This is a genomic window from Rhodoferax sp. OV413 (genome assembly GCF_900104385.1).
In the GTDB taxonomy this organism is placed as follows: domain Bacteria; phylum Pseudomonadota; class Gammaproteobacteria; order Burkholderiales; family Burkholderiaceae_C; genus Rhodoferax_B.
The window spans coordinates 228,651-284,445 of record NZ_FNJA01000008.1; the positions used below are offsets into that span (position 1 = coordinate 228,651).

General features: G+C 64.8%; 52 protein-coding genes and 1 tRNA gene (2 of these 53 only partly in view). 18 read left to right on the forward strand and 35 right to left on the reverse strand.

The genetic code is table 11. The features are described from left to right. The 4 genes from mmsA to BLT66_RS23340 all read right to left on the reverse strand — a co-directional run. Positions 1-1,083, reverse strand: partial view of a multiple monosaccharide ABC transporter ATP-binding protein gene (gene mmsA, locus BLT66_RS23325; protein WP_092761734.1) — the 5' portion only. Its footprint begins 423 nt before the window's first position; only the first 1,083 of its 1,506 coding nucleotides appear in the window; it begins with the start codon at positions 1,081-1,083; the stop codon falls past the left edge of the window. 108 nt (positions 1,084-1,191) lie between these two features. After that, entirely contained in the window at positions 1,192-2,262 is a 1,071-nt protein-coding gene (gene chvE, locus BLT66_RS23330; RefSeq protein ID WP_092761736.1) for a multiple monosaccharide ABC transporter substrate-binding protein, read from the reverse strand. Between the two features lie 63 nt (positions 2,263-2,325). Next, complete coding sequence (locus BLT66_RS23335) at positions 2,326-3,291, reverse strand: ABC transporter substrate-binding protein (RefSeq protein WP_092761738.1); 966 nt, start codon at positions 3,289-3,291, stop codon at positions 2,326-2,328. A 41-nt stretch (positions 3,292-3,332) separates the two neighbouring features. Next, positions 3,333-4,784, reverse strand: coding sequence for an aldehyde dehydrogenase family protein (locus BLT66_RS23340; RefSeq protein WP_092761740.1), 1,452 nt, complete (start codon positions 4,782-4,784; stop codon positions 3,333-3,335). 106 nt (positions 4,785-4,890) lie between these two features. Here BLT66_RS23340 and BLT66_RS23345 point away from each other — a divergent pair, with 106 nt between their 5' ends. Beyond that, entirely contained in the window at positions 4,891-5,850 is a 960-nt protein-coding gene (locus tag BLT66_RS23345; RefSeq protein WP_092761743.1) for a LysR family transcriptional regulator, read from the forward strand. A gap of 20 nt (positions 5,851-5,870) precedes the next feature. Here BLT66_RS23345 and BLT66_RS23350 read toward each other — a convergent pair whose 3' ends face one another. Next, entirely contained in the window at positions 5,871-6,653 is a 783-nt protein-coding gene (locus BLT66_RS23350) for an SDR family NAD(P)-dependent oxidoreductase (RefSeq protein WP_092761745.1), read from the reverse strand. A gap of 222 nt (positions 6,654-6,875) precedes the next feature. Beyond that, on the reverse strand, positions 6,876-7,655 hold the full coding sequence (locus BLT66_RS23355) for a ParA family protein (RefSeq protein ID WP_092761748.1): 780 nt from the start codon (positions 7,653-7,655) through the stop codon (positions 6,876-6,878). A gap of 144 nt (positions 7,656-7,799) precedes the next feature. On the opposite strand from BLT66_RS23355, the gene BLT66_RS23360 reads away from it, so the two are divergent. Next, on the forward strand, positions 7,800-8,333 hold the full coding sequence (locus tag BLT66_RS23360; RefSeq protein WP_092761750.1) for an OB-fold protein: 534 nt from the start codon (positions 7,800-7,802) through the stop codon (positions 8,331-8,333). 78 nt (positions 8,334-8,411) lie between these two features. Here BLT66_RS23360 and BLT66_RS23365 read toward each other — a convergent pair. The 9 genes from BLT66_RS23365 to BLT66_RS23405 all read right to left on the reverse strand — a co-directional run bounded on the left by BLT66_RS23365 (position 8,412) and on the right by BLT66_RS23405 (position 16,247). Further along, positions 8,412-8,499, reverse strand: a tRNA-Ser gene (locus tag BLT66_RS23365). 86 nt (positions 8,500-8,585) lie between these two features. Further along, on the reverse strand, positions 8,586-9,905 hold the full coding sequence (serS, locus tag BLT66_RS23370) for a serine--tRNA ligase (RefSeq protein ID WP_092761753.1): 1,320 nt from the start codon (positions 9,903-9,905) through the stop codon (positions 8,586-8,588). 15 nt (positions 9,906-9,920) lie between these two features. Next, complete coding sequence (locus BLT66_RS23375; RefSeq protein WP_092761755.1) at positions 9,921-10,859, reverse strand: threonine/serine dehydratase; 939 nt, start codon at positions 10,857-10,859, stop codon at positions 9,921-9,923. Positions 10,860-10,884: 25 nt separating this feature from the next. Next, positions 10,885-12,294, reverse strand: a complete 1,410-nt coding sequence (gene dnaB / locus BLT66_RS23380) for a replicative DNA helicase (RefSeq protein WP_092761757.1) — start codon at positions 12,292-12,294, stop codon at positions 10,885-10,887. A 178-nt stretch (positions 12,295-12,472) separates the two neighbouring features. Beyond that, on the reverse strand, positions 12,473-12,925 hold the full coding sequence (rplI, locus tag BLT66_RS23385) for a 50S ribosomal protein L9 (RefSeq protein ID WP_092761759.1): 453 nt from the start codon (positions 12,923-12,925) through the stop codon (positions 12,473-12,475). Positions 12,926-12,937: 12 nt separating this feature from the next. Next, positions 12,938-13,222, reverse strand: a complete 285-nt coding sequence (gene rpsR / locus BLT66_RS23390; protein ID WP_092761761.1) for a 30S ribosomal protein S18 — start codon at positions 13,220-13,222, stop codon at positions 12,938-12,940. A 14-nt stretch (positions 13,223-13,236) separates the two neighbouring features. Further along, positions 13,237-13,524, reverse strand: a complete 288-nt coding sequence (priB, locus tag BLT66_RS23395) for a primosomal replication protein N (protein WP_092761763.1) — start codon at positions 13,522-13,524, stop codon at positions 13,237-13,239. 31 nt (positions 13,525-13,555) lie between these two features. After that, a complete protein-coding gene (gene rpsF / locus BLT66_RS23400; protein ID WP_092761765.1) occupies positions 13,556-13,924 on the reverse strand; it encodes a 30S ribosomal protein S6 in 369 nt (122 codons plus the stop codon). 67 nt (positions 13,925-13,991) lie between these two features. Next, the gene (locus BLT66_RS23405) at positions 13,992-16,247 is read right to left on the reverse strand and encodes a VC_2705 family sodium/solute symporter (protein ID WP_255407054.1); all 2,256 of its coding nucleotides are present in this window, start codon (positions 16,245-16,247) and stop codon (positions 13,992-13,994) included. A 214-nt stretch (positions 16,248-16,461) separates the two neighbouring features. Here BLT66_RS23405 and BLT66_RS23410 point away from each other — a divergent pair, with 214 nt between their 5' ends. Then, entirely contained in the window at positions 16,462-16,917 is a 456-nt protein-coding gene (locus BLT66_RS23410; RefSeq protein WP_092761769.1) for a hypothetical protein, read from the forward strand. 13 nt (positions 16,918-16,930) lie between these two features. Here the strand turns inward: BLT66_RS23410 and ppsA are convergent, their stop codons facing one another. Continuing rightward, a complete protein-coding gene (gene ppsA, locus BLT66_RS23415; RefSeq protein ID WP_092761771.1) occupies positions 16,931-19,324 on the reverse strand; it encodes a phosphoenolpyruvate synthase in 2,394 nt (797 codons plus the stop codon). Between the two features lie 262 nt (positions 19,325-19,586). On the opposite strand from ppsA, the gene chrA reads away from it, so the two are divergent. Both chrA and BLT66_RS23425 read left to right on the forward strand, forming a co-directional pair. Beyond that, a complete protein-coding gene (chrA, locus tag BLT66_RS23420) occupies positions 19,587-20,942 on the forward strand; it encodes a chromate efflux transporter (protein ID WP_092761773.1) in 1,356 nt (451 codons plus the stop codon). Positions 20,943-20,971: 29 nt separating this feature from the next. After that, positions 20,972-21,439, forward strand: coding sequence for a GAF domain-containing protein (locus BLT66_RS23425; RefSeq protein ID WP_092761775.1), 468 nt, complete (start codon positions 20,972-20,974; stop codon positions 21,437-21,439). 62 nt (positions 21,440-21,501) lie between these two features. Here the strand turns inward: BLT66_RS23425 and BLT66_RS23430 are convergent, their stop codons facing one another. Further along, positions 21,502-22,323 (reverse strand): HDOD domain-containing protein, encoded by an 822-nt coding sequence (locus BLT66_RS23430; RefSeq protein ID WP_092761777.1) that lies wholly within the window; start codon positions 22,321-22,323, stop codon positions 21,502-21,504. Positions 22,324-22,446: 123 nt separating this feature from the next. On the opposite strand from BLT66_RS23430, the gene BLT66_RS23435 reads away from it, so the two are divergent. The 3 genes from BLT66_RS23435 (at position 22,447) to BLT66_RS23445 (ending at position 26,625) form a co-directional block, all read left to right on the forward strand. Further along, a complete protein-coding gene (locus BLT66_RS23435; protein WP_092761779.1) occupies positions 22,447-23,871 on the forward strand; it encodes a 3'-5' exonuclease family protein in 1,425 nt (474 codons plus the stop codon). Positions 23,872-23,950: 79 nt separating this feature from the next. Next, positions 23,951-24,853 (forward strand): HDOD domain-containing protein, encoded by a 903-nt coding sequence (locus BLT66_RS23440; RefSeq protein WP_092761781.1) that lies wholly within the window; start codon positions 23,951-23,953, stop codon positions 24,851-24,853. A gap of 122 nt (positions 24,854-24,975) precedes the next feature. Then, entirely contained in the window at positions 24,976-26,625 is a 1,650-nt protein-coding gene (locus BLT66_RS23445) for a sensor domain-containing protein (protein ID WP_143029277.1), read from the forward strand. On the opposite strand, the gene BLT66_RS23450 is transcribed toward BLT66_RS23445, so the two are convergent. After that, positions 26,622-28,826 carry a 3-hydroxybutyrate oligomer hydrolase family protein gene (locus BLT66_RS23450; RefSeq protein WP_092761783.1) on the reverse strand — a complete coding sequence of 735 codons (2,205 nt, stop codon included), beginning with the start codon at positions 28,824-28,826 and terminating at the stop codon, positions 26,622-26,624. The genes BLT66_RS23445 and BLT66_RS23450 overlap by 4 nt on opposite strands. Positions 28,827-29,080: 254 nt before the next feature. On the opposite strand from BLT66_RS23450, the gene BLT66_RS23455 reads away from it, so the two are divergent. Together BLT66_RS23455 and BLT66_RS23460 are read left to right on the forward strand one after the other, a co-directional pair. Continuing rightward, positions 29,081-29,707 (forward strand): DUF4142 domain-containing protein, encoded by a 627-nt coding sequence (locus BLT66_RS23455; protein WP_255407055.1) that lies wholly within the window; start codon positions 29,081-29,083, stop codon positions 29,705-29,707. Positions 29,708-30,116: 409 nt separating this feature from the next. Then, positions 30,117-30,518, forward strand: coding sequence for a GreA/GreB family elongation factor (locus BLT66_RS23460; protein ID WP_092761785.1), 402 nt, complete (start codon positions 30,117-30,119; stop codon positions 30,516-30,518). A gap of 41 nt (positions 30,519-30,559) precedes the next feature. Here the strand turns inward: BLT66_RS23460 and BLT66_RS23465 are convergent, their stop codons facing one another. Then, positions 30,560-31,456, reverse strand: coding sequence for a LysR family transcriptional regulator (locus BLT66_RS23465; RefSeq protein WP_092761787.1), 897 nt, complete (start codon positions 31,454-31,456; stop codon positions 30,560-30,562). 96 nt (positions 31,457-31,552) lie between these two features. Between BLT66_RS23465 and BLT66_RS23470 the strand changes: the two genes are divergently transcribed. Next, the gene (locus BLT66_RS23470; RefSeq protein ID WP_092761956.1) at positions 31,553-32,359 is read left to right on the forward strand and encodes a DODA-type extradiol aromatic ring-opening family dioxygenase; all 807 of its coding nucleotides are present in this window, start codon (positions 31,553-31,555) and stop codon (positions 32,357-32,359) included. An 18-nt stretch (positions 32,360-32,377) separates the two neighbouring features. Continuing rightward, entirely contained in the window at positions 32,378-33,067 is a 690-nt protein-coding gene (locus BLT66_RS23475) for an alpha/beta hydrolase (RefSeq protein ID WP_092761789.1), read from the forward strand. Between the two features lie 30 nt (positions 33,068-33,097). Here BLT66_RS23475 and BLT66_RS23480 read toward each other — a convergent pair whose 3' ends face one another. Both BLT66_RS23480 and BLT66_RS23485 read right to left on the reverse strand, forming a co-directional pair. Further along, the gene (locus tag BLT66_RS23480; protein WP_092761791.1) at positions 33,098-34,891 is read right to left on the reverse strand and encodes a putative bifunctional diguanylate cyclase/phosphodiesterase; all 1,794 of its coding nucleotides are present in this window, start codon (positions 34,889-34,891) and stop codon (positions 33,098-33,100) included. Continuing rightward, complete coding sequence (locus tag BLT66_RS23485) at positions 34,892-35,284, reverse strand: PAS domain-containing protein (RefSeq protein WP_255407056.1); 393 nt, start codon at positions 35,282-35,284, stop codon at positions 34,892-34,894. It abuts the gene before it with no gap. 116 nt (positions 35,285-35,400) lie between these two features. Here BLT66_RS23485 and BLT66_RS23490 point away from each other — a divergent pair, with 116 nt between their 5' ends. Beyond that, positions 35,401-35,913: an acetate and sugar kinases/Hsc70/actin family protein gene (locus tag BLT66_RS23490; protein WP_092761793.1), complete on the forward strand. Its 513-nt coding sequence runs from the start codon at positions 35,401-35,403 to the stop codon at positions 35,911-35,913. Here the strand turns inward: BLT66_RS23490 and BLT66_RS23495 are convergent. The 6 genes from BLT66_RS23495 to BLT66_RS23520 all read right to left on the reverse strand — a co-directional run bounded on the left by BLT66_RS23495 (position 35,910) and on the right by BLT66_RS23520 (position 43,085). Then, positions 35,910-36,407 (reverse strand): hypothetical protein, encoded by a 498-nt coding sequence (locus BLT66_RS23495; protein WP_092761795.1) that lies wholly within the window; start codon positions 36,405-36,407, stop codon positions 35,910-35,912. The two genes, BLT66_RS23490 and BLT66_RS23495, sit on opposite strands and share 4 nt — an antisense overlap. Before the next feature lie 42 nt (positions 36,408-36,449). Next, positions 36,450-38,045 carry a putative bifunctional diguanylate cyclase/phosphodiesterase gene (locus BLT66_RS23500; RefSeq protein ID WP_218922652.1) on the reverse strand — a complete coding sequence of 532 codons (1,596 nt, stop codon included), beginning with the start codon at positions 38,043-38,045 and terminating at the stop codon, positions 36,450-36,452. 113 nt (positions 38,046-38,158) lie between these two features. After that, positions 38,159-38,596 carry a hypothetical protein gene (locus BLT66_RS23505; protein WP_092761799.1) on the reverse strand — a complete coding sequence of 146 codons (438 nt, stop codon included), beginning with the start codon at positions 38,594-38,596 and terminating at the stop codon, positions 38,159-38,161. A gap of 307 nt (positions 38,597-38,903) precedes the next feature. After that, positions 38,904-41,213: a putative bifunctional diguanylate cyclase/phosphodiesterase gene (locus BLT66_RS23510; RefSeq protein ID WP_092761801.1), complete on the reverse strand. Its 2,310-nt coding sequence runs from the start codon at positions 41,211-41,213 to the stop codon at positions 38,904-38,906. A gap of 42 nt (positions 41,214-41,255) precedes the next feature. Next, positions 41,256-42,212 (reverse strand): ABC transporter substrate-binding protein, encoded by a 957-nt coding sequence (locus BLT66_RS23515; RefSeq protein ID WP_092761803.1) that lies wholly within the window; start codon positions 42,210-42,212, stop codon positions 41,256-41,258. A gap of 228 nt (positions 42,213-42,440) precedes the next feature. Then, positions 42,441-43,085, reverse strand: a complete 645-nt coding sequence (locus tag BLT66_RS23520; RefSeq protein ID WP_092761805.1) for an NAD(P)-dependent oxidoreductase — start codon at positions 43,083-43,085, stop codon at positions 42,441-42,443. 112 nt (positions 43,086-43,197) lie between these two features. Here BLT66_RS23520 and BLT66_RS23525 point away from each other — a divergent pair, with 112 nt between their 5' ends. Then, positions 43,198-44,094, forward strand: coding sequence for a LysR family transcriptional regulator (locus tag BLT66_RS23525; protein WP_092761807.1), 897 nt, complete (start codon positions 43,198-43,200; stop codon positions 44,092-44,094). A 63-nt stretch (positions 44,095-44,157) separates the two neighbouring features. On the opposite strand, the gene BLT66_RS23530 is transcribed toward BLT66_RS23525, so the two are convergent. Further along, positions 44,158-45,456, reverse strand: coding sequence for an MFS family transporter (locus tag BLT66_RS23530; protein ID WP_092761810.1), 1,299 nt, complete (start codon positions 45,454-45,456; stop codon positions 44,158-44,160). Between the two features lie 112 nt (positions 45,457-45,568). After that, a complete protein-coding gene (locus BLT66_RS23535; protein WP_092761812.1) occupies positions 45,569-46,189 on the reverse strand; it encodes a response regulator transcription factor in 621 nt (206 codons plus the stop codon). Positions 46,190-46,404: 215 nt separating this feature from the next. On the opposite strand from BLT66_RS23535, the gene BLT66_RS23540 reads away from it, so the two are divergent. After that, entirely contained in the window at positions 46,405-47,196 is a 792-nt protein-coding gene (locus BLT66_RS23540; protein ID WP_092761814.1) for an SDR family NAD(P)-dependent oxidoreductase, read from the forward strand. A 71-nt stretch (positions 47,197-47,267) separates the two neighbouring features. On the opposite strand, the gene BLT66_RS23545 is transcribed toward BLT66_RS23540, so the two are convergent. The 5 genes from BLT66_RS23545 to BLT66_RS23565 all read right to left on the reverse strand — a co-directional run bounded on the left by BLT66_RS23545 (position 47,268) and on the right by BLT66_RS23565 (position 51,910). Then, positions 47,268-47,486, reverse strand: a complete 219-nt coding sequence (locus BLT66_RS23545) for a hypothetical protein (protein WP_092761816.1) — start codon at positions 47,484-47,486, stop codon at positions 47,268-47,270. Positions 47,487-47,625: 139 nt separating this feature from the next. After that, entirely contained in the window at positions 47,626-47,994 is a 369-nt protein-coding gene (locus BLT66_RS23550; protein ID WP_092761818.1) for a DUF1428 domain-containing protein, read from the reverse strand. Between the two features lie 263 nt (positions 47,995-48,257). Further along, positions 48,258-50,393: an ATP-binding protein gene (locus BLT66_RS23555; protein ID WP_255407057.1), complete on the reverse strand. Its 2,136-nt coding sequence runs from the start codon at positions 50,391-50,393 to the stop codon at positions 48,258-48,260. 134 nt (positions 50,394-50,527) lie between these two features. Beyond that, a complete protein-coding gene (locus BLT66_RS23560; protein WP_092761820.1) occupies positions 50,528-51,625 on the reverse strand; it encodes a WD40/YVTN/BNR-like repeat-containing protein in 1,098 nt (365 codons plus the stop codon). Between the two features lie 15 nt (positions 51,626-51,640). Next, positions 51,641-51,910 carry a MoaD/ThiS family protein gene (locus BLT66_RS23565; RefSeq protein ID WP_092761823.1) on the reverse strand — a complete coding sequence of 90 codons (270 nt, stop codon included), beginning with the start codon at positions 51,908-51,910 and terminating at the stop codon, positions 51,641-51,643. A 294-nt stretch (positions 51,911-52,204) separates the two neighbouring features. Here BLT66_RS23565 and BLT66_RS23570 point away from each other — a divergent pair, with 294 nt between their 5' ends. The 3 genes from BLT66_RS23570 (at position 52,205) to BLT66_RS23580 (ending at position 55,441) form a co-directional block, all read left to right on the forward strand. After that, on the forward strand, positions 52,205-53,152 hold the full coding sequence (locus BLT66_RS23570; RefSeq protein ID WP_092761962.1) for a carbohydrate kinase family protein: 948 nt from the start codon (positions 52,205-52,207) through the stop codon (positions 53,150-53,152). Positions 53,153-53,155: 3 nt separating this feature from the next. Continuing rightward, complete coding sequence (locus BLT66_RS23575; RefSeq protein ID WP_092761825.1) at positions 53,156-53,821, forward strand: transaldolase family protein; 666 nt, start codon at positions 53,156-53,158, stop codon at positions 53,819-53,821. Positions 53,822-53,890: 69 nt separating this feature from the next. Next, entirely contained in the window at positions 53,891-55,441 is a 1,551-nt protein-coding gene (locus BLT66_RS23580; protein WP_092761827.1) for a hypothetical protein, read from the forward strand. Here the strand turns inward: BLT66_RS23580 and BLT66_RS23585 are convergent. After that, positions 55,438-55,795: the final stretch of an AraC family transcriptional regulator gene (locus tag BLT66_RS23585; RefSeq protein WP_092761829.1), read on the reverse strand. It continues 470 nt past the right edge of the window; the window shows 358 of its 828 coding nt (coding positions 471-828); the start codon falls outside the window, past its right edge; it ends in the stop codon at positions 55,438-55,440. The genes BLT66_RS23580 and BLT66_RS23585 overlap by 4 nt on opposite strands.

The window sequence follows — 55,795 nt, forward strand, 5'->3', positions numbered from 1 at the left end:
GGCCAGCGAAGTATTCCACTGGATGTCTTCGCTCAGTACCAGCCCATTGCCCTTGCGGTCTTCGGTGACGTAAGCCAGTCCATGGCTGATGGCTTTTTGCACCGTGGACACATCGATCTCTTTGCCGTGCAGCAGCGCTTTGCCGCTGATGCGTTGGCCCCAGGAGCGGCCAAACACGCTCATGGCCAGCTCGGTCCGGCCGGCACCCATCAGGCCGGCGATGCCGACGATCTCTCCGCGCTTGACGGTCAGGCTGATGTTCTTGACGACTTCGCGGTCCGCATGCTGGGGGTGGTAGGCACGCCAGTCGCGCAACTCGAAAACGGTTTCGCCTATCTGCGGCGTGCGCTTGGGGTAGCGGTCGGCCATTTCGCGGCCTACCATGCCGCGGATCACGCGGTCTTCGCTGATGGATTCGGCCCGGCAGTCCAAGGTCTCTACCGTGGTGCCGTCCCGCAGGATGGTGATGGAGTCGGCCACCTTGGCAATCTCGTTGAGCTTGTGCGAGATCAGAATGCAGGCAATGCCATGGGCCTTGAGCTCCAGCAGCAGGGCCAGCAAGGCGTCGCTATCGGTTTCGTTCAAGCTGGCGGTGGGCTCGTCCAGGATCAGCAGCTTGACCTCTTTGGACAGCGCCTTGGCGATTTCCACCAGCTGCTGTTTGCCCACGCCGATATTTGTGATCAAGGTGGTGGGTGATTCTTTCAGTCCGACCTTCTTCAACAGCGCCTGGGTCTGGCTGTGCGCAGCCATCCAGTCGATCACGCCATTGTGGGCGGTCTCGTTGCCCAAAAAGATGTTCTCGGCAATCGACAGCAGCGGCACCAGTGCCAGCTCCTGGTGGATGATGATGATGCCCTGCTGCTCGCTGTCGTGTATGCCCTTGAAACGACGCTCTTCACCCTGGTAGTGGATTTCACCGGTGTAGGAACCATGCGGGTACACACCCGACAAGACCTTCATCAGGGTCGATTTGCCCGCGCCGTTCTCGCCGACGAGAGCATGTATTTCACCCGCGCGCACGCGCAGGTTCACCTTGTTCAGCGCAACCACTCCGGGGAATGTTTTGCGGATGTCGTGCATCTCTAGGATCGTTTTCAACGCCTATTCCTTCTGCTGAAAGCAGCTTCAAACCTCAACCGAAAAATGGTCCTGCGCCTTGCGACGCAGGACCATGGCTACCGCACAGGTTTACTTGACCTGCGATTCCTTGTAGTAACCGCTGCCGATCAGGATCGGGTTCCAGTTGGATGCGTCCACTGCCACGGGCTTGAGCAGGTAGGCGGGCACGACCTTGACACCGTTGTTGTAGGTCTTGGTGTCGTTGATTTCAGGCTGCTTGCCGGACAAGGTGGCGTCCACCATGTTGGCGGTGACCTTGGCCAGTTCACGCGTGTCCTTGAAGATCGTGGAGTACTGTTCGCCGCGCAAGATGGACTTGACGGATGGAACTTCTGCATCCTGGCCGCTCACCACAGGGCAAGGCTGGGTCTTGGTGCAATAGCCCACGCCTTTGAGCGACGAGAGAATACCGATGGAGATACCGTCGTAAGGCGACAGCACGGCATCCACCTTGTCTTTGGTGTAGAAGGCCGACAGCAGATTGTCCATGCGGGCCTGGGCTACAGCACCGTCCCAACGCAGGGTACCGACCTTGTCCATGCCCACTTGCTTGCTGCGCACCACCAGCTTGCCGCTGTCGATGTAAGGCTTGAACACGCTCATGGCGCCGTCATAGAAGAAGAAGGCGTTGTTGTCGTCTGGCGAACCACCGAACAGTTCGATGTTGAACGGGCCCTTGCCCTGCTTCAAGCCAAGCTTGTCGACGATGGTGCCGGCTTGCAATACGCCAACTTGGAAGTTGTCGAAGGTGGCGTAGTAATCCACGTTCTTCGAGCCCTTGATCAGGCGGTCATAGGCGATGACCTTGACGCCCTTGTCGGCAGCGTTTTGCAATACCTTGGACAGCGTGGTGCCGTCGATGGAAGCAATCACCAAGACCTTGACGCCCTTGGTCACCATATTTTCGATCTGGGCCAGTTGGTTAGGGATATCGTCGTCAGCGTACTGCAGATCGGTTTTGTAGCCGCGGTCTTTCAGCACCTTGACCATGTTGTCGCCGTCAGCGATCCAGCGGGCAGACGACTTGGTGGGCATGGAAATGCCGATGGAGCCCTTGTCCTGCGCAAAGGCCTGGGGGGCGACGCCAAGTGCCGCCAGGGCCAGGCTGGCCAACATGGTTTTGATAAAGGTACGTTTCATAGGATTGTCTCCGTAGGGTTTAAAAAGGCGTGCCCAGTGTCAGGCACGCCGTGGGGGTCAGGATCAGTACTTACGCGAAGGAAACTCTTTGGCGGCAACTTCCATCGGGAAAATGCCTTCTTCGGTGACGATGCGTTTTTGCAAGGTCTTGCCAGCTTTCAGGTCTTTGACGGCGGACATGAGTTGTGGGCCCAGCAGCGGGCTGCATTCCACCGACACATTCAGCTTGCCGGCAATCATGGCCTCGAACGCGCCCTTTACCGCGTCGATGGAGATGATGGTGATGTCCTTGGCGGGCTTGATGCCGGCTTCCTCGATGGCCTGGATCGCGCCAATCGCCATGTCGTCGTTGTGCGCATACAGCACATTGATCTTCTTGCCCTCGGCCTTGAGGAAGGCTTCCATGACTTCCTTACCCTTGGCGCGGGTGAAGTCGCCGGTTTGCGAGCGGATGATCTTGAACTTGGGATCAGCCTTGATGATTTCTTCAAAGCCCTTCTTGCGGTCGATCGCCGGTGCCGAACCCACGGTGCCTTGCAGTTCGACGATGTTGACATCGCCCTTTTGGTCCTTCATTTTTTCGACCAACCAGCGGCCCGCCTTGCGGCCTTCTTCGGTGAAGTCCGAACCCATGAAGGTCACATACAAAGAGTCATCCTTGACGTTCACCGAGCGGTCGGTCAGCACCACAGGAATCTTGGCAGCCTTGGCTTCGCGCAGCACGGTTTCCCAGCCGGATTCGACCACGGGCGAGAACGCAATCACGTCCACTTTCTGGGCGATAAAAGAGCGGATCGCCTTGATCTGGTTTTCCTGCTTTTGCTGTGCGTCGGAGAACTTCAGCTCGATACCGGCTTCTTTGGCCGAAGCCTTGATCGAATCGGTATTGGCGGTACGCCATTCACTCTCGGCGCCCACTTGGCTGAAACCCAGCACAATTTTCTTCTGGGCAAATACGGTGCCTGGCAGCATGCCAGCCAGTGGAGCGGCGGCCAGTGCGATGGCCAGGTTACGACGGTTGATTTGCATGATGTCTCCTAGTTGGTTTAGTTGTTGCCCTGCCCATCCAATCAGGCCAGCATGTAGCCGGTTTTGACGGTGGTGTAGAACTCTGCGGCGTAACGCCCTTGTTCGCGTGGACCGTAACTCGATCCTTTGCGTCCCCCGAACGGTACGTGGTAATCAACGCCTGCCGTGGGCAGGTTGACCATGGTCATCCCTACCTCGGCGTGGCGTTTGAAATGCATGGCATGTTTGAGCGAAGTGGTACAAATGCCGGCACACAGCCCGAACGGCGTGTCGTTCGCCAAGGCCAGCGCGTGCTCGTAATTGTCGGCGCGCAGCACACAGGCGATGGGGCCGAACACCTCTTCGCGGGCCACCCGGTGCTCGGGCTTGGCTAAGAACAGCGCAGGGCTCATGTAGTGCCCTGGGGTGGGCCGCTTCAGCAGCTCACCGCCGACTACATGCTCGGCGCCTTCGGCCTTCGCAGTAGCGATCCAGGCCAGGTTTTCGTCCAGCTGGCTCTGGTCTACCACCGGACCGATCTGGGTATCGCGGTCGACAGCATGGCCGACCTTCAGGCTGGCCATGCGCTGGCGCAGACGCGCCACAAAGGCATCGTGCACACCGGCTTCGATGATCAGACGGCTGGATGCCGTGCAACGCTGGCCGGTAGAAAAGTACGCACCTTGCAGCGCGCAGTCCACCGCCTGCTCCAGATCGGCATCGGCCAACACCACCAGCGGATTCTTGCCGCCCATTTCCAGCTGCACCTTGGCGCGGCGCGCGGCAGCGGTCTGCAAAATCCGTTCGCCGGTGGCGACGGAGCCGGTAAAACTGATAGCCTGCACGCGTGGACTGTCCACCAGGGTCTGACCGACCTCGCGGCCGCTGCCCATCACCAGATTGAAGACTCCTGCAGGCAGCGCCGCGCGGCTGATGATCTCGGCCAGCGCCCAACCACAGGCGGGCACCAGCTCAGCCGGCTTGAAGATCACGCTGTTGCCATAGGCCAGCGCCGGCGCGATCTTCCAGGCTGGGATCGCCATCGGAAAATTCCATGGCGCGATGATGCCCACCACGCCCACCGGTTCACGCGACACGTCGACATGCACGCCGGGCCTTATCGAGGCCAGGGATTCACCCGGGGTGCGCAGCGCCTCACCGGCAAAAAACTTGAATATCTGGCCGGCGCGGGCTACTTCGGCCACCGCTTCGGGCAGGGTCTTGCCCTCTTCACGGGCCAGCAGCAAGCCCAGCTCGGCCTTGCGGGCCAGGATTTCGCTGCCGATCTGGTCCAGCACGTCGGCCCGGCGTTGTGGTGTGCTGTAGCCCCATTGGGGTTGGGCTTCGGCGGCGGCGCGGATCGCCAATTCGGTCTGGCTGCGGTCGGCGCGGGCGTACTCGGCCACCACCTCACGGGTGTCAGACGGGTTGTGGCTGATCCCCGTGGTGACACCGGTGTCCCAGCGGCCGTTGATGTACTGCCGGGCGTTCTGCGGTAACTCGCCGAATTTCATGAATGCTTTATTACGAAAGTTGGCGAGAGTCTATGAACAAAACTGGTATCAATCCAATTGATTTTTGGACAAAATACATATCAATGTTCACATTCTGGAAAACCCCATGACCAACTACACCCACTGGTTCATCCGCGCGCGCCTTAAAACCAGGCAGCTGCTCTTGCTGGTGGCCTTGGCCGAGGAAGGCAATATCCACCGCGCAGCGCAGGTGCTGAACATGACCCAACCCGCGGCGTCCAAGCTGCTGAAAGACCTGGAAGACGTGCTGGAAGTGCCGCTGTTTGACCGCCTGCCGCGTGGCATGCGCCCTACCTGGTATGGCGAAACCATGATCCGCCATGCCCGCGTGGCCCTGGCCAGCCTGAACCAGGCGCACGAGGAGCTGACCGCGCTCAAGGCCGGGCGCTTCGGCCAGGTGAGCGTGGGTGCCATCACCTCCCCCGGGCTCACCCTGCTGCCCACCGCGGTCGGCATGGTCAAACAGGAGCAACCCACGCTGCGCATCGCTCTGGAGATCGAAACCAGCCCGGTGCTGATCGAACGGCTGCAGCAGGGCAAGCTCGACATCCTGGTGGCCCGGCTATTTGCCGAGCACGACAAGACCAATCTGCGCTACGAGCCGCTGATCGAAGAACCGGTCTGCGCTATCGCCCGTACCGGCCACCCCATGCTGGGCATTACCGGCCTGACGCTGCGCGACGTGGTGGCCACGGGCTGGATCGTGCCGCCGGCCGGCAGCGTGCTGCGCCACCGGTTCGAGCTGATGTTCCAGGAAGAAGGGCTGGCGCCGCCGATCAACGTCATCGAGTCGGCCGCGCTGCTGTTCATCACCCGCATGTTGCAGCAAAGCGACATGCTGGCGGTGATCGCCGCCGACGTGGCCCGCTACTACGCGGCCCACGGCATCATTTCCATCGTGCCACTGGAGATCCCCTGCCACATGGACGCCTTCGGCCTCATCACCCGCACGGACCGCCTGCCCTCGCCAGCAGCCAAAGTCATGTTGAAGGCCCTGAAGACCGCCAGCCTATCGCTGTACGGCTGCAAGCTGGATATCGAGTAAACGAAAAATCAGAAAGCCGATCAAGACCAGCCGGCGTCGACCTTGAACTCTTGGGCGGTACACATCGCGCCGTCGTCCGAGGCCAGGAACAGCACCATCCGAGCAATGTCGTCGGGCCGCAGCTTGTCGGGCAGGCACTGGTTGCGCTTGATTTCTTCTTCGCCCGCAGCATCCAGCCAAAGCTTGATTTGCCGCTCGGTCATCACCCAGCCGGGCGACACGGTGTTGATGCGGATACGGTCCTGGCCCAGGGTTTTGGCCAACCCGCGGGTCAAGCCGTTCACCGACGACTTGGCAATCGCGTAGCAGGGGTAGCCTGCGCCCTTGCCCTGCCAGCCGGTAGAGCCCAGGTTGATCACCGAACCCGCACCCAGCCGGCGCATGCCTGGCACCACCGCCTGGATGGCAAAAAATGCCGGCCGCTCGTTGATCGCCATGCGCTGGTCGTAGTAATCGGGGGTAACCGACTCCAAAGTATGCCGGTCGTCGCTGGCCACGTTGTTCACCAGCACCGAAAAGTCGCCCAGCGTGCTGGCCGCATCGGCCACCGCCGACTGCAGCGCCGCCACGTCGGTGACATCGCATTTGCGCCACCAGGGTGCTGCATGGCCGGCATCTGCCAGTTGTTGGGCCAGCGCCTGGCTGGCGGATTCGGCCACGTCGACAAAGGCCACGCGGGCGCCCTGCTCTACAAATGCCGCCACCATGGCGGCGCCGATGCCGCTGCCGCCGCCAGTCACGAATACAGACTTGCCGCGCAGGCTGGGGTACACGGAAGGCGCTGGGGGTTGGTTTTCTATCATTGCAATATATATATCAGTTAATACAAAATCTAAATAATTTTGTTATTACTATGCCTTGCAACACCCGCCCGCGTCAAGCAAAAAGTGGCAGGCAGAGCGGCACGCGGCCGCGACCATGCCGCCCGCACCTAGGTCTGCCAGGCTTCAAGAATTTATAGAAAAATGGGCTCTAGCGCTTATTCCACCAGCGTCAAAAGCTATTAAATCAATAGCAATCGAATGCTAGGCGGGGCGCAGGCCTTGCAACACACCATGCAAGGCAACCAGCGCCTGGGTCAGCTTGTGCTGCGGGTCCAGATAGACCATGGGCAGGGACTGCTCGTGCGACTCGCGGATCTTCACCGACGAGGGCAGATACGGCTGCAGCACCGGCAGGCCTTCGCTCACCAGCTCGTTCACCATGCGCTGCGGCAGGTTGGCGCGTGGCTGGAACTGGTTGACCACGATACCGTCCACCACCAGGCCGGGGTTGTGGTCGGCGCGGATTTCCGCCACGTTGTCCAGCAAGGTGTACAGCGCCTTGCGGGCGAACTCGTCGCAGTCGAACGGAATCAGACAGGCGCGGGCGCCCATCAAGGCCGAGCGGGTGTAGAAGTTCAGCGCCGGCGGGGTGTCGATATAGATACGGTCGTAGCCGGCCGCCAGCTGCTGCAAGGCCTCGCGCAGCTTGTACAGTTTGTGGCGCGACTCCAGCTTGCTCTCCAGCTCGCCCAGCATCGGGCTGGACGGCATCACATGCAGGTTCTCGTGCGGCGTGGCGACGACGAAGTCGGTTGGCAATACCGTGCGCAGGCTGTAGCTCAGGCAGTGTTCAAAAAACCCGGCCACCGTCGGCTGGTCGTCGCGCGCCTGGGCACCCAGCAGGTAGCTGGTGGAATTTCCCTGTGAGTCCAGGTCGATTACCAGGGTACGCAGACCCTGGCTGGCACTGATGGCGGCCAGGTTGCAGGTAATGGTGGACTTGCCCACCCCACCCTTTTGGTTAAACACAACAAGTGGCATGGCACGGTTCCTTGTACAAAGAGACAGGGGCTGAAATTCGGGCCTATTGTCCACGCCCGCTACAGGCCAACAGCAAATCACGTGCCCGCCGTCGCAGAAATAGTCTGCGGTAACGGCTCTGCAGTGATTTGGTAGCATGAAGCCATGTCCACACGCGCCAGCATCCGGCCACGGCGCATCGCCGCCAGTCTCGCCCTCAGCTTTCTTGCATGCAACGCCGCCTTTGCCGGCAATGCCCGCACCTACGAAACCCCGGAAGCCGAAAAATTCGTGCGCAACATGGTGGCCGATGCCGATGCCGGCAAAACCATCCGCCTGAATGGCCAAACCCTGATGCAGGCCTATAAATCCAGCGAAACCGCTGCCGACAAAAAGTACAAAGGCAAAACGCTGCTGGTGGAAACCGCGGTGGACCTGGTGTCGCGCGATATGTTCGGCGCACTGGTGGTCTACCTTAAATCAGGCTCTTTCATGCCCATCGCCGCCCGGTTCGACAAAAAGGTGACCCTGGTTGAAGGCATGGAAAACGATACCGGCAGCATCAAGATCCGGCAACTGCCCGCCGAAGAGGCCGCCGCTTTGCTCAAACGGGGCCAAACCATCCACCTGGTCTGCAAAGGCGATGGCTACAACCTGGGCTCGCCCGGGCTGGAGCTATGCAATGTGGTCAGTTTGTGAGAGCTGGGTTCTGAAGCCTCGCGGCATGCAACAGGCATAAAAAAACGCGCTACCCGTAATGGATAGCGCGTTTGTTCTTGGCGGAAAGGGTGGGATTCGAACCCACGGTACCTTGCGGTACGCCTGATTTCGAGTCAGGTACATTCGGCCACTCTGCCACCTTTCCTGATTCTGTACTTGCCAAAAACTGCAGCTGCAATATTTGGCAAGCCTGCAATTCTAGCAGGCCTTGCGGCGACTCTGCGCGCCGGCTCAGCCCAATTGCGCCAAACCGCCTAAATAAGGCCGCAGCACCTCGGGCACCGTGACCGAGCCGTCGGCGTTCTGGTAGTTCTCCAGCACCGCCACCAGCGTGCGGCCCACCGCCAGGCCAGAGCCGTTCAAGGTGTGCAGCCACTCGTTCTTGCCCTGGGCATTCTTGAAGCGGGCCTGCAGGCGCCGGGCCTGGAAGGCTTCGCAATTGGAGACCGAGCTGATTTCGCGGTAGGTGTTCTGTGCAGGCAGCCAGACTTCCAGGTCATAGGTCTTGGCTGCGCCGAAGCCCATGTCGCCGGTGCACAGCGCCATCACGCGGTATGGCAAACCCAGCTTTTGCAGAATGGCTTCGGCGTGGCCGGTCATCTGCTCCAGGGCTTCGTAGCTGGTGTCGGGATGGACGACTTGCACCATCTCCACCTTGTCGAACTGGTGCTGGCGGATCAGGCCACGGGTATCGCGGCCCGCGCTGCCGGCTTCCGAGCGGAAGCAAGGGGTGTGGGCGGTCAGCTTGATCGGTAGATCGGACTCGGCGGCGATGGTGTCGCGCACAAAGTTGGTCAGCGGCACTTCGCTAGTGGGAATCAGGTACAGCGCGCTGTTGTCCGGCACAGCTTCGCCATCTTGGCCGCCTTTTTTGGCAGCGAACAGGTCGCCTTCAAACTTGGGCAACTGGCCGGTGCCACGCATCGAGTCGGCGTTGACGATGTAGGGCACATAGCACTCGGTATAGCCATGCTCGGTGGTCTGTACATCCAGCATGAACTGCGCGAGCGCGCGGTGCAATCTGGCGATGGGGCCCTGCATCACGGTAAAGCGCGAGCCGGTGAGCTTGACGCCCATCTCAAAGTCCAGGCCCAGGGGTTCACCCAGGTCCACATGGTCTTTAGCTGCGAAATCCATAGCACCAGGCGCACGCTCGGTGGGGCTCCAGGTGCGCACCACCACATTGCCGCTCTCGTCCGCGCCGACCGGCACGCTGGCGTGCGGCAGATTCGGCACGGCCAGCAACAGGCTTTGCAGCTCGGTTTGCAGGTGGTCAAGGCGCACCGCCGAGCTTTCCAGCTCGTCCTTGATGCCCGCGACTGCCGCCATCACATCGTCCACGCTCTCGCCCTTGGCCTTGCGCTGGCCGATCTGCTTGCTCAGGCTGTTGCGCTGGGCCTGCAGCTCCTCGGTGCGGGTCTGGATGGTTTTGCGCTCGGATTCCAACGCGCTGAAGGCTTCCACGTTCAGAAATGCCTGGGGGTTCTTGCGCGTCTGCAGGCGGGCGACGACGGCGTCGAGGTCTTTTCGGAGATAGGTGATGTCTAGCATGCAAGTATTCTAATTTCAGCCCAAACCAGCCGGATCGACGTTGCCGCCGCACAGGATCAACGCCACTGTCTCGTCGGCGCGCGGCTGGTAGACGCCGGTTTGCAGGGCCGCCAGCCCCAGGGCCGCGCCCGGCTCCACGGCCAGCCGCAGCTCTTTCCACAGCCAGCGCTGGGCCGCAACAATCGCCTCGTCGGACAGCAGCAGGCTGTCGCGCACCTGACGCTGGGTGACTTCCCAGCCCAGTTGGCCTATGCGCTTGGCACCCAGCGAGTCGGCGGCAATGCCACCGACGGCCACATCCACCGGCTCGCCGGCCTGGCGGGCGCTGTGCAGGGTGGGCGCACGCTCGGGCTCCAGGGCTACGACGCGGCTGCGTTGTTCGAACCAGCCGGCGATACCACCAATCAGGCCGCCGCCGCCGACGCTGACCAGCACGCTGTCCGGCAATCCGCCTTGGGCCTCGATTTCTGCGGCCAGCGTTCCAGCACCGGCCAGCACTTCGACCTGGTCGTACGCATGGGTCAGCAAGGCGCCGGTGGCTTTCTGGCGTGCCATGCAGGCCTCAAAAGCCTCGGCATAGACCGCACCGGTGACCACCACCTCGGCACCCAGATCGCGCAAGCGGGCCCGCTTGGCTTCGGGCGAAACCGTGGGCACGAATACTTCGCAGCGCACGCCCAGCGCTTGCGCCGCAGCGGCAGTGGCGATGCCCGCGTTGCCGCCGGAAGCAATCACCACGCCCGCAGTGGGTATCGGGTTGGCCAGCAAGCGGTTCAGCATGCCGCGGGCCTTGAAGCTGCCGCCGACCTGCAGATGCTCCAGCTTGAGCCAGACTTCGGCGCACGCCAGGCCCAGCGAGGCACCCGACAGCTTCCATAGCGGCGTTGTACGTAAAAATGGGCCCTGGTGCTTATCTAATCTGCGCAAGGCGCTATCAATTTCAGAGCGATTCATAGGTGTTTTTTTGTGACCGCAGGGCTTAGTAGTCCCCACCGCCGCTGGCCAGACTTTCAAACTTGGTGATGTTGCGCAGGAAGGCCAGCTTGACCGTGCCGGTCGGGCCGTTCCGCTGCTTGGCGATGATAATCTCGGCGACGCCAGGCTCCTTGCAGGCGTCCTTGGTGTAGTACTCGTCGCGGTAAATGAACATGATGATGTCGGCATCCTGCTCGATAGCGCCGGACTCGCGCAAATCGCTCATCATCGGCCGCTTGTCGGGCCGCTGCTCCACGCTGCGGTTCAGCTGCGACAGCGCGATCACCGGGCATTGCAGCTCACGCGCCAGCATCTTCAAACCGCGGGAAATCTCACCCAGCTCGGTAGCGCGGTTGTCGCCGCCCCCGCTGCTGCTGGAGCCGCTCATCAGCTGCAGGTAATCGACCACGATCAGGCCCAGCTTGCCGCACTGGCGCGCCAGCCGACGGGCATTGGCGCGCAGCTCGCTCGGGCTCAGGCCCGGGCTTTCGTCGATGTGCAGCGATACGGTACGCAGCTTTTCCACTGCCTCGGCCAGGCGCGGCCATTCGTCGTCGGTGAGGTTGCCGGTGCGCAAATGGCCCTGGTCGATCCGGCCGATCGAACCGACGATACGGATCGCCAACTGGGAGGCACCCATTTCCATGGAGAACACGGCCACCGGCAGGCCTTCCTTCAGCGCCACGTGCTCGGCGATATTGATGGCGAAGGCGGTCTTGCCCATCGACGGACGGGCAGCCAGCACGATCATGTCGCCGGCCTGCAGGCCCGAGGTCATGCGGTCCAGGTCGTAGAAGCCGGTGGGCACGCCGGTCACGTCGTTCTGGTTGTCGGCCATCTCCTGGACCCGGTCCAGCAGGTCAACCACCAGGGTTTCCATCGCCTGGAAGCCCTGCTTGTTGCGCGCACCCTCCTCGCCGATGTTGAAGATCTTCTGCTCGGCTTCGTCAAGGATCTTGTCGACCGGACGGCCCTGGGTGTTGAAGGCGTTGGTGGCGATTTCGTCGCTGGCCGTCACCAGTTTGCGCAGGATACCGCGCTCGCGCACGATCTCGGCATAGCGGCGGATGTTGCTGGCGCTAGGCACGTACTGGGCCAGCGAGTTGAGGTAGGCCAGGCCGCCCACCTCCTCCGACTTGCCTATGCTCTGCAGCCGCTCGAACACGGTGATCACGTCGGCCGGCTTGCTGGCGTTGATCAGCTCGCGCACCGCGGCAAAGATCAGCCGGTGCTCGTAACGGTAGAAATCGTCGTCCTTGAGCAGGTCGCCCACACGGTCCCAGGCATTGTTGTCGAGCAACAGGCCACCCAAGACGCTGGATTCGGCCTCTATGGAATGGGGAGGAATGCGCAGCTGCGCAATTTGACGGTCCTGGCCATAGGATTCGTCCAGAGCGGGGAAAACAGCAGACATGGGGAGTGGGATTCCTGGGGTGAGGCTGGATGCTACGCGGCGAACCTGGCTACGTCGAGGCACAAGTCTGGGGGCAAACCGTGGATAAGCCTGGGGACAACCCCGGCATAACCCTGCCACCCAAAGGAAAAGGCCGCCAGGATTTGCACCCTGGCGGCCTCTTACAGAGAAACGCTAATTAAGCGGTTTCGCCGTAGACGGAAACGGTGATTTCCACAACCACGTCGGTGTGCAAAGCCACGTTCACGGTGTTGTCGCCGGTGGTCTTGATCATGCCGTTAGGCAGGCGGACTTGGGCTTTGGCCACTTTGTAGCCTTGCTTGGTCAGCTCTTCGGCGATGTCGGCGTTGGTCACGGAACCAAACAGACGGCCATCCACACCGGCTTTTTGCGTCAGCTTGATGGTCGTTCCGCCGAGCTTTGCGCCCAGGGCTTGCGACTCAGCCAGCTTGGCTGCAGCGGCTTTTTCGAGTTCGGCGCGCTTGGCTTCGAACTCTTGCTTGGCCTTTTCCGTGGCGCGACGGGCGCGGCCAGAAGGGATCAGGAAGTTACGGGCGTAGCCGTCTTTGACCTTAACGATTTCGCCGAGGTTGCCAAGGTTCAGAACCTTGTCGAGCAGAATGATTTGCATGTTCGTACTTCCTTAGATGCGGTGCTGGTCGCTGTACGGCAGCATGGCGAGGAAACGCGCACGCTTGATAGCGGTGTTGAGCTGGCGCTGGAAAATCGCGCGGGTGCCGGTCAGGCGTGCGGGGATGATCTTGCCGTTTTCAGCAATGAAATCACGCAGCGTGTCGATGTCTTTGTAGTCGATCTGTTCCACACCGGTCACGGTGAAGCGGCAAAAGCGCTTGCGCTTGAACAGCAGGGACTGGGTATTGCGCTTGGGGCGCTTGTCTTTGTTATTGAAACGTTTTGGTCCGGCCATGATGGACTCCTGATTTAATCTGGTTGAAACTCTTGGATATGAAGTACGGGGTTCTTGCCCAAGCGGGGAGAGGCCAAAAATCCGGTGAATTGCCAGTTGCTGCCCAAGGGCTGCTGCTGGATTCGCTCGGCGATGGCGCCAAAGGCGATTGCCCTGACCACCAGTTTGATTTGCCGTGTTTGGCCTGCTTGCTCCAGACTGGACTCGTGTTCGAGCACCATATCCAGGGCGGGCAGTCCGGCGGGCGTGTAGCGCAGGTTTTTAACTTCTGCAAGACAGGCCGTCAAAACTACGTGGTTCACTCCGTGTGGGAACTCCGCTTAGCAAGCCACCTTAGTGGGCTGCGTACTCCGCCTGTTGCGTCTTGCGGGCTTCTTCGCGCTCGACGGTCTTCATCATCGAAGATGGGCCGGTTTCGGCCTTCTTCATCACCACGGTCAGGTGGCGCAGCACGGCGTCGTTGAACTTGAACGCGTGTTCCAGTTCAGCCATGATGGCTTGGTCGGCTTCGATGTTGACGCACAGGTAGTGGGCCTTGGCCAGCTTGTTGATCAGGTACACCAGTTGACGGCGGCCCCAGTCTTCCACGCGGTGGATCTTGCCGCCGCCGGCAGTGATCATGCCCTTGTAGCGCTCCAGCATGGCTGGAACCTGTTCGCTTTGATCCGGGTGGATCATCAAAATGATTTCGTAATGACGCATATTTCTCCTTAAGGATGTAAAGCCACCCACTGCGTCTGTAGTGGTGTAGCAAGGGCAAAGCCAGCGATTATAGCCCGCTATTCTGATTTTTGGACGGATGGGGTCCAAATTGACTCAGCAACCAGATCACCAGCGCTCCTGCCGGCAGACCAAACACCCCTGCGGAGATGGGCTGGATACCCCACCACAACCCGCTTCCGCCCAGGCCCAGCGCCGCACGCACCATGGGCGCATTCACCAGCATGTACCAGAGTGTCACCCCCAAACCCACCAGCATACCGGCCACCGCCGCCCGGCGCGTTGTGCGCTGCCAGAACAACCCCGCCACCATCGCCGGAAAAAATGCCGCCGCAGCCAGCGAGAACGAGGCGGACACCAGCGCCAGAATGTCCGCCGGCTTCTGCGCCGCCACATAAGCGGCAGCCAGCGCCAGCAGCAGCAAGGCGAATTTGGACAGCAGCACCCGCACCATCGGGTCGGACTCGCGCCGGGCGCCGCGGAAATACAAGTCGTGGGCCAGCGCATTCCCCATGGTCAGCAGCAGGCCGTCGGCCGTGGACAAGGCCGCCGCCAGGCCACCCGCCGCCACCAGGCCCGACACCACATAGGGCAAGCCACCGAGCTCGGGTGTGGCCAGCATCACCAGGTCGGCCCCAAGCCGCAGCTCGGCGAACTGCAGAATGTGGTCGCCATTTACATCGGCTACCTGCAGCAGCGCCGGGTCGACCTGGGTCCATTGCGCCATCCAGGTCGGCAAATTGTCAAAGCTCTGGCCCACCACATGGCTCATGACCTCGAACTTCACCAGCACCGCCAACGCCGGCGCGGCCAGGTACAGCAATGCAATAAACAGCAGCGACCAGGCGACCGAGCTGCGCGCCTCGGCCACGGTGGGCGTTGTGTAAAAGCGCGTCAGCAAATGCGGCAGGGCCGCCGTGCCAGTCATCAAACAGAACATCAGGGCCAGGAAGTTCAGCCGCGCGGCGTTGAAGCTATCGCGCTCCTCCGGCGACCCCTCCGGGTCGCCCGCAAACACCAGGGTGTGCGGCGACATGCCCGCCAACGGCCGGGCCCGCTCCAGATTATCTTGCCGGGCCCGCGTCCATTGCTCACGCGCCGCGGCTTCGTCCTGGGGCAAAGCCGCCAGTTCGCGCGCTGCCTTGCGCACCGCCGAGGCGTCGGCGCGGTCTATCTTCAGCTGGCGCAAGCGGGCCTGGGCGGCCGCCCGCTCGCGCGCCAGGGTGGCCGGCACGTCCTGCAGCATCGCGCCATAGGTGGCGGCGCGCTGGCTGTATTCGGCCAGCACCGAGATCTCGGCAGGCGACTCGGTCAATTGCTTTTCCAAGGCCGCAATCTTGGGCAGCTGCTGGCCATAGACCAACGGCGCCAGGGGGTTACCCAACTGTTTGTAAGCCAACCACGACACCGGTATCAGGAAGGCCAGGATCAGGATCACATACTGCGCCACCTGGGTCCAGGTCACCGCCCGCATGCCGCCCAGAAACGAGCACACCAGCACGCCCCCCAGCCCCAGCAGAATGCCGATCTCGAACTGCACGCCGGTCAGGCGCGAGGTGATCAGGCCTACTGCGTAGATCTGCGCCACCACATAGGTAAACGAGCACAACACCGCTGCCCCGGCCGCAATCCAGCGCGGCCAGCGCCCGCCAAAGCGCGCGCCAAAGAAGTCGGGAACGGTATACAGCTGCATGCGGCGCAGGCGCGGGGCGATCAGCAAGGCAACCAGGCAAAAGCCGCCGGTCCAACCCATGATGTAGGCCAGCCCGCCCGGCTGCCCGTTCGAACCCGAAAACCCATGCAGATACAAGCCCCCGGCCAGGCTGATGAAGGACGCCGCGCTCATCCAGTCGGCGGCAGTGGCCATGCCGTTGTAGATCGGCGGAATGCGGCGCCCCGCCACGTAGTATTCGGCCGGGTCCGAGGTGCGGCAATAGATGCCGATGCTGGCATACAGGGCAAAGGTGGCGAACAGAAAAATCCCGCCAATCCAATACCGCGACAGGCCGCGCTGCTCGGCCCCGGCCATCAGCCCCAGAAACACCAGCATGCACAGCACATACAGGCCAAAGTTGCGGTGCAGCCGGCGCCGGTACGGGCCTTGCGGCGCTTGGGCCGCATCGGTTTCCGTGCCCGAACGGCGGCAGCGCCAGGCATACACCGCCACGATCAGCAAGAAACACAGCACCGCGCCCTGGGCGCAAAACCAGTAGTTCAATGGCCAGCCGGCCACCACCCAGGTCATATCGCGCGCAAAAAACACTCCGCCAAAAGACAGTACAGCCCAGACCACAAGCAAGGTCACACGCAGGGCGGATCGGGGAAGCACGAGAGTTACAGGCAAGGCGGGCATGTAGCACGAAGAATAGGAGCCGTGGAAACTGCGGGAGCAAGTTGCAGCGTCGGCATCCTAGCCCAGCCCGCGCAGAACGCGATCCCGTGTTTACCCATTGCCCAGACCTGGGCAACAGCGCAACATGCGCAGACGGCGTAGTAGCATGCGCCCGGGAGACACCAGGATGACATACATCAAAACCGAATTGGGCCAGCAGGCATTCAAGGACCGCGCACCAGCGCTGATCAAACTGCGTGCGGCCTTCATCCTCATCGATGGCAAGCGGACGATGCAGGATGTACTGCGCGCAACCGCCGGCATGGGCATAGTTGAAACCGATATTGCACAGCTGCTGGCGCTGGGATACATCGCCGAAGACGCTGCATCCGAGTCCGCCCCCAGCTCGGCGGCAACCACACCACAGCCCCCTGCCTCAGAAACCAATCCGAACGAACTCTACTTGCGCGGCTACGCGATTGCCACCCAGCTCACAGCCGGGCTGGGCCTGCGCGGCTTTCGTCTGAACCTCGCAGTGGAATCGGCCTCGGGCTACCAGCAGCTGGTGGAGCTGGTGCCCAAGATCCGCGAAGTGGTAGGTGCCGACAAATGCCGGCCGCTGGAAGAGGCGCTAGGCCTCTAAACCAGCGCCGCTGTCAGCTACCCGCCAACTGCTTCCAGGTGGCGACCACGCTGTCAGGATTCAGCGAGATCGACTCGATGCCCTGGTCGGCCAGCCACTGGGCAAAGTCCGGGTGGTCGCTGGGGCCCTGGCCGCAGATGCCCACGTACTTGCCCTGCGCCTTGCAAGCCGTGATGGCGCGGCTCAGCATGGCCTTGACAGCCGGGTCGCGTTCGTCGAAGTCGGCGGCCAGCAGCTCCAGGCCGGAGTCGCGGTCCAGGCCCAGGGTCAGCTGGGTCAGGTCGTTCGAGCCGATCGAAAACCCGTCGAAGAACTGCAGGAACTCGTCGGCCAGGATCGCATTGCTCGGCACTTCGCACATCATGATGACCTTCAGGCCGTCTTGACCGCGCTGCAGGCCGTGCTGGGCCAGCAACTTGGTGACCTTCTCGGCCTGGCCCAGGGTGCGCACGAAGGGCACCATGACCTGCACATTGGTCAGGCCCATCTCCAGGCGCACGCGCTTCAGTGCCGCGCATTCCATGGCGAAGGCTTCGCCGAAGTCGGCGCTGATGTAACGCGCTGCGCCGCGGAAGCCCAACATGGGGTTCTCTTCTTCCGGCTCATAGCGGCTTCCGCCGATCAGCTTGCGGTACTCGTTGGACTTGAAGTCCGACAGGCGCACGATCACCGGCTTGGGCCAGAAGGCCGCCGCAATCGTTGCCACGCCTTCAGCCACTTTGTCGACGTAGAAGGCGCGCGGCGAGGCGTGGCCGCGGGCTACCGACTCGACTGCCTTTTTCAGGTCGTTGTCGATGTTCGGGTAGTCGAGGATGGCCTTGGGGTGAACGCCGATGTTGTTGTTGATGATGAACTCCAAGCGCGCCAGGCCCACGCCCTGGTTCGGCAGTTGGCAGAAGTCGAACGCCAGCTGCGGGTTGCCCACGTTCATCATGATCTTGGTCTTGATCTCGGGCATGGTGCCGCGCTCGACCTCGGTGACCTCGGTTTCCAGCAAGCCGTCGTAGATGAAGCCGGTGTCGCCTTCCGAGCAGCTGACCGTCACCAGGGTGCCGGTCTTCAGCTTTTCGGTCGCGTCGCCGCAGCCGACCACGGCCGGGATGCCCAGCTCACGCGCAATGATGGCCGCGTGGCAGGTACGACCGCCCCGGTTGGTCACGATGGCGCTGGCGCGTTTCATCACCGGCTCCCAGTTCGGGTCGGTCATGTCGGTCACCAGCACATCGCCGGGCTGCACTTCGTCCATCTGGCTGATGTTGTGCACCAGGCGCACCGGGCCGGTACCGATCTTCTGGCCAATCGCGCGGCCTTCGGCCAGCACATTGCTCTTGCCCTTGAGCTTGTAGCGCAGCTCGGCCTTGCCCAGCTGCTGGCTCTTCACGGTTTCCGGCCGGGCCTGCAATATGTACAGCAGGCCGTCGGTGCCATCCTTGCCCCATTCGATGTCCATCGGGCGGCCGTAATGCTCTTCGATCACCAGCGCGTAATGCGCCAGTTGCTCAACATCGGCGTCGGTCAGCGAATAGCGGTTGCGCTGCTCGGTGGGCACGTCGGTGGTCTTGACCAGTTGGCCGGTGGCAGCTTTCTCGGCCGCAGTGGTGAACTCCATCTGCACCATCTTCGATCCGAGGTTGCGGCGGATGACCGCGCGCTTGCCGGCTTTCAGCATCGGCTTGTGCACATAGAACTCGTCAGGATTCACCGCGCCCTGCACCACCGTCTCGCCAAGGCCGTAGCTGCTGGTGATGAACACCACCTGGTCAAAGCCAGACTCGGTGTCGATGGTGAACATCACACCGGCCGCACCCAAATCGGAACGCACCATGCGCTGTACGCCGGCGCTTAGCGCCACGATGTCGTGGGCAAAACCCTTGTGCACACGGTAGCTGATGGCGCGATCGTTGTACAGGCTGGCGAACACCTCTTTCATCTTGTGCAGCACGGCCTCGATGCCGACCACGTTCAAGAAGGTTTCTTGCTGGCCGGCAAAGGATGCATCGGGCAAATCTTCGGCGGTGGCCGAGGAACGCACGGCGAACGAGGCCTCGGGGTTGCCCGCGCTCAGCGTGGCAAAGGCGTCGGCAATCGCGGCTTGCAGGTCGGCGGGGAAAGGCTGGGCCTCGACCATGCCGCGGATCTCGGCGCCGGCAACCGCCAGCGCGCGTACGTCTTCGGTATCCAGCCGTGCCAGGCGGGCGCTGATCTTGTCGGCCAGGCCGTCGTGGGCCAGAAACTGGCGGAACGCATGGGCCGTGGTGGCAAAGCCGGTGGGCACGCGTACGCCCGAAGGCAGCTGTGAAATCATCTCGCCGAGGCTGGCATTTTTGCCACCCACCGACTCGACGTCGTCCATTCTCAGTTGTTCAAAGGGTACGACCAGGGCGGTCGGGCTGAATAGTGCAGACATGGGAAGGCTCCGAAGGTTAAAACCAGGTCTGCGCGCCGGGGGACTGGCCCCAGGGCGACGCTAAGCATGCCAGCCGTGCGACGGTGTTGTTGTTGTTCGGTGAAGCAACGGGGCATGGTAGGGATACGGTTGGGGTCGAATCGGGTTCGAATGGCGCGATTGTAGAGAACTTGGCAGCGCCCGGGTGCGAGTTACCAGCAAGTTACAGCCGCCCGACGCGCGACCGCGACACAATCCACATCCTGCCTGGATATATCTGCCCATGACCGTACCCGCCATCTCCTTCGCCGAAGCCCTGAAGTTCTGGTTCAAGCTGGGCTGCATCAGCTTTGGCGGGCCGGCCGGGCAGATTGCCATCATGCACCGCGAGCTGGTCGAGCAAAAACGCTGGATCAGCGAAAAGCGCTTTCTGCATGCGCTCAACTACTGCATGCTGCTGCCCGGCCCCGAGGCCCAGCAGCTGGCCACCTACATCGGCTGGCTGCTGCACCGCACGCGCGGCGGCGTGGCGGCGGGCGCGCTGTTTGTGTTGCCCTCGCTGCTGATTTTGATAGCCCTGAGCTGGGTGTATGTGGCCTTTGGCAACGTGCCATGGGTCGCCGGTCTGCTCTACGGCATCAAACCCGCGGTCGCCGCGCTGGTGGTGCAGGCGGTGCACCGCATCGGCAGTAAAACACTCAAGAAACCGGCCACAGCGCCCGTACTGTGGGCGATAGCAGCTAGTAGTTTCATAGCAATCTACGCTTTTGGCGTGCCCTTTCCGGCCATCGTGCTGGCCGCGGGCCTGATCGGCTGGCTGGGCGCACGCTGGGCGCCGGGGCAGTTCACCGGCGGCGGTGGCCATGGCGCGGCCAAAGCCAGCTACGGCCCGGCGCTGATCGACGACGACACCCCCACCCCGCCGCATGCGCGCTTCAGCAAGCTGCGGCTGATGCAGGTGCTGGCCGCGGGCGCGGTGCTGTGGCTGCTGCCGATGGCCGCACTGGTGGCGACCAGCGGCTGGCACGGCACGCTGGCTGCGATGGGCTGGTTCTTCAGCAAGGCGGCGCTGCTGACCTTTGGCGGCGCCTACGCGGTGCTGCCCTATGTATACCAGGGCGCGGTGGCGCAGTTCGGCTGGCTCAGCGGCACGCAGATGATCGACGGCCTGGCCCTGGGCGAAACCACGCCCGGCCCGTTGATCATGGTGGTGGCGTTTGTCGGCTTTGTCGGCGGCTGGGGCAAGGCGGTGCTGGGGCCGGATGCGCTGTTCCTGGGCGCGGCGCTGGCGGCCACGGTGGTCACCTGGTTCACCTTTCTGCCATCTTTCATCTTCATTCTGGCCGGTGGGCCGCTGGTGGAAAGCACCCACGGCAAGCTGCAGTTCACCGCCCCGCTGACCGCCATCACCGCCGCCGTGGTCGGGGTGATCGCCAGCCTCGCTCTGTTTTTCATAGCGCACATCGCAATCAAGACCGGCGCTAGCGGTACATTTCCTGCGAACATCGACTGGGCAGCGCTGCTGCTGGCGCTGGCGGCGGGCGTGGCCTTGATACGCTACAAAGCCGGTGTGATCCCGGTGATCGTGCTGTGCGCGCTGGCCGGCTGGGCGCTGCGGGTGCTGGGCTGGGGCGGCTAGCCGGGCAGCAGGCAACCTATACTGCCGCGATGCCAATCCCCCGCAGCCTAGAAGGCCTGACTGCCACCGTGCAAACCGACGGTGCGGCCGCCGCCATCCGGTATCTGAACGACGGTGTTGCGCACCGCTTTACCGGCCTGTACCTGCTGGAGAACGGTGTGATGCGCAATCTGCTGCTGTACGACAAGGCCGGCGAGATCCGCCCGACCTATCTGGCCGAAGTGCCCCTGGAAACCAGCTTTTGCCAGTTTGTGCTGCGCGACGGGGTTTTCACCACCAGCGATTCGGCGCTCGACAGCCGGCTGGACGGCCACCCCTACCAGGGCGTAATGGTGTCCTACCACGGCGTTCCCTGGCAAACCAGCAACGGCGAAATCGGCGGCACCCTCTGCCATTTTGATCTGCTGCCGCTGGACATCAGCGACACCGAATTCGCCTTGTTGCAGATGGCGGCCCAGCTTTTGCCCGCGCATCTGCCCGCCTACCCGGCAGCCTGAACCGCTATTGTTTCAATAGCTGGTTGCGCAGGCTAAATCTGCGCCAGAGCCGTTTTTTATACTCAAGCGAAGTCGCCTGCCTCGTCCGGGCGGGTCCATTCGATCGGGTTCTCGGAGCGCAGGCGCTCGCCGTCGGTAAAGCCGATGGCATCGGCCACACGCTGCGGGTACTGCGCAAACAGCGCAGGCCCATCCAGGTCCAGCTCGTGGGCGTGGCCGCCCCAGGAGGCGAGGTACAGCACGCCGGCCAAGGTATCGGCCTCGACATCTTCCTGCGGATCGGGATGGTTCTGGATCGCGTCCACCAAGGCCTGCGGAAAGCGCCATTTGCTGGCGAAGGCCGCGCCTACGTCGGCATAGGAATAGCCCAGCTCGGCGGTTTGCTTGGCGTGCCGGTCGCTGTCGGTGGCAAAGCTGGCCTGCAGACAGGGCTGGTTGGGCATGGCCTTCTTCATGATCAGGTCGCCCACGCCGTGCAGCAGGCCAGCGGTGAAGGCCAGGCCCTTGTCCTGCCCCAGCGAGCCGGCCAGCGACTGGGCGATCTTGGCCACGTCCAGGCTGTGCCGCCAGAACTCGGTCATGTCCACCCCGGGCACCAGCTTGAAGGCGCCACCCACGGCCGCGGCGCTGACCAGTTGCTTGGTCGCCCGCAGGCCCAGCAGCGGGATCGCCGCCTCGACCGTGCCGATCTGGCCGCCGCTGCCGTAGCGGGCCGAATTCAGCAGGCGCAGCACCCGCACCGTCAGCCCCACCTCGCTGGACAGCAGCGCGGTGATCTGGCGCATGTTCGGCTCGGGCTGCTGGAACTCGCTGAAGATCTGCGCCACCGTCGTGGGCAAAGACGGGATCAGGATGTCCGATGCAATGATTTGTTCGAATTTCATGGAGCGCCTTTAGGGAAGTAACCGCGGCCAAAGGGTTCCCAATATAGTGGCTTTCCCAGGCTGGCGGCCGGCTATTCGAGATTGTTACGCGCTGGCTCACCTTGCAAATGCTAGGCTGCGCCCATGAGTACCGCGTTTCCGCCCCTGGCTTTTGTCGATATTGAAACCACCGGCGGCAGCGCCGGGCGCGACCGCATCACCGAAGTCGGCATCGTCGAGGTGGACGGCCCGCACGTGCGCCGCTGGAGCCAGTTGATACAGCCGGGCACGCGCATCCCGGCCTTCATCCAGCGGCTCACCGGCATCAACGACGCCATGCTGGCCGACCAGCCGCGGTTCGAAGCGGTGGCCGCCGAGATCCTGGACCGGCTGCGCGGCAAGCTGTTTGTGGCGCACAACGCGCGCTTCGACTACGGCTTTCTACGCGCCGAGTTCAAGGCCTGCGGCATCGCCTGGCAGGCCCCGGTGCTGTGCACCGTGCAGCTCTCGCGCCGACTCTTCCCCCAGCAGGCCCGGCACAACCTGGATACGCTGATTGCGCTGCACGGCCTGCAGATGCCAGACCGCCACCGCGCGCTGGCCGATGCCGACGCGCTGGCGCAGTTCTGGCAGATGCTGCAAAGCCGCTTCGACCCGACCACCCTGCTGGACGCGGTGACCAGCCTGTCGGCCCGGCCGGCCGTGCCACCGCAGCTGGACGCCGAGCACATCGACCGGCTGCCCGAAACGCCGGGCGTCTACCTGTTCTTCGACGCCCAGCGCCGCCCGCTGTACATCGGCAAAAGCAAGAACCTGCGCAGCCGCGTGCTGGCCCACTTCAGCGCCGCGCTGTCCAAGCCCAAGGAGATGCGGCTGAGCCAGCAGGTGGCCGACATCGACTGGATAGAAACCGCCGGCGAAGTCGGCGCCCTGCTGCTCGAAGCCCGCCTGGTCAAGCACCACCAGCCCAGCCAAAACGTGCAGCTGCGCCGCCAGCGCGACCTGCATGCCTGGCAGCTGGACGACGCGCATGCGCTGCACACGCCGCTGACGCCGCGCCTGGTCAACGGCCCCGACATCGCGCTGGGTGTGCAGGACAACCTGTTCGGCCCATTTAGCTCCAAGCGCACCGCGCTGCAGCTGCTGGAGACCCTGGCCACCGAGCAGCGCCTGTGCCGCGGCCTGCTGGGCCTGGAAAAGATCGCCCCCGGCAAACCCTGCTTTGCCTACCAGGTGCGCCAGTGCGCGGGCGCCTGCGTCGGCACGCAAAGCATGGCCCAGCACAACCTGGCCCTGCTCACCGCGCTGACCCGCCACAAGGTGCAGCGCTGGCCCTACCCCGGCCCCATCGGCCTGCGCGAGGGCGAGGCACTGCATGTGCTGCACGAATGGCGCTACCTGGGCACGGCCGAACGCGAGGACGAAGTGGCCGAGCTACTGGAATCCAGCCCGCCGGCATTCGACTTCGATACCTACAAAATCCTGCACAAGGCCGTGGCCCAGGCCCGCGCGGGGCAGATTGTGCGCTTGCAGCAAAGTGTGAAAAATTCCTATTTTGATAGCGCCTAGCGCAGGTACTACCTGCGCCACAGGCCGATTTGGCTTGAAATTTCTGCAAACTCGGCGCAGCTGCAGTACATTCGCCGCTATGGTTGAAACCTCCCCCAGCGCCGCCCCCGTGGTCGCCCCAGTGGTCGCCGCCCCCTACCGCACCGAGCCCCTGCCCGATCTGGCCGCCTGGACGCGCTATTTCGTCGACGCCGAAATCCCCGTGCTGGCCGCCACCGCCCAGGCGCTGGAAGAGCTGCGCGCCATCGAAGACGACGTGGACGCCGCCATGCTGGCCAAGGCCATCCAGACCGACCCGCTGATGTCCATCAAGCTGCTGGCCTTTGTGGCCGGCAAGCGCAAACCCAGCATCCTCAACGACGAAGGTGCCGACGCCAAGACCGACACCGTCACCAGCGCCCTGGTGATGCTGGGCATCGCCCCGTTCTTCCGCCAGTTCGGCCCGCAGCCCACGCTGGAAGACCGGCTGCGCGACCAGCCCCAGGCGCTGGAAGCCATGCGCGAGCTGCTGCGCCGGGCCGAACGCGCGCGCATGTTCGCCCTGGGCTTCGCGGTGCACCGCGCCGACCTGGACGTGGACGTGATCCTGCAGGCCGCGTTCCTGCACGACTTCGCCGAAATGCTGCTCTGGTGCCACGCGCCTACCCTGGCGCTGGCCATCCACGATGCGCAAAGCGCCGACGCCACCCTGCGCAGCGCCACCATCCAGCGCAGCCTGCTGAACATCGAACTCGACGACCTGGCCCAGGCCCTGATGCAGCGCTGGCGCCTGTCCACGCTGCTGGTCCGTCTCAGCGACACCCGCCACGCCGAGCAGGCCGCCGTGCGCAACGTGGTGTTGGCCGTGCGCGTCGCCCGCCACACCATGCAGGGCTGGGACAACGCCGCCCTGCCCGACGACGTAGACGCCATCGCCGAACTGCTGAACGCCCCGCCGCGCATCGCGCTAGCCTATCTGCACAAGATCGACCGCGGCGGCTGATGGCGCGCGGCAAGGCCGCCAAAAATAAATAGCAGCGCCGCGTTAACCAGGGCCGGTTTCAGCGTACAAACCAGTGGTAGGTGGCCTACCGCGCCACCGCCCCTCTGAAGCTCCGCCGCGCCATGGAAACACTGAACCACCTGCCCTGCCCCGTTCTGGTGACCGACCACCTGGGCTATATCCAGTCCGCCAACAGCGCGCTCTGCACGCTGCTCAACCGCAGCGAAGCGCAGCTACTGCTCGGCCCCATGGACGCCCTGTTTCCGCTGGCCAGCCGCATCCTGCTGCAAACCCAGGTCTGGCCGCTGCTGCGCAGCCAGGGCAGCGTGGCCGAGGTGCAGCTGAACCTGCTCGATGCCGGCACGGCCGAGCTGCCAGTGGTGGTCAACGGCCAGCGCGGCAACTTGGGCGATGCGGCCTGCTATTACTGGGTGTTCTTGGTGGCGCGCGAGCGCAGCACATTCGAGTCCGAGCTGCGCGGCGCCCGCCAGCATGCGGAAGAGGTGGCGCGCGAGCTGGTGGACAGTGCACGCTTCATCCAGACCATCACCGACGCCCTGCCCAGCCTGGTGGCCTACTGGGACAAAGACGAGCGCTGCCACTTCGCCAACAAGCCCTACCTGGAATGGTTTGGCATCCACCCCGAAGACGTGATCGGCAGCACCCTGATGGACCTGCTGGGCGAACGCCTGTACGCGCTGAACGCACCCTATGTGCGCGCGGTGCTGGCCGGCGAGCCGCAGCGGTTCGAGCGCAGCCTGCGCAAGGCCGACGGCAGCACCGGCTACACCATGGCCCACTACATGCCCGACCGGAACGCGGCCGGGGCGGTGATCGGCTTCTTCGTGCTGATCAACGACATCAGCTCCAGCAAGGCCGCGGAAAACGAACTCAAGCTGGCGGCCAGCGTGTTCCGCAACACCGTGGACGGCATCATGGTGACCGATGCCGACGGCGTCATCCTGTCGGTGAACCCGGCCTTCAGCAGCATCACCGGCTACAGCGCCGAAGAGATGCTGGGACATACCGCCGAGCGGCTGCAGTCGCAGCACCACGACGCAGCCTTTTACGCCGCCAAAGCCCAAGCCCTGGCCCGCGACGGCCACTGGGCCGGCGAGCTGTGGAGCCGGCGCAAGAACGGCGAGGCGTTTCTGGAATGGCAGACCATCACCTCCATCCCCGGCTCGGCCGAAACCCCGACCCGCTTTGTCACCGTGTTCAACGACATCACCGAGCGCTGGCACAAGGACGAGCGCATCCGCCACCTGGCCCTGCACGACCCGCTGACCGACCTGCCCAACCGCCAGCTGCTGATGGAACGACTCAGCCAGTCCATCGCCAAGACCGAGCGCGAGCCACGCCAGCTGGCGCTGATGTTCCTGGACCTGGACCGGTTCAAGCAGGTCAACGACACCCTGGGCCACGACCGGGGCGACGAGCTGCTGGTGTGCGTGGCGCAGAAGCTGCTATCGCAGGTGCGCCAGAACGACACCGTAGCCCGGCTGGGCGGCGATGAATTCGTCATCCTGCTGGACAACCCGCTGAGCCAGGACTACGTGGCCCATATCGCCGCCCGCATCGTCGCCGCACTGCATGCGCCGCTGACGCTGGGCGACCAGCAGGTGCAGCTGGGTGCATCCATCGGCATTGCCATGCACCCCAGCGCCGGCGCCACCCCGGCCGACCTGCTGAAGAACGCCGACGCCGCCATGTACGCAGCCAAGCGGGCGGGCAAGAACACCCACCGCTTCTTCAGCGTCGAACCCGGTTAGTTCGGCACCTGGATAGCGCCGCCGGAGAAGACGATCTGGTCGGCCACCACCGGGGCCGCGCTGATCGCCGGCACTTGGGCTGCGGTGATGGTGGGCGCCGCACCGGGCACCCCGCCGCGTGGCGTGGTGCGCACCACCTGGCTGGCCGGTAAGGCCGTGCCGGACTTCAGACGCGCATACATGGCATTCATCGCCTGGTTGAAGTAGGCATGCAAGGGCACGTAGCGGGTGTCGAAGCCGGAGAAGCCCAGAAAGCCATCGAAATGCTGGGCGTTCGTCACCTCCACATAGCGCAGCTGGCTGGCACTGGCCTCGACCGCGCGGTTGTAGGCGGTGTAGGCGCGGGCCGAGTGGTTCACCGGGATCAACGCGTCGCTGCGGCCGGCCACCACCAGCGTGGGTTTGCCGCGCAGATTCGCGCTCAGCAGGGTCTCAGCCATGCCGGCGCGCACCGCGTCGCTCTGGGCCTTGGTGGGCGTGCTGCTGATCGTCAGGACGGCACCGCTGGCGGTGTCCACACCCGTCACCAAGGCGCGTTGGCACAGGGCGGCGTCCAGCGCAAAGTCGGCCAGGCCGCTGCCCGGCGACACCGCGGTTTGCCAGGAATGCGCGCCGCCCACCGCATCGTTGTACACCGGCGTGGCCGGTGTGCCGTTGGCCGTGCCGTTGCCGGTGGCATAGCTGGCGGCTTTGGCGTTGACGCCGATGGCCACCGGCGCACCGCCGGCATCCACCGCGGCCAGGCTCATGCCGCACAGGTTGTCGGCCACCGAGAAACGGCCGTAGGCGCTGGGGTACATGGTGGCCAGGATCGGCTGGTTGCCCAGGCCGTAATGGGCGTTGTGCATGCTGTCGTTGTCGCTGGTCCAGCCGTAGGCGCGCAGCCGGGCCAGGGCGTCGGCCGACTGGTCGGCCAGCGTGGCGCCGCTCAGCAGGCCCAGGGCCGCCAGCGCGGTGCAGCGGTTGGTTGCCCGCGCGGTCATAGCCGCAAACGGGATGTAGTTGAAGAGCGAGGTCTCGGCCATGGTCGCGCTGCTGGCCAGGGCGGCGCAGGGCTGGTACAGGTTGGCGTAGGTTACGTAATCGGCCAGGGGCTTGCCGTAGGCTGCCACCGCGGCGCCGCCAAACCGCACGCCGTAGCCGCTGGTGCTGGCCGGCTGGGCGTTCGGCTCAAAGGCCACCACGCCGTCGATCAGGCCGCTGCTGTCTTGCTCGGCAGCGCGCAGCACCGCCGAGCCGCCATTCGACACCGAGGCGGCGATCACCAGGGTATTGGCGGGCGTGAACCGCACTGCCTTGCCGCCGGACACCGTGTCGGCGTATTCCTGGTTCAAGGCGTACAGCGCATAGCGGGCGGCGGCCAGCGTGTCGTTGCCCCAGTCCTTTTCGGGGTTCTGCTGCGAATGGGCTTGCTTGAGCGCCAGCCGGTTCGGGAACGCGGTGTTGAAGGCCGTGCGGGCGCTGTCGCTCAGCGCGGCCGCGAAATGCGCGAGGCTGCCGGCCGCCGCGCGGGTGGCGCGGGTGCCGTCGATGCGGTGCACCGTGTCGTCCGTCAGGTCGTACAGGCCCATGCCCTTGCCGGCGTCGGTCAACGCCACCGCGCAGCCGCGCTTCAAGCCCCATTCCGCGCCGGTGCCGATGGCGCCGTACACGCCGCGCGAACCCGAGGACGGCGCCAGCACCACGCAAGGCGCGTTCACGTCAAAGCTGTCGGGTATCTGCACCGCCAGGGTGACGCGCTTGGTGCCGGCAGCGTTGTCCAGCACGCCCAGGTATTCGAGGCCGGGCACCAGGCCTTCGCTCGCTGTGGCATTGCCGGCCAGGTCGACGTTCGGGCCGAACAGGCTGCCAAAGCCGCCCTTGGCCGTCACGTCCACCAGGCCGCGGTAATTGGACAGCACGGCGTTGCGCCGCAGCTCGTCGGCCGTGGGCTGGGTGGGGTCGGCATAGGCGGGTGCGGCCGAGGTGCTGAGCAGGCCGGTTTTACCCAGGCCGGCCGTCAGCAAATCTTGCGTGGCTGCCGTGCTGCCGCTGCCCACGCTGGTAGCGCGGTAGGCCGTGCGGCTGAGCTGCGACACGCCCGTGGGCAGCGTGTTGGTGGGGTCGCTCGAGCCCCCGCAGCCGCCCAGCAAGGCAGCCCCCAGTCCCAAGCATGCCGTGCGCTGCACGGTTGCGAAAAAACCATTGCGTGTCTGGTGCATATGTGTGACTCCGGGTGTGTGCGGCGTGGGCCGATCCGCAGGCGACAAGGAAACCCTTGCCGGGGCGACGATACGGCACCAGCCTCGCCCCGTCTGCAGGGCATTTCCTACACAGCCGGGAGGCCCTTTCCTGCGGACACCGGCCCGCCTGTGTCAGAAACTGGGTTCATCGCCGTTGGAGTGTGTAGCGTCCTAAGCGATCTGCAAGGGTGCTACCACGCCGACATCCATCCACGGACTGAAGGAGTTAGCCCATGTTCCATACCTCTACCCCCCTGCCTACGCGGATTGCCGCGCACAGCCACATCAAACAGGCCCTAGTGGCCGGCGGCATCTGCGCGCTGGCGCTGGCCACGGCCGCCGCCTGGGCGCAAACCACCCCAGCACCCGCCATGGGCACAGCCTCGGCCAGCGCCCCTGCCGATGCCAGCAAGCTGGCCAGCTCAGACAGCCGCATGCTAGGCAATCTGGCCCAGGCCAACCGCGCCGAAGTCGAGGCCGGCAAGTTGGCGCTGGAGAAATCGCAGAACCCTGAGATCAAGAAGTTCGCCCAGACCATGGTCGATGAGCACGGCAAGGCGCTGAGCGAAGTCGAACAGCTGGGCGCGGCCAAAAACGTCAAGCTGCCCGATGGCGTGGGCGTGATGCACAAGGCCAAGGAAACCGCTTTGAAGGCGCTGTCCGGCAAGACCTTTGACAACCAGTATGTGAAGCGCGCCGGCGTGGGCGACCACGAGAGCACGGTCAAGCTGCTGCAGGACATCCAGAAGAACGCCAAGGACGCCGATCTGAAGGCCCTGGCCGACAAGATGCTGCCAGCCGTGCAGCACCACCTGGAGACGGCTAACCAGATGGCGACACAAATCGCCGCAGCCAAGTAAGAGAAGGGCTTAGTGCAAGCGCAATGCTGCTATTTTTATAGCGGCTTGCGCTTTTACTACCTGCGCCAGAGGCTGTTTTGGCTTGAGAACTTACGGTATGGTGAGAAGTGAACATCCGTTCCACTGCATGCCCTCATGGGCACGCCCGCAATGTCGTTGACTTACACTCTTGCCATGCCCCGCCACGACTCCTCCGTTGCTCTCAACACACTGTGCTACCACGCTGGCTGCACCGTCGTGGGCAAACGGTTTGGCCAGGATGTGGTGATGCGAAATCTCGCCGCACTTCCCTAAGCCCGGCGCGCCACCTCCCCCTATCCTCTTCGCTCACCCACGGTCGCCGGGCACCCCCAGAGCAGACCTTCGCCTTGGCTAGATTGATCCGGGCGATGCACCGTTGGAGTGTTAGATGGAAAACTCATTTTTTGAACGTACGCTGACCGAGTTGGACCACGCCCGGCTCCAGGGGATGGTTTCCCGCAGCCACCAGGCGTCCGCGCTGGCAGAGCTGCTCGACGCCGCAGAAATCGTGGCGTCGGCAGATGTTCCCGCTACGGTGGCAACCATGCGGTCGCAGGTATTGCTCACGGATACAAGCTCGGGGCAAGACTTCGAAGTCGCGCTCAGCTATCCCGACGAAGCGGATACCCGCGAGGGTCGCATATCGGTGCTCTCACCCATAGGACTCGCCTTGCTGGGGCGCAAGGTCGGAGACCATCCCGTTTGGCTCGGCGCAGACGGCACCGCAACCCATGCGCAATTCAAGGCTCTGCTGTTTCAACCCGAAGCGGCCGGAGAGCTGCTGCGCTGAATGCGCCCGGTGCGGTTGGCAAGGGCATGCTGTAGCCGCCCTCACCACGCCCGCGGACGCGCAAACTCCCCCGCCAAAAAATCCACCAACGCCCGCACCTTGGGCGCTACGTGCTTGCGCGTGGGATAAACCGCGTAGATGCCCATCTCCATGGCCTGGTAGCCGGGCAGCAGCTGCACTAGGCTGCCGGCGGCCAGGTCGGCGCCGACCAGGAAGGTGGGTTGCAGGATCACGCCCTGGTGCGCCAGCGCGGCGGCGCGGCAGGTGTCGCCGCTGTTGGTGTGCATGCAGGCCTGGGTACGCACGCTTACCGGGCCGGTGGGTCCGTCGAAATGCCAGTCGTCTTTGCTGGCCCAGTAGCTGTAGGCGATGACTGCGTGGCCGGCCAGGTCGGCGGGGACTTGCGGCGTGCCGTGTTCGGCCAGGTACTGCGGCGACGCGCAGACCACCATGCGGGTGCTGGCCAGGCGCTTGCTGACCAGGGTCGAGCTGGGCAGGGTGGCGATGCGGATCGCCATGTCATAGCCCTCTTCCACCAGGTCAACCTGCCGGTCCGCCAAGGTGATGTCCAGCGACACCTTCGGGTGCTGGCGGCGGAACACGCCCCACAACGGCGCCAGGTGCAGGATGCCGAAGGTGACGGGGGCGTTGATGCGCAGCAGGCCGCTGGCGGCGGCGCTGCGCGAGCTGACCTCAGCCTCAGCCTCATCCACCCCGGCCAGCAGCTCCTTGCTGCGCGCGTGAAACACCTGGCCCTCTTCGGTCAGCGACAGGCGCCGGGTGGTGCGATGCAGCAGGCGCACGCCCAGCCGTGCCTCCAGCTCGCCCACGTAGCGCGATACCGCGGCCTTGGACAGGCCCAGCACCTCGGCGGCCTTGACGAAGCTGCCCGCATCGACCACGGCGCTGAATGTTTGCATTTCAAGGAAGCGGTCCATTGTACTACTCAGTGAAACAATGAATCTTATTTTAGGCCGTTTATCTCTGCATCAGCAGCTTATACAGTGGAGCCCAACCTCTCTTTGGACACCACCATGGCTACCGATACCCGCCTCGCCCCCGTACTCTTCATCTCCCACGGCGCACCCACGTTTGCGCTGGAGCCTGGCCTGCTCGGCCCGCAGCTGACCGCGCTGGGCACCCAGCTGGCCGACATCCGCGCGGTGCTGGTCGTGTCGCCGCACTGGCAGACCCGCGGCGTGAAGGTGATGGCCACCGCCCAACCCGAGACGGTGCACGACTTCGGCGGCTTTGCCTCGGCACTGTACGACCTGCACTATCCCGCAGCCGGCCACCCTGCCCTGGCCGCCGAAGTCGCCGATCTGCTGGCCGAGGCCGGCTGGCCCGTGGCGCTGGATGGCCAGCGCGGCCTGGACCACGGCGCCTGGGTGCCGCTGCGCCATCTGCTGCCGGATGCCCAACTGCCAGTGTTCCAGGTATCGCTGCCGCACGACCTGGACACTGCCGGCGCGCTGCGCCTGGGCCAGGCGCTGGCACCGCTGCGCGCGCGCGGCGTGCTGGTGGTCGGCTCGGGCAGCATGACGCACAACCTGTACGAGTTTCGCCAGGGGCAGGCAGCTGCGGCCGGCTACGCGGTGGAGTTCACCCACTGGATCCGCCAGGCTGTCAACGGCAATGCGGTCGACAAGCTGGTCGACTACCGCACGCTGGCCCCGCACGCCCAGCGCGCGCACCCCACCGAAGAACACTACCTGCCGCTGCTGGTCGCCATGGGCGCGCGCAGTGGCGACGAGCCGGCACATGTGATCGACGGCGGCATCACGAACGGCGTACTGTCGATGGAGTCGTACGCCTGGGGCCTGCCCGCCACCAGCCACTGAATTAGGAATCTAGACACCATGAACACCCTGCACACCAGCCCCGACTTCGCCCTTTCCTTCCGCGTATTCCAGCCCGAACCCGCCCAGCCCACCGCCCTGGTGGTCTTGCTGCACGGCGTGGGCGGCTCGGAAACCAATCTGGCCGACATGGCCGCCGCCATCAGCGCGCAGGCACCGGGCACGCTGGTGGTGCTGCCGCGCGGCCCGCTGGCCCTGGGGCCGGGGCAGTTTGCCTGGTTCCGCGTGGCCTTCACACCCCAGGGGCCGCGCATCGAAGCGGCCGAGGCCGACAACAGCCGGCTGGCGCTGACGCGCTTTGTCGAGCAGCTGCAGCTGGCCCACGGCATCGCACCGCAGCGCACCGTGGTGGCCGGCTTCAGCCAGGGCGGCATCATGAGTGCCAGCCTGGGGCTGACGGCGCCCGAGCGGCTGGCTGGCTTTGGCATCTTGTCGGGCCGCATCCTGCCCGAGCTGGAGCCGCAGCTGGCCGAACCCGCGCAACTCGCCGCAGTGCAAGCCTTCGTCGGCCACGGCGAGCTGGACAGCAAGCTGCCCGTGGTCTGGGCCGAACGCTCGGACAAATGGCTGACCGCGCTGGGCGTGCGCCACCAGACCCGGCTCTACCCCATAGACCACGGCATCAGCGCGGCGATGCAGGCCGACTTCCTGGCCTGGTTGAACTCCTGTATTGATAGCAGCTTGCGCTGATAGAACCTGCGCCAAGTGCCGATTTGGCTCTTAATCGTCCACCGGGGTGCGCAGCCACTGCACCAGGCCATCGGCGGTGCGCGGCCGGCTGAAGATATAGCCCTGGCCCTTGTCGCACTGCAGCTCCCGCACCACGGCGGCCTGGGCCGGGGTTTCTATGCCTTCGGCCACCGTGGCCATGCCCAGGCTATGGGCTACTCGCACCGTGGCCTCGATCAGCACGCGGTGGTGCTGGCTGGTGTCGGCCTGGCAGACGAAGGAGCGGTCGATCTTCACGGTATCCACCGGCAGCAGGTGCAGGCTGGCCAGCGAGGAATAGCCGGTGCCGAAGTCGTCCAGCGCCAGGGTCAGGCCCAGGGCCTTGAGCTCATGCAGCCGGGCCTGCACGCTCTCGTCCTGCGCGGCCAGGCTTTCGGTCACTTCCAGCTGCAGCTGGGCCGCGTCCATGCCGATGCTGCGCAGCAGCGCATCCACGTAGGCCACCCAGCCCGGCTGGTGCAACTGGGCCCGCGACACATTCACTGCCAGCAGCCGCGGCGCCTGCGGCCCGAGCGCGGCCCGCCACTGCACGAACTGGCGGCAGGCCGAGGCGAGCACGAAGTCGCCGAGCGCGCCGATCAGGCCGCACTCTTCGGCCACGGTGATGAATTCATACGGCAGCACCACGCCGCGCGCCGGGTGGTCCCAGCGCACCAGGGCTTCGACGCCGCTGGTCCGGTCCACTGCGCCATCCGCCGGTGCGGCAGGCACCAAGCCGACCACCGGCTGGTAGACCACGAACAGCTGCTCCTGGGCCAGCGCCCGCCGCAGCTCGGCTTCGATATCGGCGCGGTGGGCTGCGCGCACCTGCATGGCCGGTTCGAACACCACGTAGCGGGCGCCGCCCGCGCGCTTGGCCTCGACCATGGCGATGCTGGCGCTTTGCAACACCGCGTCGGCATCGCCGCGGGCCTGCGCGCGCAGCACGATGCCCATGCTGACACTGCAGTGCAGCTGGTGCGGACCAATGCCATAGGGCTTGGCCAGCACATCCAGCAGGCGCTGCGCCACGGCGTGTACATGGTCGGCCCGCGCCAGGTCGTCGACCAGCACCACGAACTCGTCGCCACCGATGCGCGCCGCCACCAGCTCGCTGCCGTTGTGCCGCTCGAAGCGGCTGCGCGAGCGCAGGGTGGCCCTCAGCCGGTCGGCCAGCAGCCCCAGCACGCCATCACCGGCCGCATGGCCTGCGGTGTCGTTGATCTGCTTCAGGCGGTCGCAGTTCATGAACAGCACCGCGAACTCAGGGCCCGCATCGCCTGTTGCGCCAACATTGCGCGCCAAGATCCGCTGCAGATGCTCCAGCGCCACGCTGCGGTTCGGCATACGGGTCAGGTTGTCCACCCGGGCCGCGGCATTCAGCCGGCGCGCCAGGCCCTGCTGCTCGCGCTGCACGTCAAAGGTAGCGTCGTTCAGCACCGCCATCAGCCGGGTCGGGTCGAGCTTGAACAGGCTGAACGACAGCACCTGGGGCTGCGCCGCGCCCAGTGCCGGCTGGCCCGGGTGAGGCTGCAGCGGAATCCGCAGCGACTCACACACCACGCCATAGGGCTGGGTAAAGGCCTGCGCCAGTGCGCGCAGATCGGGGGCCACATCGGCCAGCGCGGTGAACAGGTTGTCCAGGCTGCCGTCGGGCGATACCGGCAGCAGCAGCCGGGCCGACATGGCATTCAGCAGCAGCACCTCGCCGCCCAGCGTGGTCTGTACCAGGCCGACCGGCACCAGGTACAGGAACTGGAGCAGTGCCTCGTAATCGCTGGCCGTGTAGAGATCGGTGTTGGACATCTAGACCCGCCGCTGCACCAGCACGTAGCGCATGGCCTGGCCGGGCTGGGCCAGCAGGCGCAGCAGCACCTTGATGGGCCGCATGCGCAGGGTCAGCACGTAGTCGATGGTGGAGTCCAAAGCCTCGGCCTGGGCTTCGGCATCCTCGAAACGCTGGGCCACCATGAAGTTGTTCATGCAGGGTGCGACCACGGTAAACATGCGCTTGCCCAGCACCCGCTCGGGCGCCAGGCCGCTCAGCTGCGATTCGGTCTGGCTGTAGATGCGCACCACCGTATCGGCATCGAAGCCGATGACGCCGAACTCCAGCGCATCCAGCTCCGCCGGAATGCAGGCAGCCAGAAGGGCCGGCATATCGGCATCCTGAAACAGCAACGATTCGAGTGCAGCCATGTCCAACGCTCCAGGGTTGTGTCCAAGCATCCACGCACAGAATATTTATACCCCATGCAGCATGTATACATACGGGTTTTTAGAATGCTTTGTATCTATTTTTGAAAGCAGCCGCCATGCACACCTTGGTCCAACACCACTACCGCGCCGCGCGCCAAGGCCTGGCCGCGGGCACGCCCATCACCTTGCTGCATATCGGCGAGGAGCAGACAGCCGTGGCAGTGGGCAGCGGCCCGGAGGCGGACGCGGTGCTGCTGCTGGCCCTGGGCACGCGCAGCACGGCCGCGCAGTTCTACCGGCACGACCCGCCCACGCCCGGCGAGCTGGAAAACGCCATCCAGTGGGTGGAAGATGAGGTGAACCGGGCGCGCGCCCTGGTGGTCGGCCATGCCAGCCTGTTCAGCAGCGACCCCGCCGTGCTGCAGATGGCTGAACTGGCCGGCGTGGCCGGCCCCAGCCTGTCGGTGGAGGCGGTAGAGCGCCTGTTCGACCAGCTGGCCAGCCTGTCGCTAGGCCGCCCTGCCAGCAGCGCCGGCATTCCCAACACCCCGGCATTTGCCGCCGGCCTGCTGGTACTGCGCGAGTTCATGCACCACCTGGGCTTTGCCGAGATCCGCTGGCAGACCTAGGCCGCCACTTCTTCCGGCAGCAGCAGCGCCAGGCGCTCGCGGATGGTGTCGGCCCGTTCGGCACCGGCGCTGTTGGCAATTTCTTCCAGCATCTCCTGGCTGACGGCCAGCATGGACGCACGGTCGCGCGCCTGGCGCAGCGATTCGCGGAAGGATTCGGCCAGCACCGGCGCGCGCCGGGCAAACATGCGCTCGCAAATGTCGAACAAAAACATGCGGGCAGTGGCCAGCGAGCGCTTGCCGTCAAACGCATCCACCGCGCCCTGGCGGGCTATCAGCGGGCTGGGAAGGCTGGCGGCGCCGGCCTCGCTCAGATAGCCGTCGCTGACCAGCTGCAGCACCAGCTGCTCGCCCTCGTGGCCAAAGTAGGCAGCGACTTCGCGGGCGCTCTTGTGCCCGTCGGCCAGCAGCAACAGCGAGCGCTGGCGCAAACCCAGGCTGCGGCAGCCCGGTTGCAGCTCGGCACGCGCTTTATCGGTTTTTTGAAGCCCCATGGTCGCCCATCCAATGCAAATGGCGATTGAAGCAACATTTTGTTACTGCGATGTGACGCCTTTGACGCCCAGCGGGGTGTGCATGGCCACCGCATACAGATCGGCCACCAGCGGCCGGCTGAAATAGTAGCCCTGGCCCTCGGCGCAGTTCTGCGACTGCAGAAACACCAGCTGCTCCCGCGTTTCAATGCCCTCGGCAATCACCCGCAGGTCCAGGCTACGCCCCATGGCGATGATGGCGCTGACCAGCTTGGCCTCGCCGTTACCGGAGGGGATGTCGCGCACAAACGACTGGTCGATCTTCAGGGTGTCGATGGGGAAGCGCCGCAGATAGCTGAGGCTGGAGTAGCCGGTGCCAAAGTCGTCGATCGCGATCCGCACGCCCATGTCCTTCAGCGCCCGCAAGATGGTGATGGTGGGCTCGTTGTCCTGCATCAGCCCGCTCTCCGTCAGCTCCAGCTCCAGCGCGCACGGGTCCAGGCCGGTTTCTTCCAGCACGGCCTGCACGCCCGACAAAAAGCCTTTGCCGTGGAATTCCACCGCCGACACGTTCACCGCCATCTGGCCAAACGGCAGGCCCGCGCGCAGCCATGCGACAGCCTGGTTGCAGGCTTCGCGCAGCATCCATTTGCCCATAGGAACGATCAGTCCGCACTCTTCGGCCACGCCGACAAAATGCCCGGGGTATATCAGCGCCTGCCCGGGCCGCTGCAAGCGCAGCAAGGCTTCGGCACCGATGATGGCACCGGTCTCCAGGTTCACCTTGGGCTGGTAGTGCAGCACGAAGCCGCCATGGTCCAGCGCCTGGTGCAGCACCACCTCGAGGGTCTGGCGCGCCACCGCCCGCACGGTCATGTCGCTGGAAAACACTTGGTAATTGTTGCGGCCATTCTTCTTGGCCTGGTACATGGCGGTATCGGCGTTGCGCACCAGTGTTTCCACGTCGCCGCCGTCGTCCGGGTAGATGCTCACGCCGATGCTGGCCGACACATGGAGCCGGTGTGGGCCTACCTGGTAGGGCTCGGACGCGGCCTCGATCAGCATGGCGGCGGTGCGGGCCGCGTCTTCCACGGTGTGGATCTCGGCCAGCAGCAGCACGAACTCATCGCCGCCGAGGCGGCACACCGAATCCGACTGGCGCACGCTGTCCTGCATACGCTGGGCCACGGCCTGCAGCAGCTGGTCGCCCACCGCATGGCCGAGTGAATCGTTGATGTGCTTGAAGTTGTCCAGGTCCAGGTAGACCAGGGCCACCTTCTGCTCATGGCGCAGCGCCAGTGCAATCGACTGCTCGAGCCGGTCGGTCAGCAGCGAGCGGTTCGGCAGGCCGGTCAGGATGTCGTGCTTGGCCATGTAGGACATCTGGGCGGTTGCGCCCTCGGCGGTTTCGGTCATGATTTGCGCATGCACCGTGGCCACCACTAGGCGCTCGTTCGCCTCGCGCAGCAGTGCGCCGGCCTGGGCGGCCAGCTCGGCCTTGGCGTACAGCGCGTCCTCCTGCGCAAGCACGGCTTGCTCGCGCGCTGTGACGGCGGCCTCCCGCCGCTCCAGCATCTGCCGAATCTCTTCTTGCATCTGTAGCCTCTGAGGCCCGACGTTGTCGTCCTTCTGCTCCAGAAATGGGGTTCGGTACATCATCGCAGGCCTCCTTTCACGGCGTGGGCTTCCACGGCACGCATGGGGCGGCCGTCAAACAGCCCCGCGTAGTGCAGCATGGGTTTGCCAATGGCGATACCGTCATTGCCAGGTGTTTAGTCATGGTGGGTGTCCTGTTCAAACGGTGGTGAAGGAGGTAGCCATACGCAGGCCAGAAGACGTTCGGTCAAAGACTCGCCAATCAGGCTGGCCAACAGCTCGGTAAAAGTGACCAGCAGTGCGCAACCGCCTTCGGCGGCCTCCAGCGCAGTGCGGCCAACAAAGCGGAGCTTGATGTTTTCCATCGCATCGGCGGCCTCCTGGGCGTTGGTCGGCGTCAGCCAGGGGTAGCTCTTGACCGTCAGGTACAGCGCCCGGTTCAGCAGCACACTGACCCCGCGCACGCCGATCACCGGCTCCAGCTGGGCGGCCATGGTCTGCCAGGTGCTGCCCACCGCCTCCAGCACGGCAGCGACATCGGGCGTGTCGCCGGCCCGCTGGGTGAGGGTTCCATGGATGGATTCGTGGGCAGTGGAATGCGCCGCGGTAGTCATTTGAAGGGCTCCAGCGCCAGAGTGCACTGCCGTGACCGCCGGGGCGGCCCTGGGGGCAGCACAAATTGAAGAATGGCGTTGAATCGAAAGTCCGGACCCGATGGCCTGCAGACCATACCGACGTTTACCAGGTTTCGTCAACCAATGGTGGCGAGCTTCGCCCCATAGGCAGGGGCTGTCTGTGCGGCAGCCCACATAGGCAGAACGCACTGCAGCTGCGGGTAGATCGAAAAACTATGGTTTTGATAGCTGCCAGCGCACTATTGGATTGCGCTAGAGCCGTATTTTGCACCTAATTTCTAGGCAATCATGGTTGGCCCAGAATGGCTTCAAACTCCGCAATCGGCTGCGGCCGGGCCATCAAATAGCCTTGGTAGGCATGGCAGCCGCTGTGGGCCAAAAACAGGCGCTGCGCCTCTTCTTCCACACCCTCGGCGATCACGCACAGGCCCAGGCTTTCGGCCAGGGCGATCACCATGCGGGCGATGGCGGCGTCGTTCGGATCGACCAGAATGTCCTTGATAAAGCCCTGGTCGATCTTCAGCTGGTCCAGCGGCAGGCGCTTCAAATAGGTGAGCGACGAATAGCCGGTGCCGAAGTCGTCCAGCGAAAAGCCCACGCCGCTGGACTTCAGCGCGTCCATCTTGCGGATGGTGGCCTCCACATCGTCGACCAGCACGCTCTCAGTGAGCTCCAGCTTGAGCTTGCGTGGCTGGGCGCCGGAGTCGCGCAGCACCGCCAGCACCTGCGCAACAAAATCCTCCTGCTGCATTTGCTTGGCGCTGACGTTCACCGCAATGCTGAGCTCGGCGGTTTCCGGGCGCAGGGCCCACAGCGCCAGTTGGGCGCAGGCCGTCTGCAGCACCCAGTGGCCCAGCGGCAGGATCAGACCGGTTTCTTCGGCCAGGGGAATGAAGTCCGCCGGCCCCACCATGCCCCGCCGCGGGTGCTGCCAGCGCAGCAGCACCTCGGCCCCGGTGATCTGGCGCTGGCCCACCACCTGTGGCTGGTAGTGCAAGACGAACTGCTGCAGCCGCAGGGCTTCGCGCAGGTCAGACTCCAGCACCGCGCGTTCGCTCACCGCGGCCTGCATCGCCGCATCAAAAAAGCGCAAGGTGTTGCGGCCCGCGGTCTTGGCCTGGTACATCGCCAGGTCGGCCTGCTTGAGCAGCTCGTCGATGGAGTTGCGCGGCCCGTCGAACAGCGTGACGCCGATGCTCGGGGTGCTGCGCACGTCATGCCCTGCCAGCGGGTAAGACAGGTTCAGCGCGTTGAAGATCTTCTCGCCCACCGCCCGGCAATGCGTGGCCACCTCGTCGGGGTTGCCGCCCAGGTCTTCCAGAATCACCACGAACTCGTCGCCGCCCAGGCGGGCCACGGTGTCGCCCTCGCGCACACAGGTCACCAGGCGCTGCGCCACCTGCTGCAGCAGCAGGTCGCCCTTGTCGTGGCCCAGGGTGTCGTTCAGGGTTTTGAAATGGTCGAGGTCGATGAACAGCAAGGCGCCACATTTGCCGCTGCGGGCACTGGCCACCAAAGCATGCTTGAGCCGGTCCATCAGCAGGCGGCGGTTCGGCAGCAGGGTCAGCGGGTCGTAGAAGGCCAGGCTGTTGATCTCGTCCTCGGCGGCTTTGCGCGCGGTGAAGTCTTCGATCACCCAGATGCTGCCGGCCTGCGGCTGCTGCGGGTCCAGGCCGCGCTTGCGCACCTGCGCCCAGAACTGCGTGCCGTCCTGGCGCTGCAAAAACCGCAGTTCTTCGTCTGGCCCGCCCTCGGCTGCCGGCCCGCCCTGCGGGTACAGCGTGCTGGCCGGCAAGCCCGCCATGGCGCCAGGGCCGTAGCCAAAAATCTGCTCGGCATGGTGGTTGGCGATGTGCAGGCGGCCGTCGCGCACAAACAGCACGCCCACCTGCACATTGCTCAAGATCACCTGCTGCTCGGCGAACGAGGTTTTCAGGTCCTTGCGCATGCGGTCCATCTGCTGGGCCAGGCGGCCGATTTCGTCCGGCCGCTCCCAGCCTATGGGTTGCTCGAAGTTGCCGCCGGCCAGCCGGTTGGAGAACAGCGTCAACCTGTGCAGCGGCCGCAGCACACGCAGATGCAAGGCCACCAGAATGCAGCCCAGGGACAGCACGAACTGCCCCAGCAGGATGAACGCATAGGCCCGGCGGTCCCGGGCAAACTCCTGCTGCTTCAGGCCGTCGTCGACCTCGATCTCGACGAAGCCAGCCACCTCCTCGGTGCCCGCGCTGCGCATCAGCAGCGGCCTCTGCACCACCTGGGACTTCCCCAGCCTGCGCTGGGGCTGTTCCAGCACCACGATAGGCACCTTGTCGGAATCGCTGACCGTGATCCGCACCACCTGCGGGTCCAGCAGGGCCGATTGCCCGATGGTGCTCACACCAATCGTGTTGTAGTTCCACACCGGAACCGCCAGGCTGTTGGACAGCTGCGAAGCCCTTTCGTCCAGGTAGGCAGACAGCTCCTTGTTGATCTGCGCCTGGCGCAGATAACTGAGGGTCATGACGCCGATCAGCGCGGGCACGAACAGGCCGGCCGCCATCGCGACCACGATGCCCACGCTCAGGCTGCTGAGCCGGCCGCCTGGGCTAGACATAGGTCGGTACCGACGCAAAGAATGGCATCAAGGGGCTGGGTTTCAGCAGCGGCTGCACATCAGTTTCTGGATCTCGGGGGTCTTGTAGTTGGTGCGCGTCACCATGGTGATGTCGGTAAAAATGGTCCGATTTTGTATCGCCTGGCTGCGGGCCGCGGCGGCGGCGGCCTGTATGCCCTTGTAGCCCATCTGGGTGGGGTTCTGGATCACCAGTCCATGGATCTCCTGCTGCTCCAGGCCGGAGAGCAGAAAGTCGGTGGAATCGAAGCCGATGAAGCGCAGCTTACCGGCCAGGCCTTTGTCGCGCAGGGCGCGCAGCATGCCATCGGTGGAGGATTCGTTGACCGCAAACACGCCGTCTATACCCGGATGCGCCGCCAACAATTGGGTGGCACTGTGCCGCGCCTTGCCTATCGAGCCGCCGCCATAGACATCGGCCACCAGCGTGATCTTCGGGGCCTTTTCCTTCAGGTAGTCGACAAAGCCCTGGGCCCGGTCATCGGTGGACGCGCTGCCCGCCACCGTCCGCAACATTGCCACCTTGCCCTGGTTCTGCAGCAAGCCCGCCAGGGTCTTGGCCGCCAACTGCCCGCCCGCGTAGTTGTCGGAGGTGACAAAGTTGAGGTGCTGGTTGCCGTCCAGCCCCGAGTCGACAGCAATCACCTTGATGCCCAGGGCCACGGCCTTCTGCACCGATTCGACCAGGCGCGCCCGGTCGGTGGGCGCGATCAGGATCGCATCCACCCCGGGCTTGGTGTAGAGCTGGACGATCTTGATCTGGGAATCGGTATCGTCGTTGTGCGCCGGGCCGCGCCAGGTGAGCTTGACGTGGCCGTCGTCCTGCACCGCTTTGTCGACCCCGATGCGCATCAGCTCCCAGAAAACCTGGTCGCTGGACTTGGGGATGAAAACGATGTTGACGTCTTTTTCAGCCGCCTGTGCCGTGCAGAGCACCAGGAACAAGCAGCCAACCAACACGGTACGAAAGAACTGCTTCATTTGTATCCCCTTGGTGATGTTCGCCGCACACTTCTGCTTACCCAAGACGGGCCCCCAATGCACACCTTGTAACCTGAAGATAAACGATTCAAACATAAGCACCGCAAGAACATACCCTTGCCTGCCGATAACCCAGCAGCACGCAAATAGGGCGCACCTGGCGCCCTATTGTTTTGATAGCACCCCGCGCTGAATCTACCAGCGCTGGAGCCCGATTTCGCTTGTAAATCAGTTGGCTACGGTAAAACGCTTCTGCACGTGCTTGGGCGTTTCGATCTCATCGACGATGGCCACGGCCAGGTCGGCCACCGAGATGCCCGAAGGTGCATCGCCCACACCGGGCAGCAGCTCGTCCGCACCCACGCGGTATTGGCCGGTGCGTTCGCCGGGTGCCAGGGCGATCGGGGGCGACAAGAAGGTCCAGGCCAAGGAGGCTTCTTTGTACAGACGGTTCAGCAGCTCGCGGGCCGCCAGCGCGCCCTGCTTGTATTCGGCCGGGAACGGTGGCGTGTCCACCAGCTGCACGCCGGGCGCAACGAACAGGCTGCCGGCACCGCCGACGGCCAGCACGCGCTTCACGCCGGCCTGCTTGGCGCCGTCCAGAATCGCCTGACTACCTTGCAGGAACAGGTCGTAAATCTTGGGCTCGGTCCAGCCGGGGTTGTAGGCGCTGATGACGGCGTCCACGCCGGCCACGGCCTGGGCCACCTGGGCGGGGTCCAGCGCGTCGGCAGCTACCACCGTCAAGCCGGTTTGCGGCGCGATCTTGGACGGGGTGCGGGCCAGCGCCGTGACCTGGTGGCCGCGGCTGAGCAGTTCGGTGAGTACGGCGGCGCCGACAAAGCCGGTCGCGCCAATCAAGGCAATCTTCATATCAAGTCCTCGCAGAGCAGTGGTTAAGGGCTCTAGTGTGATTTCTTCACAAGCGATTGAATAGACGGTTTAATTCGCTATTACCCTGAAGCTGTACTACACAATCAAGCCTATGGACCAACTCAAACGCATGGGGATATTTGCCGAGGTGGTGGCCGCCGGCTCGCTCACCGCAGCGGCCCGGCAGCTGGACATGACGCCCTCGGCCGTCAGCCAGCACCTGCGCCAGCTCGAAAAATCGCTGGGCCTGGCCTTGCTGCACCGCTCGACCCGCAAGCTGACCCTGACCGAAGCCGGTGCCCGCTACCACGTGGGCTGCGCGGCCATGGTGGCGGCCGCGCGCTCGGCCGACCAGGCGCTGGCCCGGCTGCGCGACGAGCCCGAGGGCGAGCTGCGGCTGGCTGCGCCCATCGGCTTTGCCAGCCTGCTGGCCAGCGCGCTGCAGCCGCTGCGCAGCCACCCCAAGCTGACGCTGCGCCTGCTGCTGGACGATGCGGTGATCGACCTGATCGAAGCCCGGGTCGACATTGCGCTGCGTGTCGGCCAACTTGCCAATTCCAGCCTGGTGGCGCGCAAGATCGGCAGCATGGGCTGCCAGCTGTGCGCCGCACCCGCCTACCTGGCCGAGCACGGCTGGCCCCAGCAGCCGCAGGATTTGCGTCAGCACGCCTGGCTGGGCAGCGGCGCCGACAACACCAGCTTCGACACGCTGGAGCTGCACGGCCCGGACGGTGCGCTGCAGGTGGTGCAGCTCGAAGGCCGGGTCCAGGCCACGCAGGTGTCGGCACTGCATGCGCTGGGCGTGGCAGGCTGGGGCATTTGCATGGCAGTGCGCAAAGAAGATTTCCAGGCCCTGGCCGATGGGCGGCTGATGCCGGTGCTGCCCGGCTGGCGGCTCAACGACCTGCCGGTCTACGCGGTCACCCCGCGCCGCGGCGAGCAGCCGGCCAAGGTGCGGCACACGCTAGACCTGCTGGCCAGCTACTTTGCCGAGGCCCATGCGCCCTAGCAAAAACTACGGTTTTGATAGCATCCAGCGCAGGTACTACCTGCGCTACAGCCTGTTTTGGCTTCAATGGTCGTCGTGCAGGTACGTGGCCTGGCGTGGCAACAGCCAGCTGACGGCGAAGGCCAGCACCATCATGCCGGTGACGTACCAGTAGAAGTAGGACTCGTAGCCCATGGACTTCAGGCCCAGCGCCACGTATTCGGCACTACCACCAAAGATCGCGTTGCCCACCGCGTACGACAGGCCCACGCCCAGGGCGCGCACTTCGGGCGGGAACATCTCGGCCTTCACGATGCCACCGACCGAGGTGTAGAAGCTGACCACGGCCAAGGCGATGGTGATCAACACGCCGGCCAGCAGCGGGCTGGTCACGCTCTGCAACGTGGTGAGGATGGGCACCGTCATCAGCGTGCCCAGCGCGCCGAACAGCAGCATGTTGTTGCGCCGACCGATGCGGTCCGACAAGGCGCCAAACACCGGCTGCATGCACATGTAGAGGAACAGGCAGGCGGTCATCACATTGCTGGCGGTCTTGATCGACATGCCGGCCGAGTTCACCAGGTACTTCTGCATATAGGTGGTGAAGGTGTAGAACACCAGCGAGCCGCCGGCGGTATAGCCCAGCACCACCAGCAGCGCACGCTTGTGGTTTTTCAGCAGCTCGGCCACGCTGCCGGCGCCCTTGGAGTTGCGCGTCTGCGCGGTGGTGGTTTCGTGCAGCGTGCGGCGCAGCAGCAGCGCCACCACGGCGGTCAACGCGCCCAGCACGAACGGGATGCGCCAGCCCCAGCTTTTCAGCTCGGCCTCGTCCAGCAGCTGCTGCAGGATGACGACCACCAGCACTGCCAGCAGCTGGCCTCCGATCAGGGTGACGTACTGGAACGACGAGAAAAACCCGCGCTGGCCGCGCATCGCCACCTCGCTCATATAGGTGGCGGTGGTCCCATATTCTCCGCCCACCGACAGGCCTTGCAGCAGCCGCGCCGTCAGCAGTAGCACCGGTGCCATGGCACCGATGCTGGCATAGGTGGGCAGGCAGGCGATCAGCAGCGAGCCTGCGCACATCATCACCACCGACACCACCATCGAGGTCTTGCGGCCCTTGCGGTCGGCCAAGCGACCGAAGATCCAGCCGCCAATCGGCCGCATCAAAAAGCCGGCGGCAAACACCCCGGCGGTGTTCAGCAGCTGGGCTGTGGGGTCGGACTTGGGGAAGAAGGCCGGCGCGAAGTAGATGGCGCAGAAGGCGTAGATGTAGAAGTCAAACCACTCCACCAGATTGCCCGACGACGCGGCAATGATGGCGAAGATACGTTTGCGCTTTTCGTCAGAGCTGTAGGGAAGGGGCAGTACGGCGTTCATGGGCGTCCTTGTCTCGGTGAACTTGTGGCTGGCAGTGTCTTGCGCCGCCGCGCGCCTGTCGTCCGTAACAATCCGCCCCGCCCTCTGCGTAGCTCTACGCAAGGGTAATTACCTATATTTCATTCTCACGCAGAAAGCGCTCCAGCTCGTGGCTGTTTGACATGCCCAGCTTGGCGAACACATGGGCGCGGTGCGTCTCCACGGTGCGCAACTCCAGGGGAGCCAGGTCCAGTGCGATGCGCTTGTTCGGCTTGCCCTCGGCCACCAGGCGTGCCACCTGCATCTCGCGCGGCGTCAGCTTGGCCCACAGTGCCTGCGCGGCCTGACGGGCTTGCTGCTCGGCGGCGATGGCGCTGGCTTTCTGCAAGGCCTGGGCCACGCTGGCCAGCAGGCGCTCGTCGTTGCAAGGTTTCTCCAGCCAACCAAAAGCGCCCTGCTGCACCGCCTCCACCGCCATCGCGATATCGCCGTGGCCGGACAAAAACACCACCACCAGCGGGCTCTGCTGCGCACGCAGCGCCTCGAACACCTGCAGCCCGCTGATGCCGCCGAGGCGCAGATCGAGAATGGCACAGCCCGGGCGCTGCGGGTCGACGCCGGCCAGAAACGCCTCCCCGGAAGCAAAAGCCTGCACCGCATGGCCGCGCGACAGCAGCAGCAGGCCCAGCGAGCGGCGCACCGCTTCGTCGTCGTCCACGACGTACAGGTTCAGGGGGAGAGGGTTTGACTTCATGGGGTCAGAAAGCAGGGAATGGAGTCCGTGAAGCCTAACCGAGACGCAGGCAAATGGCAGAGTGCCCCAATTCGATCTATCAGTCCTGCCACCCACCGATAGGATAGGACGCGGGGGAAGACTTCTCGCTACAGTGGAGTTGCAGCCGATACGGCGAGCACCCGCTTGAACCCCCTACGCACGGCATTTTCCGCATTCAACTCAGGAGAATCGACATGGACCTGCAACTCAATGGCAAGCTAGCCCTGGTGAGTGGTAGCACGGCTGGCATCGGCTACGCGATCGCACACACACTGGCCCAGGAGGGCGCAAGCGTCATCGTCAACGGCAGAACGCAGGCAGCGGTCGACGAGGCTGTGGATCGCATCCGCGCGGAGACGCAGGGCACGGTGCACGGTTACGCCGCGGACCTGAGCCACGCCGAAGCGGCGGAGCAAGCCGTGCGACGCCATCCCGGCATCAACATCCTGGTCAACAACCTCGGCATCTTTGAGGCCAAGGCCTTCGAAGATATTCCCGACGCAGATTGGCAACGCTTCTTTGATGTCAACGTTTTGAGCGGCGTGCGTCTTGCACGCCTGGTGTTGCCCGAGATGAAGAAAGCGAACTGGGGACGCATCATCTTCATCTCCAGTGAAAGCGCGGTGCAGATTCCAGCCGAGATGATCCATTACGGCATGACAAAGACCGCACAGCTTGCAGTGTCGCGCGGGCTGGCGGAATCGGTCGCCGGCACCGGCATCACGGTCAACAGCGTACTGCCAGGCCCGACAAAATCGCGCGGCGTGGGCGACTTCGTCGAAGACATCGCGCGATCGAGCAACAAGACCTTCCAGCAGGTCGAGGCAGAGTTTTTTGACCACGTGCGCCCGACCTCACTCATCAAGCGCTTCGGCACGCCGCAAGAGGTGGCGTCGCTTGTGGCCTACGTGGCCAGTCCGCTCGCGTCGGCAACTACCGGTGCGGCACTGCGTGTCGACGGTGGCGTCGTCAAGAGCGCCTTCTGAGAAAGACACGGTGAGACCCTGAATTTTGCAAGCCGCATCACTGGATACCGGCCGACCCATCTTTGCCATCATCAGTAGGTCAAGTCCAAACCGAGCATCCTGGCAAGGGCGAAGGTGGCGAACACCAGACCCAGTAGCGATAGCACGAAGACTACGGTCAGCTTGCCGACTGCGCGCTGCTCCTTCTCTTTCTTCCCTTGATCGTAATGCCACTTGATGGCGAAAAACATGCCCGTGCCAAGCACGAGGACCTTGAAGGTAACCAAGACTATAGGGATCCAGTCGATCATTTTGAGTATTTTCAGGCTATTACTTGACACTATCTAGCGAGTGTGAAGCCATGCAGGGTCCCGAGAGCCGCCATACGGCGACTGCACCGGGGGAGTGCGCGGCGTCTTGATGGTGCCCTGCGCAATCACCCGGGGCCGCTCAATCTTTCACTTCGACCACCGGTTCGAAGCCGCCGAAGATCATGCGTTTGCCGTCGAAGGGCATGGGCGGGTTACCGGGTGTGGACGGATCCATGCGCGGGTCTTCCATCATCTTCTTCATGCCGGCGTCGCGCGTGGCCTTGTCCGGCCATTCGATCCACGAAAAGGCCACCGTCTCCTCGGCCGTCGCCTGGACTGCGCGGCGGAAATCGGTGACTTTGCCGTCGGGGACGTCGTCGCCCCAAGCCTCGATCACACGGATGGCGCCCAGCTCGATGAACATCGCGTCGAAATGGCGCGCGTGCTCAATGAACTTCTGCTTGTTGGCGGTGGGGACCGCGATCACGAAACCATCGATGTATGACATGTCTTCACTCCTGTTGGGTTGACGAGTCGGCGCGCCCGCCTGACAGCGCCTGGTATCCCATCGACGAATGACAGGAAGCCAAATCGACATGACCTGCCCGGCCGGAAGACACGCGCCCTGTGGCGGCCCCAGAGCACCGCCGTTGCAGGGTGCCCGCCGGGTCAGCCACCGCGGCGTCCTCAGTGTAGACCCCTTGGCCCCGCCATCCAAATGGCAGCCATGTTCGCCAGTGACAACCTTCACCAGGCGAACCAGAAAACCGTTCACCCTGCGACCTCCAGCTCCAGCGTAAAAACCGTCCCGCCATCCACCCGGTCGGCAAACGTCAATCGCCCACGGTGGCTTTCCACAATCGTGCGGCAGATGTTCAGGCCCAGGCCCAGACCGCCGTCCTTGGTGGTGAAGAACGGCGCGAACACCTGCTCGGCAATCGCGGCATCGATGCCCGGCCCGCGATCCGCCACGCGGATGTGCATGCGGCCGGCGACCACGGCCGCGTCGATCTCCACTATGCGACGCTCCAGCGGTGTGGCCTGCATCGCCTGCAGGCTGTTCAGCACCAGGTTCAGCAGCACCTGCTCCAGCAACACGCGGTCGCCGCGCACGGCGGGCAGGGTGGCGGGAATACGCAGCACGGTGCGCGCCTGCTGCGCACGTATTTCACCCTGCAGCAAGGCCAGCACGTTTGCCACCAGCGTGGCGACCACGCAGTCCTCGGCACCGGCGGTGCGCTGGCGCACAAAGCCGCGGATGCGGCGCACGATCTCGGCGGTGCGCTGGGCCTGGGCCATGGTCTCGTCCAGGCTGCTGACCAGCAGGTCGGAGCGGCCCTGCTCGGCAAAGGCCTTGGCAGCGCTGGCGAAATTGCTCAGCGCCGCCAGCGGCTGGTTCAGCTCGTGCGCCAGGGTGGAGGCCATCTCGCCCAGGCTGGCCAGGCGCTGCGCGTGCTGCAGCTGCTCGTCGTGCTGGCGCTGGCGCAGCTCGGCGCGCTTTTGCGCGGTGATGTCGACCACCGAGCTCATCCAGCCGCTGTGCTGGCCGTGGGCGTCGATCAGCCGGGCGGTGTACACCATGGTCAGCACGTCGTGCCCGTCGCGGTGCCGGATGCGCGACTCGAAGCCGGACATGGCGGCCTGGCCGCTCATGGTGGCGTCGTTGTTCTGCCAGTGCTGCTCCACATCGTCCGGGTGCCAGTAGGGGTACGGCGGTAGCCGACCCAGCAGCTCATCGGCGCGGTAGCCGGTCATCTCGCACAGGGCGGGGTTGACGTAGATGATGTGGCCATCCAGGTCGCGCGCACGCATACCGACCAGTAGCGAATCTTCCATGGCTTTGCGAAAAGCATGGGCTTCGTCCAGCTCGGCAGTGCGTTCGCGCACGCGCACTTCCAGCTCGCGCCGGGCATCGCGCTGCTCGGCGAAACGGCGCTCGCGCAAGCGCCAGTACAGGCTGCCCAGCAGCAGCAGGCCGGCGCACAGCAGGCCCAGCATCCAGGTGCGCTGGCGGGCCCGGGTAACGGCCGCGTAGTCGGCCATCACGGTCAGCGTCCAGCCCAGGTCCGGCAGGGCTTCGTCCACCGCCAGGAACTCGCGGGGGCGGCCGTCGATGGTGGTCTGCACCCGGTAGCCAGGCTGGTCGGCCGTGCGCTCCAGCGTCCATGGCAGCAGCGGGAAATTTTGCCGCGCACCGTATTGCAAATGGCTCTGCACCCAGTCCAGATCTGCGCGGTCCAGGGGGCGGGTGGCCTGGTACATCCAGGCCGGCACCGAGCCGAGAAACACGATGCCGCGCGCATCGGCCAGCAGGATAGGGTCGCGCACAAACGCCCAGGTGTCCTGGATCTGCCGCAGGCTGACCTTGACGGTCACCACGCCCACCACCGCCCCGCCCTGGCGCACCGGCGCGGACAGGAACAGCCCCGGTTCGCCGGTGGTCTGGCCGACGCCGTAGAACAGGCCGTTGCGGCCCTCGCGGGCGTCGGTGAAGTACGGGCGGTTCGCGTACGACTGGCCGACAAAGCCCTTGGGCTCGTCCCAGTTGCTGGCCGCCAGGGTCAGGCCTTGCAGGTCAATCAAATACAGCGCGTCCGAACCGGCGCTGCGGTTCACCGCTTCGATGTAGAGGTTGGCGCGCTGCTGCAGCGCTGCGTCCTGCGGGTGCGCCAGCGCGGCCAGCACGTCCGGGTGCTGGGCTACGGTGAACGGCAGATAGCTGTACTTGGCCGCCGCGCCGCGCAGGCCCAGCGCATGGACTTCAATGGCGCGGTGGATGCTGTCCGCCTGGAAGCTGGCCTCGCGCCGCGCCGCCCATTGGCCGGCCGCCGCAATCAGCAGCAGAGCCAGCAGCGCGGCTGCGGCCCAGAGCCAGGGCGCGCGGCGGGCAGAAAGGGTTGGGGGCATGGAAGCAGGCGGCTCGGGCGGGAAGATGTGCCCGAACATTTTGCATGAGCAGCTGGCGGCGACTACGGCAGCTTCGGGTCAATTCTCTTATTTTGATAGCAGCTGGCGCAGGCGCATATGTGCCAGAGCCCGATTCAGCTTACAAACTGCAGCACCGCCACCGGCGGCAAGTCCTTGCTGATGCAGTGCCATTGCTCGCCCGCATGCTCGCTGGTCCAGAGTCCGCCGGTGGTGGAGGCCAAGGCCAAGGTGCTGCCATCGGCGCTGATGTCCAGCCCATGGCGGTACACCAGATGGTAGGCATGCTGGGCCGGCAGGCCGTCGCCAAAGGCCTGGAAGCTGTGGCCGCCGTCGTCGGTGCGCGTCACCAGCATCTGGCCCTGCACCGGAATCCGGCAGCTGTCGGCCTGGGCCGGCACGAACCAGGCGCGCAGCGGGTTCTTCGGGTCGCAGGCCACGGCAAAGCCAAAGCCGGATGGCATGGGCGCGGCAATCCCCTGCCAGCGCTGGGCCGCGTCGGTAGAGCGGTAGATGCCGCCGTGGTGCTGCACCCACAGCGCATCGGGCTGGGCCGCGCACTGCACCATGCGGTGCACGTCCTGGATGTTGCCGTCTTCGACCCGCTCTTCGGGCATGAAGTCGGCGCGCATGCCGCTGGCGGTTAACTCCCAGCTCTGGCCGCCGTCATGGCTTTTCCAGACGCCGCCGCAGGAGATTGCCACGGTCAGGTGCGCAGAATCCCGCGGGTCGACCAGCACCGAGTGGATGCCTGCATGGTCGTAGCCGCCGCCCATCCAGTCCTTGCGCCGCGGCTCGTCCCACAGCGCGTTGTTCAATACCCAGCTGGCGCCGCCGTCTTGCGATGCGAACAGGCCGGCCGGCAGGCAGCCCGCCCACAGCCTGCCCGGCTGGTCGGCCCCGCCGGCTTCCAGCGACCAGACCATGTCGACATTCCAGGGAGTCGGGTCGTCGGCCCAGGGGCCGGTGGTGGGCTTGGCCGGGAAGGCCGGCGCGGCGATCTCGGTCCAGTGCGCGCCCTGGTCTGTGCTCTTGCGCAGCTTGACGCCGAAGTGGCCCATGCGCAGCGCCGCGTACCAGCTGCCGTCGCGCGGATCGGCCAGCAGCTGGGTGACGGGTTCGCCAGCGAAATGGTGGGCCGCGATGTGCCAGGTGCGGCCCTGGCCGCGCACCACAAACAGGCCTTTGCGGGTGCCTACGAGCAAGCTGAGCATGGAATACCTTTCGGGTTAGCCACCGGTCAGGGCCTGGATTACCAGCACCTTGTCGCCGGGGTGGAGCACCAGGTCGAGCCGGCTGCGATCGTGCACCATCTGCTGGTTCACGAACACCGCCACATGCTTGCGCACCGCCCGCTGGTCGTCAAACACATAGGAGGCCAGCGCCGGCTCGGCCTGCAGGGCCGCCTCCAGCACGGCGCGCAGGCTGCCGGCAGGCACGCTCTGCGGCGCCAGGTCCACATGGCGGCGCAGGCTGGCAGCGAATTCAACGGTGACCATGGCGCCATTGTGCGAGGCAGCCGGGCGCCGTCAAGCCGGTACAAGCCCAGGCTGGAAACAGAGTATTGTTTTTTGCCATTTTTGTATGCGAAATTTCTGCAGCCTGCGCCGCAGCGTTCAGCTTAAAACACTACTATTTCCATAGCTGCCCGCGCAATCAGAATAAGCGCTAACGGCCTAAAACATGCGTAAACCTACCGCCTCCATCTGGCCTGCCCGCCACGGTAAGATCGACACACTTCTGGCACTCGCCTGCACGCACGCACAACAAGAGGCAAACACACCATGCAACCCATCCGCATTGCCATCGTCGGCGAATCGCTGATCGACTTCACCGCCACCAGCGGCCTGAACTTTGAAGGCCACGAAGGCGGCGCGCCGACCAACAGCGCCATCGCCACCGCCCGCCTGGGCCAGTCCATAGGCTTCATCAGCCAGCTGTCGACCGACCTGTTTGGTGAGCGCCTGCTGCAGCATCTGCAAAGCAACGGCGTGAACACCGACTGGGTGCTGCGCAGCGACGCGCCATCGACGCTGGCGTTTGTCGAACGCACGCCGCAGACCAACCGCTACGCCTTCTACACCCAGGGCACGGCCGACACGCAATGGGCGCCCGCCATTCTGCCGGCCCTGCCCGACAGCTGCCGCTTTCTGCAGTTCGGCTCGATCGCGCTGCTGCACGAGCCCGCCGCCAGCCGCATCGCCGACCTGGTGGAAGCCCAGCAAGGCCAGCGCATCGTATTGTTCGACCCGAATGTGCGCCTCAGCCTGATCAAGGATTTGCCCGCCTACCGCGCCAACGTGCAACGCTGGGCCGCCGCCAGCAATCTGATGAAGTTCAGCGACGAAGACGCCGCCGCCCTGGCGCCCGGCCTGAGCCTGGCCGAGGTGGCCGCCAGCTTCATGCAGCACCCCAGCCAGGGCCCGCGCGCCGTGGTCATCACCCGCGGTGGAGACGGCGCCACCTTGTTCCGCCGCGGCAAAGCGCCGCTGGAAATCGCCGCACCCAAGATCACCGTGGCCGACACGATTGGCGCCGGCGACACCTTCGACGCCGGCCTGACCGTCGCCCTGCTGGAGCATGGCGTGGAACAGGTGGCCCAACTCGACAGCCTGCCCGACGCCACCTGGCTGGCCGTGCTGCGCTTTGCTGCCTTCGCCGCCGCCATCAACTGCACCCGCGAAGGCGCGAACCCGCCCACCCGCGCCGAGCTGCAAACCGCGCTGGACGCAGGGAACTAGACCATGCAAGCCTTCCATCTCTACCTCGACAGCGCCGACCTGGCCGAGCTGAAAACCTGTTTGCCGCACCCCGCCATCCACGGCGTGACCACCAACCCCACGCTGCTGCGCCGCGCCGGCGTGAGCCGCGCCAGCCTGCCCCAGCTGCTGCAGCGCTGCATCGAGCTGGGTGCTCGCCAGGTGCAGGCCCAGGTACATACGGCCGATACCGACGGCATCCTGGCCGACGCGCGGCAGCTGGTACGCCAATTCAGCCCAGGCCAGCTGGTGGTCAAGATCCCCGCCACCCGCGACGGCTTGCGTGCCGGCGCCGAACTCAGCGCCGAAGGCATTCCCGTGACCTATACCGCGGTCTATGCGCTGGAACAGGCCCACTTTGCCGGCCAGCTGGGCGCCAGCTATGCAGCGCCCTACCTGGGCCGGCTGGAAGACGCAGGCGTGGACGGCCTGGCTCTGATCGCCCAGATGCAGGCCGCGCTGACCCGCAGCGGCGCCAGCACCCGGCTGCTGGTGGCCAGCGTGCGCACGCGTGCCGCCTACCTGGCGCTGCTGGAGCTGGGCGTGGGCTCGATCACCATTCCGCCCAAGCTGTTCAGCGAACTGTTCGACCACCGCGCCACGCTGGACGCCGAAATCGGCTTTCTGGCCGACGCTGCCGCCCTGGGCTGACACCCGCGGATTCAAGTTTTCGGCGCAGCGGCCGAAGGATTTGTTATCTACCACGCCAGGCGCCGCACCATGCAAATCCCTGCCACCACCCTGTCCTGGGATGCCAGCCTGGCCAGCAGCACCACCCTTCTGCGCAGCACTGAGCCGGAGCTGGACGATCCGGCCCTCGCCTCGGCGGTGCTCAGCCTCTCGCCTGCCATCACCACCACCCCGCTGACCTACGAGCCCCCAGCGCGCAGCGCGGTGCAGGAGGTGCAGGCCTGGCTGAGCCGCTCCGAAGACACGGTCAGCAAGCTGATGGCGCGCAACTTCTCGTCCAGCGGCAATACCAGCCGGCTCACCGGCCTGGGCGGCGCACTGCTGGAGCGCTTTGCCAGCAGCGCCACCGACTTCAAGCAGTCGGTGGTCAACTTCGTGCCCAAGAACAATGCCACAGCCGCCCTGACGGGCTTGTCGCAGGCCGCGCTGGCCAATGTGGGCAGCAACGCCTCGGCCGAGGTGTCGCTGAGCATACGCACCCGCTCGGGCACGGTCGTCAGCCTGGTGCTGACCAACCAAAGCGCCGGCCTGGGCGTCGAGATCAACAGCAGCCGGCCCCTGAGCAGCGCCGAGCGCCAGGCGCTGACGCAGCTGGCCGGCGGCTTCGAGAAGGCCGTGCAAAGTATTACCGCCGACCCGCCGCGCATGGACATTGCCGACCTGGGCGCGTACGACAGCGCGGTGCTGTCCAGCATTGCCCTCAGCGCCAAGGTGGACCGCAAGGGCGAGAAGGTGCTGCTGGAGTTCCGCGCCGAAGACGGCCTGCGCAGCCTGAAGCTGCAAACCCCGACCGACCAGATCGACCTGAAACTGGACCTGGGCAACCCCGCGATGTGGGGCCCGGCAGCACAGCGCGAACAGTCGATTGCGCGCTACCTGGGGCAGATCGAACAGGCCGGCCAGCGCGGCCAGGCCAAAGCCGAATGGATCGCCTCGGTGCAGGACGCGTTCAGCGCGCTGCAGCATTCTTACGGCAGCAGCACGGGTTCTACGTCAGCCGCCACCCCGTTGCTGACCGGTCTGGCCGACTTCGACCTGCACATCCAGACCAGCGCCCAGGCCTCCAACCCGCTGCGCCCGGACGAGCTGGACCGCTTCGACTACCGCACCCGCCAGAGCACCCAGACCAGCGGCCCGGCCGACCAGCCCGACAGCATCCGCCAGCTGCAGACCTCGGCGCTGAAAGCCGGCTTCCACAGCGCGCTGACCTCGGCCGGCCCGCCACAGCTGACCAGCGAAAAAAATTCGCAAAACTACCTGTACACCCAGGTGGACGACCAGGCGCACAGCGAGGTCGCGCTGCGCTTCGAGCGCGACGCCACCACCGAGGCCAACGGGCAGAAGTCGGCGCACCAGTCCACCCACGTGCAGAAGTACGAGTTCGCGGTCCAGGTGGAAGAGCGGACCACGCCCAAGGACTTTTATGTCCAGCAGAACCTGATCGAACACCTGATGGACTTCCAGCAGCAGCCTAGCTTAGACATCGCCGACCGGGCCGAGAAAGACCGGCTGCGCAGCAGCGGCACCCAGGCCATCCTGCTCGAAACCGACCCGGCCCGCCTGGCCGAGCAGCTGCGCTAAGCAGCCGCCAGCGCCCGCTGGTAAGCCTGCGGTGTCACCGCATGCCGGCTTTTGAAATGCCGCTGGAAGTGGCTCTGGTCGGCAAAGCCCAGCTGCAGCGCCACGTCGGCCAGCCCTTGTCCCTGCTTGAGCAGTTGCTTGCCGCGGTTGATGCGCTGGTCCAGCTGGAACGCATGCGGCGTCTGGCCATAGGCCTGCTTGAAGCTGCGGATCAGGTGGAAGGGGCTGAGCCGGGCCTCGTGGGCGATGGCCTCCAGCGTCAGCTTGTCGGCCAGCTGGTCAAGGATCAGCGCCCGGGCGCGTTGCAGCGCAGCGCCCGGTGGGCCGCCGTCCAGCCGGGGTGCAGGCGCATCA

Excerpts from the sequence above, each read along its gene's own strand:
- BLT66_RS23560 (WP_092761820.1), bottom strand. The coding sequence starts at position 51,625 with ATGCTCAGCTTGCTCGTAGGCACCCGCAAAGGCCTGTTTGTGGTGCGC.
- BLT66_RS23430 (WP_092761777.1), bottom strand. The coding sequence starts at position 22,323 with ATGAAATTCGAACAAATCATTGCATCGGACATCCTGATCCCGTCTTTG.
- rplI (WP_092761759.1), bottom strand. The coding sequence starts at position 12,925 with ATGCAAATCATTCTGCTCGACAAGGTTCTGAACCTTGGCAACCTCGGC.
- BLT66_RS23425 (WP_092761775.1), top strand. The coding sequence starts at position 20,972 with ATGCCAATCCCCCGCAGCCTAGAAGGCCTGACTGCCACCGTGCAAACC.
- BLT66_RS23520 (WP_092761805.1), bottom strand. The coding sequence starts at position 43,085 with ATGAAGATTGCCTTGATTGGCGCGACCGGCTTTGTCGGCGCCGCCGTA.
- BLT66_RS23530 (WP_092761810.1), bottom strand. The coding sequence starts at position 45,456 with ATGAACGCCGTACTGCCCCTTCCCTACAGCTCTGACGAAAAGCGCAAA.
- BLT66_RS23440 (WP_092761781.1), top strand. The coding sequence starts at position 23,951 with ATGGTTGAAACCTCCCCCAGCGCCGCCCCCGTGGTCGCCCCAGTGGTC.
- BLT66_RS23375 (WP_092761755.1), bottom strand. The coding sequence starts at position 10,859 with ATGAATCGCTCTGAAATTGATAGCGCCTTGCGCAGATTAGATAAGCAC.
- BLT66_RS23465 (WP_092761787.1), bottom strand. The coding sequence starts at position 31,456 with ATGGACCGCTTCCTTGAAATGCAAACATTCAGCGCCGTGGTCGATGCG.
- chvE (WP_092761736.1), bottom strand. The coding sequence starts at position 2,262 with ATGAAACGTACCTTTATCAAAACCATGTTGGCCAGCCTGGCCCTGGCG.
- BLT66_RS23350 (WP_092761745.1), bottom strand. The coding sequence starts at position 6,653 with ATGATAGAAAACCAACCCCCAGCGCCTTCCGTGTACCCCAGCCTGCGC.
- BLT66_RS23500 (WP_218922652.1), bottom strand. The coding sequence starts at position 38,045 with ATGATGTACCGAACCCCATTTCTGGAGCAGAAGGACGACAACGTCGGG.
- chrA (WP_092761773.1), top strand. The coding sequence starts at position 19,587 with ATGACCGTACCCGCCATCTCCTTCGCCGAAGCCCTGAAGTTCTGGTTC.
- BLT66_RS23545 (WP_092761816.1), bottom strand. The coding sequence starts at position 47,486 with ATGATCGACTGGATCCCTATAGTCTTGGTTACCTTCAAGGTCCTCGTG.
- BLT66_RS23565 (WP_092761823.1), bottom strand. The coding sequence starts at position 51,910 with ATGGTCACCGTTGAATTCGCTGCCAGCCTGCGCCGCCATGTGGACCTG.
- BLT66_RS23535 (WP_092761812.1), bottom strand. The coding sequence starts at position 46,189 with ATGAAGTCAAACCCTCTCCCCCTGAACCTGTACGTCGTGGACGACGAC.
- BLT66_RS23445 (WP_143029277.1), top strand. The coding sequence starts at position 24,976 with ATGGAAACACTGAACCACCTGCCCTGCCCCGTTCTGGTGACCGACCAC.
- BLT66_RS23360 (WP_092761750.1), top strand. The coding sequence starts at position 7,800 with ATGTCCACACGCGCCAGCATCCGGCCACGGCGCATCGCCGCCAGTCTC.
- BLT66_RS23510 (WP_092761801.1), bottom strand. The coding sequence starts at position 41,213 with ATGTCTAGCCCAGGCGGCCGGCTCAGCAGCCTGAGCGTGGGCATCGTG.
- ppsA (WP_092761771.1), bottom strand. The coding sequence starts at position 19,324 with ATGTCTGCACTATTCAGCCCGACCGCCCTGGTCGTACCCTTTGAACAA.
- BLT66_RS23355 (WP_092761748.1), bottom strand. The coding sequence starts at position 7,655 with ATGCCACTTGTTGTGTTTAACCAAAAGGGTGGGGTGGGCAAGTCCACC.
- BLT66_RS23540 (WP_092761814.1), top strand. The coding sequence starts at position 46,405 with ATGGACCTGCAACTCAATGGCAAGCTAGCCCTGGTGAGTGGTAGCACG.
- BLT66_RS23490 (WP_092761793.1), top strand. The coding sequence starts at position 35,401 with ATGCACACCTTGGTCCAACACCACTACCGCGCCGCGCGCCAAGGCCTG.
- BLT66_RS23480 (WP_092761791.1), bottom strand. The coding sequence starts at position 34,891 with ATGTCCAACACCGATCTCTACACGGCCAGCGATTACGAGGCACTGCTC.
- rpsR (WP_092761761.1), bottom strand. The coding sequence starts at position 13,222 with ATGGCCGGACCAAAACGTTTCAATAACAAAGACAAGCGCCCCAAGCGC.
- BLT66_RS23340 (WP_092761740.1), bottom strand. The coding sequence starts at position 4,784 with ATGAAATTCGGCGAGTTACCGCAGAACGCCCGGCAGTACATCAACGGC.
- BLT66_RS23470 (WP_092761956.1), top strand. The coding sequence starts at position 31,553 with ATGGCTACCGATACCCGCCTCGCCCCCGTACTCTTCATCTCCCACGGC.
- BLT66_RS23410 (WP_092761769.1), top strand. The coding sequence starts at position 16,462 with ATGACATACATCAAAACCGAATTGGGCCAGCAGGCATTCAAGGACCGC.
- BLT66_RS23335 (WP_092761738.1), bottom strand. The coding sequence starts at position 3,291 with ATGCAAATCAACCGTCGTAACCTGGCCATCGCACTGGCCGCCGCTCCA.
- BLT66_RS23485 (WP_255407056.1), bottom strand. The coding sequence starts at position 35,284 with ATGGCTGCACTCGAATCGTTGCTGTTTCAGGATGCCGATATGCCGGCC.
- BLT66_RS23525 (WP_092761807.1), top strand. The coding sequence starts at position 43,198 with ATGGACCAACTCAAACGCATGGGGATATTTGCCGAGGTGGTGGCCGCC.
- rpsF (WP_092761765.1), bottom strand. The coding sequence starts at position 13,924 with ATGCGTCATTACGAAATCATTTTGATGATCCACCCGGATCAAAGCGAA.
- serS (WP_092761753.1), bottom strand. The coding sequence starts at position 9,905 with ATGCTAGACATCACCTATCTCCGAAAAGACCTCGACGCCGTCGTCGCC.
- BLT66_RS23345 (WP_092761743.1), top strand. The coding sequence starts at position 4,891 with ATGACCAACTACACCCACTGGTTCATCCGCGCGCGCCTTAAAACCAGG.
- BLT66_RS23505 (WP_092761799.1), bottom strand. The coding sequence starts at position 38,596 with ATGACTACCGCGGCGCATTCCACTGCCCACGAATCCATCCATGGAACC.
- BLT66_RS23455 (WP_255407055.1), top strand. The coding sequence starts at position 29,081 with ATGTTCCATACCTCTACCCCCCTGCCTACGCGGATTGCCGCGCACAGC.
- BLT66_RS23575 (WP_092761825.1), top strand. The coding sequence starts at position 53,156 with ATGCAAGCCTTCCATCTCTACCTCGACAGCGCCGACCTGGCCGAGCTG.
- BLT66_RS23555 (WP_255407057.1), bottom strand. The coding sequence starts at position 50,393 with ATGCCCCCAACCCTTTCTGCCCGCCGCGCGCCCTGGCTCTGGGCCGCA.
- BLT66_RS23450 (WP_092761783.1), bottom strand. The coding sequence starts at position 28,826 with ATGCACCAGACACGCAATGGTTTTTTCGCAACCGTGCAGCGCACGGCA.
- BLT66_RS23495 (WP_092761795.1), bottom strand. The coding sequence starts at position 36,407 with ATGGGGCTTCAAAAAACCGATAAAGCGCGTGCCGAGCTGCAACCGGGC.
- dnaB (WP_092761757.1), bottom strand. The coding sequence starts at position 12,294 with ATGTCTGCTGTTTTCCCCGCTCTGGACGAATCCTATGGCCAGGACCGT.
- BLT66_RS23515 (WP_092761803.1), bottom strand. The coding sequence starts at position 42,212 with ATGAAGCAGTTCTTTCGTACCGTGTTGGTTGGCTGCTTGTTCCTGGTG.
- BLT66_RS23460 (WP_092761785.1), top strand. The coding sequence starts at position 30,117 with ATGGAAAACTCATTTTTTGAACGTACGCTGACCGAGTTGGACCACGCC.
- BLT66_RS23580 (WP_092761827.1), top strand. The coding sequence starts at position 53,891 with ATGCAAATCCCTGCCACCACCCTGTCCTGGGATGCCAGCCTGGCCAGC.
- BLT66_RS23550 (WP_092761818.1), bottom strand. The coding sequence starts at position 47,994 with ATGTCATACATCGATGGTTTCGTGATCGCGGTCCCCACCGCCAACAAG.
- BLT66_RS23475 (WP_092761789.1), top strand. The coding sequence starts at position 32,378 with ATGAACACCCTGCACACCAGCCCCGACTTCGCCCTTTCCTTCCGCGTA.
- BLT66_RS23435 (WP_092761779.1), top strand. The coding sequence starts at position 22,447 with ATGAGTACCGCGTTTCCGCCCCTGGCTTTTGTCGATATTGAAACCACC.